52 protein-coding genes and 3 pseudogenes (1 of these 55 running past the window's edge) are annotated in these 57,278 nt (G+C 62.6%); 22 read left to right on the top strand and 33 right to left on the bottom strand.

From position 1 onward, the window contains the following. Both C9E81_RS20655 and C9E81_RS20660 read left to right on the top strand, forming a co-directional pair. A partial coding sequence (locus tag C9E81_RS20655; RefSeq protein WP_122114261.1) for a non-ribosomal peptide synthetase occupies positions 1–5,596 on the top strand: 5,596 nt, incomplete at its 5' end. 99 nt (positions 5,597–5,695) lie between these two features. Next, positions 5,696–5,914, top strand: coding sequence for an MbtH family protein (locus tag C9E81_RS20660; RefSeq protein ID WP_122114262.1), 219 nt, complete (start codon positions 5,696–5,698; stop codon positions 5,912–5,914). Between the two features lie 37 nt (positions 5,915–5,951). Here C9E81_RS20660 and C9E81_RS20665 read toward each other — a convergent pair whose 3' ends face one another. Beyond that, positions 5,952–6,632 carry a 4'-phosphopantetheinyl transferase family protein gene (locus C9E81_RS20665; protein WP_166461996.1) on the bottom strand — a complete coding sequence of 227 codons (681 nt, stop codon included), beginning with the start codon at positions 6,630–6,632 and terminating at the stop codon, positions 5,952–5,954. Positions 6,633–6,705: 73 nt separating this feature from the next. On the opposite strand from C9E81_RS20665, the gene C9E81_RS20670 reads away from it, so the two are divergent. From C9E81_RS20670 to C9E81_RS23720, 4 genes and pseudogenes are all read left to right on the top strand, one after another. Continuing rightward, complete coding sequence (locus C9E81_RS20670) at positions 6,706–7,503, top strand: thioesterase II family protein (RefSeq protein ID WP_166461997.1); 798 nt, start codon at positions 6,706–6,708, stop codon at positions 7,501–7,503. Between the two features lie 635 nt (positions 7,504–8,138). Continuing rightward, positions 8,139–8,414, top strand: a pseudogene (locus tag C9E81_RS20675) (transposase); the annotation flags it as partial. Between the two features lie 47 nt (positions 8,415–8,461). Beyond that, positions 8,462–8,629, top strand: a complete 168-nt coding sequence (locus tag C9E81_RS23165; RefSeq protein ID WP_208021243.1) for a hypothetical protein — start codon at positions 8,462–8,464, stop codon at positions 8,627–8,629. A 12-nt stretch (positions 8,630–8,641) separates the two neighbouring features. Further along, positions 8,642–8,860: pseudogene (locus tag C9E81_RS23720) on the top strand (transposase); the annotation flags it as partial. A gap of 461 nt (positions 8,861–9,321) precedes the next feature. On the opposite strand, the gene C9E81_RS20685 reads toward C9E81_RS23720, so the two are convergent. Genes C9E81_RS20685 through C9E81_RS20695 form a run of 3 tightly spaced genes read right to left on the bottom strand, consistent with a single transcriptional unit; the run spans position 9,322 to position 12,250 of the window. After that, positions 9,322–9,669, bottom strand: coding sequence for a Rossmann-fold NAD(P)-binding domain-containing protein (locus C9E81_RS20685; protein ID WP_122114264.1), 348 nt, complete (start codon positions 9,667–9,669; stop codon positions 9,322–9,324). Beyond that, entirely contained in the window at positions 9,666–10,610 is a 945-nt protein-coding gene (locus C9E81_RS20690) for a CobW family GTP-binding protein (protein ID WP_122114265.1), read from the bottom strand. The genes C9E81_RS20685 and C9E81_RS20690 overlap by 4 nt, the downstream gene beginning before the upstream one ends. Continuing rightward, on the bottom strand, positions 10,610–12,250 hold the full coding sequence (locus tag C9E81_RS20695) for an amidohydrolase (RefSeq protein ID WP_122114266.1): 1,641 nt from the start codon (positions 12,248–12,250) through the stop codon (positions 10,610–10,612). The genes C9E81_RS20690 and C9E81_RS20695 overlap by 1 nt, the downstream gene beginning before the upstream one ends. Before the next feature lie 113 nt (positions 12,251–12,363). On the opposite strand from C9E81_RS20695, the gene C9E81_RS20700 reads away from it, so the two are divergent. The 6 genes from C9E81_RS20700 to C9E81_RS20725 all read left to right on the top strand — a co-directional run bounded on the left by C9E81_RS20700 (position 12,364) and on the right by C9E81_RS20725 (position 18,926). Next, on the top strand, positions 12,364–13,299 hold the full coding sequence (locus tag C9E81_RS20700; protein WP_166461998.1) for a LysR family transcriptional regulator: 936 nt from the start codon (positions 12,364–12,366) through the stop codon (positions 13,297–13,299). Positions 13,300–13,413: 114 nt separating this feature from the next. Next, on the top strand, positions 13,414–14,991 hold the full coding sequence (locus tag C9E81_RS20705) for an ABC transporter substrate-binding protein (RefSeq protein ID WP_243698751.1): 1,578 nt from the start codon (positions 13,414–13,416) through the stop codon (positions 14,989–14,991). A gap of 86 nt (positions 14,992–15,077) precedes the next feature. After that, positions 15,078–16,046 (top strand): ABC transporter permease, encoded by a 969-nt coding sequence (locus C9E81_RS20710; RefSeq protein WP_341802651.1) that lies wholly within the window; start codon positions 15,078–15,080, stop codon positions 16,044–16,046. Then, positions 16,043–16,921, top strand: coding sequence for an ABC transporter permease (locus C9E81_RS20715; protein ID WP_122114268.1), 879 nt, complete (start codon positions 16,043–16,045; stop codon positions 16,919–16,921). Before C9E81_RS20710 ends, C9E81_RS20715 begins: the two co-directional genes overlap by 4 nt. Further along, positions 16,921–17,907 (top strand): ABC transporter ATP-binding protein, encoded by a 987-nt coding sequence (locus C9E81_RS20720; protein WP_122114269.1) that lies wholly within the window; start codon positions 16,921–16,923, stop codon positions 17,905–17,907. The genes C9E81_RS20715 and C9E81_RS20720 overlap by 1 nt, the downstream gene beginning before the upstream one ends. Continuing rightward, positions 17,907–18,926, top strand: a complete 1,020-nt coding sequence (locus C9E81_RS20725; protein ID WP_122114270.1) for an ABC transporter ATP-binding protein — start codon at positions 17,907–17,909, stop codon at positions 18,924–18,926. The genes C9E81_RS20720 and C9E81_RS20725 overlap by 1 nt, the downstream gene beginning before the upstream one ends. 137 nt (positions 18,927–19,063) lie before the next feature. Here C9E81_RS20725 and C9E81_RS23440 read toward each other — a convergent pair. The 6 genes and pseudogenes from C9E81_RS23440 to C9E81_RS20755 form a co-directional block, all read right to left on the bottom strand. Further along, positions 19,064–19,526 (bottom strand): annotated as a pseudogene (locus C9E81_RS23440) (IS66 family transposase); the annotation flags it as partial. Between the two features lie 173 nt (positions 19,527–19,699). Beyond that, entirely contained in the window at positions 19,700–20,698 is a 999-nt protein-coding gene (locus C9E81_RS20735; protein ID WP_122114272.1) for a branched-chain amino acid ABC transporter permease, read from the bottom strand. Between the two features lies 1 nt (position 20,699). Next, the gene (locus C9E81_RS20740) at positions 20,700–21,581 is read right to left on the bottom strand and encodes a branched-chain amino acid ABC transporter permease (RefSeq protein ID WP_122114273.1); all 882 of its coding nucleotides are present in this window, start codon (positions 21,579–21,581) and stop codon (positions 20,700–20,702) included. Between the two features lies 1 nt (position 21,582). Continuing rightward, complete coding sequence (locus C9E81_RS20745; RefSeq protein ID WP_122114274.1) at positions 21,583–22,287, bottom strand: ABC transporter ATP-binding protein; 705 nt, start codon at positions 22,285–22,287, stop codon at positions 21,583–21,585. Further along, positions 22,284–23,060 (bottom strand): ABC transporter ATP-binding protein, encoded by a 777-nt coding sequence (locus C9E81_RS20750; RefSeq protein ID WP_122114275.1) that lies wholly within the window; start codon positions 23,058–23,060, stop codon positions 22,284–22,286. The genes C9E81_RS20745 and C9E81_RS20750 overlap by 4 nt, the downstream gene beginning before the upstream one ends. A gap of 2 nt (positions 23,061–23,062) precedes the next feature. Then, positions 23,063–24,262 carry an ABC transporter substrate-binding protein gene (locus C9E81_RS20755; protein ID WP_122114276.1) on the bottom strand — a complete coding sequence of 400 codons (1,200 nt, stop codon included), beginning with the start codon at positions 24,260–24,262 and terminating at the stop codon, positions 23,063–23,065. A 196-nt stretch (positions 24,263–24,458) separates the two neighbouring features. On the opposite strand from C9E81_RS20755, the gene C9E81_RS20760 reads away from it, so the two are divergent. Then, a complete protein-coding gene (locus C9E81_RS20760) occupies positions 24,459–25,376 on the top strand; it encodes a LysR family transcriptional regulator (RefSeq protein ID WP_122114277.1) in 918 nt (305 codons plus the stop codon). A 108-nt stretch (positions 25,377–25,484) separates the two neighbouring features. On the opposite strand, the gene C9E81_RS23025 is transcribed toward C9E81_RS20760, so the two are convergent. The 8 genes from C9E81_RS23025 to C9E81_RS20795 all read right to left on the bottom strand — a co-directional run bounded on the left by C9E81_RS23025 (position 25,485) and on the right by C9E81_RS20795 (position 32,585). After that, on the bottom strand, positions 25,485–25,622 hold the full coding sequence (locus C9E81_RS23025; protein ID WP_166461999.1) for a hypothetical protein: 138 nt from the start codon (positions 25,620–25,622) through the stop codon (positions 25,485–25,487). 6 nt (positions 25,623–25,628) lie between these two features. After that, positions 25,629–26,834, bottom strand: a complete 1,206-nt coding sequence (locus C9E81_RS20765) for a formate dehydrogenase subunit gamma (RefSeq protein WP_122114278.1) — start codon at positions 26,832–26,834, stop codon at positions 25,629–25,631. Positions 26,835–26,922: 88 nt separating this feature from the next. Then, positions 26,923–27,516, bottom strand: coding sequence for a formate dehydrogenase FDH3 subunit beta (gene fdh3B / locus C9E81_RS20770; protein WP_122114279.1), 594 nt, complete (start codon positions 27,514–27,516; stop codon positions 26,923–26,925). Between the two features lie 12 nt (positions 27,517–27,528). Next, positions 27,529–30,501, bottom strand: a complete 2,973-nt coding sequence (locus C9E81_RS20775; RefSeq protein ID WP_122114280.1) for a formate dehydrogenase subunit alpha — start codon at positions 30,499–30,501, stop codon at positions 27,529–27,531. A 115-nt stretch (positions 30,502–30,616) separates the two neighbouring features. Continuing rightward, positions 30,617–30,811: a twin-arginine translocation pathway signal protein gene (locus C9E81_RS20780; protein WP_122114281.1), complete on the bottom strand. Its 195-nt coding sequence runs from the start codon at positions 30,809–30,811 to the stop codon at positions 30,617–30,619. Between the two features lie 39 nt (positions 30,812–30,850). Continuing rightward, a complete protein-coding gene (locus C9E81_RS20785; RefSeq protein WP_122114282.1) occupies positions 30,851–31,465 on the bottom strand; it encodes a TorD/DmsD family molecular chaperone in 615 nt (204 codons plus the stop codon). After that, the gene (locus C9E81_RS20790; protein ID WP_122114283.1) at positions 31,462–32,055 is read right to left on the bottom strand and encodes a DUF3306 domain-containing protein; all 594 of its coding nucleotides are present in this window, start codon (positions 32,053–32,055) and stop codon (positions 31,462–31,464) included. Before C9E81_RS20790 ends, C9E81_RS20785 begins: the two co-directional genes overlap by 4 nt. After that, the gene (locus C9E81_RS20795) at positions 32,052–32,585 is read right to left on the bottom strand and encodes a DUF3305 domain-containing protein (protein ID WP_122114284.1); all 534 of its coding nucleotides are present in this window, start codon (positions 32,583–32,585) and stop codon (positions 32,052–32,054) included. Before C9E81_RS20795 ends, C9E81_RS20790 begins: the two co-directional genes overlap by 4 nt. Before the next feature lie 305 nt (positions 32,586–32,890). Here C9E81_RS20795 and C9E81_RS20800 point away from each other — a divergent pair, with 305 nt between their 5' ends. The 6 genes from C9E81_RS20800 to C9E81_RS20830 all read left to right on the top strand — a co-directional run bounded on the left by C9E81_RS20800 (position 32,891) and on the right by C9E81_RS20830 (position 38,485). Then, positions 32,891–34,840 carry a 4Fe-4S binding protein gene (locus tag C9E81_RS20800; protein ID WP_122114285.1) on the top strand — a complete coding sequence of 650 codons (1,950 nt, stop codon included), beginning with the start codon at positions 32,891–32,893 and terminating at the stop codon, positions 34,838–34,840. Positions 34,841–34,852: 12 nt separating this feature from the next. Continuing rightward, positions 34,853–35,044, top strand: coding sequence for a DUF6494 family protein (locus tag C9E81_RS20805; protein WP_122114286.1), 192 nt, complete (start codon positions 34,853–34,855; stop codon positions 35,042–35,044). A 3-nt stretch (positions 35,045–35,047) separates the two neighbouring features. Further along, on the top strand, positions 35,048–36,115 hold the full coding sequence (locus tag C9E81_RS20810; protein ID WP_122114287.1) for an Mrp/NBP35 family ATP-binding protein: 1,068 nt from the start codon (positions 35,048–35,050) through the stop codon (positions 36,113–36,115). After that, positions 36,112–36,822 carry a biotin/lipoate--protein ligase family protein gene (locus C9E81_RS20815; protein WP_122114288.1) on the top strand — a complete coding sequence of 237 codons (711 nt, stop codon included), beginning with the start codon at positions 36,112–36,114 and terminating at the stop codon, positions 36,820–36,822. Before C9E81_RS20810 ends, C9E81_RS20815 begins: the two co-directional genes overlap by 4 nt. After that, entirely contained in the window at positions 36,819–37,298 is a 480-nt protein-coding gene (locus C9E81_RS20820) for a DUF6505 family protein (RefSeq protein ID WP_122114289.1), read from the top strand. The genes C9E81_RS20815 and C9E81_RS20820 overlap by 4 nt, the downstream gene beginning before the upstream one ends. 383 nt (positions 37,299–37,681) lie before the next feature. Next, positions 37,682–38,485: a purine-nucleoside phosphorylase gene (locus tag C9E81_RS20830; protein WP_122114291.1), complete on the top strand. Its 804-nt coding sequence runs from the start codon at positions 37,682–37,684 to the stop codon at positions 38,483–38,485. Positions 38,486–38,497: 12 nt separating this feature from the next. Here the strand turns inward: C9E81_RS20830 and doeB are convergent, their stop codons facing one another. The 10 genes from doeB to ehuR all read right to left on the bottom strand — a co-directional run bounded on the left by doeB (position 38,498) and on the right by ehuR (position 48,509). Beyond that, the gene (doeB, locus tag C9E81_RS20835; RefSeq protein WP_122114292.1) at positions 38,498–39,499 is read right to left on the bottom strand and encodes a N(2)-acetyl-L-2,4-diaminobutanoate deacetylase DoeB; all 1,002 of its coding nucleotides are present in this window, start codon (positions 39,497–39,499) and stop codon (positions 38,498–38,500) included. Continuing rightward, complete coding sequence (gene doeA, locus C9E81_RS20840) at positions 39,496–40,692, bottom strand: ectoine hydrolase DoeA (RefSeq protein WP_122114293.1); 1,197 nt, start codon at positions 40,690–40,692, stop codon at positions 39,496–39,498. The genes doeB and doeA overlap by 4 nt, the downstream gene beginning before the upstream one ends. Then, the gene (locus C9E81_RS20845) at positions 40,693–41,661 is read right to left on the bottom strand and encodes an ectoine utilization protein EutC (protein WP_122114294.1); all 969 of its coding nucleotides are present in this window, start codon (positions 41,659–41,661) and stop codon (positions 40,693–40,695) included. Continuing rightward, positions 41,658–42,614, bottom strand: a complete 957-nt coding sequence (gene eutB / locus C9E81_RS20850) for a hydroxyectoine utilization dehydratase EutB (RefSeq protein WP_122114295.1) — start codon at positions 42,612–42,614, stop codon at positions 41,658–41,660. The genes C9E81_RS20845 and eutB overlap by 4 nt, the downstream gene beginning before the upstream one ends. Then, a complete protein-coding gene (locus tag C9E81_RS20855) occupies positions 42,608–43,312 on the bottom strand; it encodes a maleate cis-trans isomerase family protein (RefSeq protein ID WP_122114296.1) in 705 nt (234 codons plus the stop codon). Before C9E81_RS20855 ends, eutB begins: the two co-directional genes overlap by 7 nt. Before the next feature lie 18 nt (positions 43,313–43,330). Continuing rightward, positions 43,331–43,774, bottom strand: coding sequence for a universal stress protein (locus C9E81_RS20860; protein ID WP_122114297.1), 444 nt, complete (start codon positions 43,772–43,774; stop codon positions 43,331–43,333). Positions 43,775–43,786: 12 nt separating this feature from the next. Further along, positions 43,787–45,073 carry a TRAP transporter large permease gene (locus C9E81_RS20865; protein WP_122114298.1) on the bottom strand — a complete coding sequence of 429 codons (1,287 nt, stop codon included), beginning with the start codon at positions 45,071–45,073 and terminating at the stop codon, positions 43,787–43,789. Between the two features lie 3 nt (positions 45,074–45,076). Next, entirely contained in the window at positions 45,077–45,727 is a 651-nt protein-coding gene (locus tag C9E81_RS20870; protein WP_122114299.1) for a TRAP transporter small permease, read from the bottom strand. Between the two features lie 81 nt (positions 45,728–45,808). Beyond that, positions 45,809–46,948, bottom strand: a complete 1,140-nt coding sequence (locus tag C9E81_RS20875; protein ID WP_122114300.1) for a TRAP transporter substrate-binding protein — start codon at positions 46,946–46,948, stop codon at positions 45,809–45,811. A 160-nt stretch (positions 46,949–47,108) separates the two neighbouring features. Beyond that, complete coding sequence (ehuR, locus tag C9E81_RS20880; RefSeq protein ID WP_122114301.1) at positions 47,109–48,509, bottom strand: MocR-like ectoine utilization transcription factor EhuR; 1,401 nt, start codon at positions 48,507–48,509, stop codon at positions 47,109–47,111. 72 nt (positions 48,510–48,581) lie between these two features. On the opposite strand from ehuR, the gene C9E81_RS20885 reads away from it, so the two are divergent. The 3 genes from C9E81_RS20885 (at position 48,582) to C9E81_RS20895 (ending at position 52,097) form a co-directional block, all read left to right on the top strand. Then, on the top strand, positions 48,582–49,061 hold the full coding sequence (locus tag C9E81_RS20885) for an Lrp/AsnC family transcriptional regulator (protein ID WP_122114302.1): 480 nt from the start codon (positions 48,582–48,584) through the stop codon (positions 49,059–49,061). 190 nt (positions 49,062–49,251) lie between these two features. Further along, entirely contained in the window at positions 49,252–50,712 is a 1,461-nt protein-coding gene (locus tag C9E81_RS20890; protein ID WP_122114303.1) for an NAD-dependent succinate-semialdehyde dehydrogenase, read from the top strand. Positions 50,713–50,726: 14 nt separating this feature from the next. Beyond that, positions 50,727–52,097, top strand: coding sequence for an aspartate aminotransferase family protein (locus C9E81_RS20895; RefSeq protein ID WP_122114304.1), 1,371 nt, complete (start codon positions 50,727–50,729; stop codon positions 52,095–52,097). Positions 52,098–52,253: 156 nt separating this feature from the next. Here the strand turns inward: C9E81_RS20895 and C9E81_RS20900 are convergent, their stop codons facing one another. The 5 genes in view from C9E81_RS20900 to C9E81_RS20920 are tightly spaced (at most 48 nt apart) and all read right to left on the bottom strand, a layout consistent with a single transcriptional unit that may run on beyond the window. Continuing rightward, complete coding sequence (locus tag C9E81_RS20900) at positions 52,254–52,925, bottom strand: DUF1523 family protein (protein ID WP_122114305.1); 672 nt, start codon at positions 52,923–52,925, stop codon at positions 52,254–52,256. A gap of 10 nt (positions 52,926–52,935) precedes the next feature. Beyond that, on the bottom strand, positions 52,936–53,217 hold the full coding sequence (locus C9E81_RS20905) for a hypothetical protein (RefSeq protein ID WP_122114306.1): 282 nt from the start codon (positions 53,215–53,217) through the stop codon (positions 52,936–52,938). Beyond that, positions 53,214–54,593 carry a DUF6638 family protein gene (locus tag C9E81_RS20910; RefSeq protein ID WP_208021240.1) on the bottom strand — a complete coding sequence of 460 codons (1,380 nt, stop codon included), beginning with the start codon at positions 54,591–54,593 and terminating at the stop codon, positions 53,214–53,216. The genes C9E81_RS20905 and C9E81_RS20910 overlap by 4 nt, the downstream gene beginning before the upstream one ends. A gap of 21 nt (positions 54,594–54,614) precedes the next feature. Continuing rightward, positions 54,615–56,540 (bottom strand): AAA family ATPase, encoded by a 1,926-nt coding sequence (locus tag C9E81_RS20915; RefSeq protein WP_122114307.1) that lies wholly within the window; start codon positions 56,538–56,540, stop codon positions 54,615–54,617. A gap of 48 nt (positions 56,541–56,588) precedes the next feature. Beyond that, positions 56,589–57,278 carry the 3' portion of a hypothetical protein gene (locus C9E81_RS20920; RefSeq protein ID WP_122114308.1) on the bottom strand. It continues 444 nt past the right edge of the window, so 690 of the gene's 1,134 nt are visible here — the last part of the coding sequence; its start codon lies off the right edge, out of view; it ends in the stop codon at positions 56,589–56,591.

A 57,278-nucleotide genomic window follows, 5' to 3' on the forward strand; every position in this document is an offset into this window, starting at 1 on the left:
CGCCCCGGGCCCGCGCCGCACCCCCCGCAACGAGACCGAGGAACGCCTCGCCGCGCTCTTCGCCGAAATCCTCGGCTGCGGCACCCCCGGAATCGATGACAGCTTCTTCGCGCTCGGCGGGGATTCCATCTCCTCCATCCAGCTCGTCGCCCGCGCCAGAAAGGCCGGCATCACCCTGACGGCAAGACAGATCTTCCAGAACCCCTCGATCGCCGCGCTGGCGCCGCTGGCCGAAACCTCCGAACAGGACGGCCGCAGCCCCGGAAACCCCGTCGGCGATTTCCCCGCCACACCGATCATGCGCTGGCTGCAGGAGCAGCCCGGCAATCACGACAGCTTCCACCAGGCCATGCTGCTGCGCGTGCCCGCGCATGATCCCCGGGTCTTCGAGCATGCCATCGCCGACATGCTGGAGCTGCACCACGCCCTGCGCCTGCGCCGGGATGGCGAGACCATGATCATCGACCCGCCCGGCAGCACCGCCGCCAGCGAGTGCCTGACAATCCTCGCCCCCGGCGAGGACCCCACCGCCGCCGCCGAACGGGCGCTGGCCGAGCTGTCTCCCGGCCACGGCCGCATCCTGCGCGCCGTGCTGGCCCCGGATCCCGAGAGCAGGCCCGAGAGCGGGGAGACCCGCCTGCTCTGGCTGGCCATCCACCACCTGGCCATCGATGGCGTCTCCTGGCGCATCCTGCTGCCCGATCTCGCCGCCGCCGCCGAGGCCCGCGCCAGCGGCCGGGCGCCGGAACCCGACCCGGTGCCGACATCCTGGCGCGACTGGGCCATGGCCCTGCCCGAAGCCGCCGCCAAACGCCATGGAGAGCTGGCCTTCTGGCAGGACATGGCCCCTCCGGCCGCATGGCCCGCCGGGCCGCTGGACCCCGAGCGCGACACCACCGAAACCCGCGGCAGCCTGATCCGCGAATTGCCCGCAGACATCACCCGCTGCCTGCTCACCCGCGCGCCCCAACGCATCGGCGCCGGCGTCAACGATATCCTGCTGGCCGGCTTCGCCATCGCCCTGGCCGGATGGCAGGCCGCGCGCGGCCTCGATCCACGCACCGCCGCCTTCGAGCTCGAGGGCCATGGCCGCGAGCCGCTGCTCGACGGCGCCGATCTCAGCCGCACCCTCGGCTGGTTCACCAGCCAGTTCCCGCTGCGCCTGACCCTGCCGGAAACCGGGACCGGCAGCGGTGACGACGCGCTGGACCGGGTGCTGAAATCGGTCAAGGACCAGTTGGCGCGCCTGCCCGGAAATGGCGAGGGCTACGGCCTGCTGCGCCATCTCACCCCCGAAGGCGCGGCGCTGGCCGGACAACCCGCCGCATGGGCCGGCTTCAACTATCTGGGCCGCCTCAGCGCCGCCGGCACCGAAGCGCAGGACCGCCTCTGGCGCCCCGCGGAAGGCGTCATCCCCGCCCCGCAGCCGCCCCGGCCCCGGCCGCTGGCCCGGCTGCTCGATCTCAATGCCGTCACCGAGGACCGCCCGGAAGGGCCGGTACTGGTCGCCGACTGGTCATGGGCCGCCCGCCATCTGGGCCGCGACGACATCGCCGACATCGCCGGGCGCTGGTTTGACGCGCTCAGCCGCATCGCCGCCCTCGCCGAGGCCCGGCCGGAACGCGCGCTGACCTGCTCGGACGTGGCGCTGACCGGGCTGGACCAGCCCGCAATCGACGCCCTCGCCGCCCGGATGCCGCTGGCTGACATCCTGCCGCTCTCGCCGCTGCAGCAGGGCTTCCTGTTCCATGCCAGCTATGACGACGAGGCCGCCGGCGCCTATATCGTGCAGATGGTCTTCACCCTGGACGGGCCGCTGGACGCCGAACGGCTGCGTGGCGCCATGCGCGCCATGCTCGCCCGCCATCCCAATCTCGCAGCCCGCTTCGTGCTCGCCGGCGAGCGCATGGTCCAGCTGATCCCCGAACAGCCCGACCTGCCATGGCTCTGCCACGCCCCGGACGGAACCCCGGCCGAACGGCAGGCCGAGCGCGACGCCATCCTCAACGCCGACCGCCACGCCCGCTTCGATCTCGAAAACGATCCCCCGATCCGCGCAACGCTCATCAGGGAAAACAACCGTAAACACGATATCGCAATAACAACTCATCATATCGCTATCGATGGATGGTCCAGCCCGATCATGCTGCAGGAGTTGATGGCTCTCTATGATGATCCACAGGCCTTCGATGGACGGCCCGCTCCGCGCTACCGCGATTATCTGGCCTCGATCATGGCCAATGACGAGGATGCCAGCCTGATGGCATGGCGCGATCATCTGGCAGGTCTGGAGGCTCCGACGCGGATCGCACCGGAAACCAATGGTCCGCCGCAACCGGAATTGTGCGAGCGGTTAATCGCGCCGGATGACTGGCAAAGCGTGGCCGGCGCCGCGCTGGCCGAAGGGGTGACTCCGAGCACGCTGGCGCAACAGGCTTGGGCGATGGTGCTGTCGCATCTGACAGGGCAGACGGATGTGAGCTTCGGCGCGATCGTCTCGGGCCGCCCGCCCGAGGTGGCCGGCATAGAGGAAATGGTTGGCCTGTTCATCAACACCGTCCCGATGCGGGTGCGCCTGAAGCCCCAGGAAAGGCTGGCAGCAACGGCGCGGAGACTGCAGGAAGAACAAACCGCGCTCGGCAGCCATCATCATATCGCCCTGCCGCGTCTGACGCAGGAAATGCGGATGGGCGAATTGTTCGATACTCTTCTGGTTTACGAGAACTATCCGGTCCGGGCCGCAGACAGTCCGGATGAAGAGCCGCAGGACGCTTTGCGCATCAGTGCCGCAGGCAGCCACGGCGCAGCGGTAACGCATTATCCCCTGGGCATGATGATCGTGCCGCCATCCCGACCGGGCGAGGCCGCAAAGCTGACACTGAGCTATCGCGCCGATCTGTTCGGCGAGGATTATGCCCAGAGGGTCCAGACCTTGTTTTCCCGCGCGCTGATGCTGTTAGCCAAGCGGTCCGATCTGTCCTGCGCGGATGTCTGCCTGGAGGATGTGCCACAGGGCGCCCCGGGCCGTGAGCGCAGCGACCCGCGCATGGTCACGGATCTGTTCGCCGAGCAGGTGGCGCGCAATCCGAACGCGATCGCGCTTGGCTGGGAAGACGGGTTGATGAGTTATGCACAGCTTGACGGCGACAGCGACCGGCTGGCCTGGCATCTGGTGCAGTTGGGAGTACGGGCGGGCGATATCGTCGGCATCTCACTGCCGCGAGGCCCCGAGATCGCTATAGCCATGCTGGGCGTGTGGAAGGCCGGTGCAGCCTATCTGCCGCTGGATCCCACCTATCCTGCCGCCCGGCTGAAGCACATGCTGACCGATGCCCGGCCCCGGCTAATCGTGACCGATCCCCGAACGCGCCAGCTTCTGCCTTCGGGCGATTGGAGCGCGGTGATGGTGCGGGGGACGCATCTGGCGAGCGATGCTGGCGGGAGGCCAAAACCCCGCCGCAGGCTGAGCGCGGAAAGCCCGGCCTTCGTGCTCTATACCTCCGGCTCGACCGGTGCGCCGAAAGGTGTCGTCGGCACCCACGGCACCATCGCCGAAAGGCTGACCTGTCCGCTACCCGAAGCAGATGACGCGGAGACCCGGATATATGCACACAAGACCACGCTGAATTTCATCGATGCGATCTACGAGTTGTGCTTGCCGCTGCTGCATGGCGACCGGGTCGAGATCGTGCCGCATGACGATCGGGGGGATGTGGATAGCATCGCATCGGTGATCGAAACGCGGGGCGTCACCCGGATCGTACTGGTGCCATCGCTGTTGCGCGCGCTGCTGGATCTGCCCGATGCCGCTCGGCGGCTGGCAAGCTTGCGTGTCTGCGCCTCCAGCGGCGAGGCGCTGCCCGGAGAGTTGGCGGTAAAGTTCCGCAAGACGCTACCACGCGCGAAACTGCTGAATGTCTACGGCACATCCGAGATGTGGGACGCGAGCGCTGGCGAGGCTGGACACGATCAGGACGCGGCCAGCGGCGTGCCTATCGGCGAGGTTCTGGACGGGGTGGGCACGGCCATCCTGGACGGTTTTCTGCGTCCGGTCGCGACCGGTGTCGCAGGTGAGCTCTATGTTTCGGGTCACGGCGTCGCGCAGGGCTATCTGAACCGGCCGGACCTGACGGCCGCCCGCTTTGTCGCCAGCCCTACCGGCGGGGGCCAGCGGATGTACCGCACGGGTGATCTGGTGAGACGGCGGTCCGATGGCGGGCTGGATTACCTGGGTCGCGCCGATCAGCAGATCAAGATCCGCGGCTTCCGCATCGAGGTGGACGAGATCGTAGCATTGCTGATGAAGCAGCCCGGTATCAGTCAGGCGATTGCGGCAGCGGTTCCGTCACCGCGCGGCGGCAGCGACCTGATCGCCTATGTGGTCGCGACCGAAGGCGCCAGGCCCGATCCTCGCGTATTGCGACAGGCTCTGGCCCAGCATCTGCCGCGCAACATGGTGCCATCGGCGGTAATGATGGTCGACCATCTTCCGCTTCTACCCAATGGCAAGGTGGATCGCGCGGCCCTGCCCCGGCCCGAAATCCAGCCGTCGCGGCCTCCGCAAACCGACCTGCAGACACGGCTTTGCGCAGCCATGGCCGAGGTCCTGTGCCTGCCGGAAGTCGGCATCGACGACGATTTCTTCGAACTGGGCGGTCATTCGCTGCTGGCGGCACGGCTGGCTGCGCGGCTGCGCATGGTCACCGGCCGCACGGTCGGTGTTCGCGCCATCTTCGAGGCCCCGACCGTCCAGCAACTGGAACAACGGCTGAGCGAGAGCGAGGATCGCTTCAGCGACGATCCGGTGCTGAGCTTTCCGCCGGTAGGCCCATATGCCGGCCCGGCCCCCGAACCACTGTTTTGCCTGCATCCAGCTGGCGGGATCGGCTGGTGGTATCGCAACCTGCCAGCGCAACTGGGTCGCGGCCGCACGATTCATGCCTTGCAGGGTCCGGAATTCTGCGGCACCGGCAACCCCGCCACGATGGAGGAGGCCGCCGCAGAGTATCTCGATCGAATCGAGACCATTCTCCCGGCCGGACAGTTGCATCTGCTGGGCTGGTCCTACGGCGGCGCGCTGGCATTCGAGATTGCGTTGCAGGCGCAGACCCGTGGCCGCGAGGTGACGACGCTGGCGCTGATGGATGCCTTCCTTCTGGCCGGGCTGCCGGGTTTCGACCCTGCCGCGAACGACAAGAGCGCGGGTCAGGTGCTGGCCGATCTGTTGGCCGTGACAGGCCGCTTGACAGCGGATTTCAACTGCGTCTCACCCGATTACGAACGGGCAGCCGAGGCGCTTCACGGCACGATCCTTGGCGGTCTGGACGCCGCGATGCTGGAACGCTTCGTTCAGGCCAGTCGTGCCGATGTCACCCGGTTAGGCCATTACCGCCCGGCCGGTCACTTCAACGGCAGGCTGATCTATTTCGATGCTGTCGGAGACAAGCAGGAACCCGATGGCAGCGGATCGGAGCTGTTCGCCCGCCACGCGTCGGGGCTCGCCCGTCATCCGGTCGCCTGCCGCCATGACGAAATGGGACATCCGCAGCATCTGGCCGTGATCGGCCGGCTGCTGTCCACGGAGTACGGGCTGTGAGCGGAACGCCGCATCCCGCACCGCGATCCAGCCGTCGGATCGCGCCTTACGCCCTGACGCAAGGGTCAGGGCATATCTCAAGCGCAATAGGAGAACATCATGAGCAATCCCTTCGATGACCAGGACGGAATCTTCCTCGTGCTGGTGAACGATGAGAACCAGCACTCGCTCTGGCCCGAATTCGCTGCGGTCCCCGAGGGCTGGCGCTGCGTCTTCGGTCCGGAAAGCCGTCCGGCCTGCGTCAGCTATGTCGAGACCAACTGGACCGACATGCGCCCCGCAAGCCTTATCGCGGCAGAGGCAGAGGAGGCCGCCTGAACCCGCTGGTCGAGGCGCGGGGCCGCAGGATCGCGGCTCAGCGCCAGAGGATCGTCGCCACATGCCCGGCGGCGGTCCTCTGAAGCGCCTCGAACACGGTTCCGGTCGCCCAGCCGGCGCCCCAGTCCTCGGTCAGCGTCAGCATGACACGGACCGGCGCGGCCGCCCCGTCCTTTTGCCAGCCGATATGTGCAGCGGAAAAATCCCGAAACTGGCGCGTCAGGGGATACAGCGCCTTGTAAAGCGCCTCCTTGGCGGAAAAGGCGCAGGTGACTTCGTGCTCCAGCAACAGGCCGGAATGCCCGACAGGCTGTCCCGGCATGATCTCGGGCGCGATCTGCACCGCGATCTCGGCGGTTACGATGCGTTCGAGGTCCAGCCCCAGCAGCCGCGCGCAACCAACGGGTGCCACAAGGGCAGCCGCGGTATCATCGCTGTGACTGATGCTGCCCAGCCAACCCGGGGGCCAGTCCGGCAGCCCGTCGTCGCCGATGCCCAGCGCCGCCGCACCCCGGAACCCGGCCTTGCAAAGCGCCTCTTGCGCGGCGATCCGCCCGGCGGCGAAGGTCGCTTGCCTGCGCTGAGCGCAACGGCGGATGGGTTCGGGCAGTTCCACCGCAGCCGCGTCGCCAACCGGAGCGAATGCCAGTGCGCCGCCCGGCGGAAGTGGCAGGTCGCTCGCGGCACGCGCCAGCACATCGGTGGGTGTTCCGGACAAGCTATCGCCTTTCTTCATCGCTGCCGGATGCCCGGCGCCATCCCCGCGCAACATTGCAAATCGGAGACATAACATGCAACTCTTCCTGTTCCCCTATGCAGGCGGTTCGTCGCGTTCCTTTCGCGGCTGGCCAGAGGCTCTGTCCGGCTGCTGCGATGCCATTCCCTGCGACACGCCCTGCACCAGCCGACCCTATATCGACCCGCCCGAACCCCTGACGATACAGGACATGGCCATGCGGCAGGCGATGCGACTGGCACGGCATCCCGGCCCCTTCGCCATTTTCGGTCATTCGATGGGAGCGCTTGTCGCCTTCGAGACGGCCTGCCATCTGCGCCGCATGCGCGCGCCGATGCCCCGGCTGCTGATCCTGTCGGCGCATCGGGCGCCGCATCTGCCATCCCGGCGCGACGCCCTGCACATGCTACCCGATGCCGATTTCGACGCACGGCTCGCGACCTATTCCGGCACTCCGGACGAGGTCTTGCAGGATGCCGAGATGATGGAGCTGTTCCGCCCCCTGCTACGGCGCGATTTCGCGGCCTGCGAAAACTATCGCCTGACCAGCGGACCGCCGCTGGATATCCCCGCTCTTTGCCTTGGCGGCACCGAGGATCCCGACATCCCTCCCGAGGATCTGTCCGCGTGGTCACAGCATTTCACCCGCCTGCCAGGTCTGGGCCTGCTTCCCGGCGGACATTTCTATTTCCGCGATTCATTCCCTGCACAGGTTATGCATATCAAAGGTGCGCTGTGGGGACTGAATCCCGACAGAGCTGGTCGGCGGAACCTTCCTCGGCAGTTCGGGACCGGTTCCCATCCGATCAATACCGGCGAACACAGTCGGCAGCGGAAAGAAATTCGATTTTAGGGCGGTGTTTGAAATGGGGCTCATCATCGGAACCCGGCCGGGATCAGACGGTCGTTCCCGCCGCCCTCTCATTGGACACAAGCCCCTGCGAGGCGCGTGAACCACAAGAGCTTCCTGAGTTGTGGTCCGCAACTCCACGCCAGCCACCGCCAGAATCGAACAGACAACGCGGCCGCAATCTCGGCATCTTCCCGGATCGGTACCCTATCGGCGTTGGTACAGGTTCGGCAACCGCATGGCGAAGGTCCGGATAAGGCTGGTATCCAGCATCAATTCGCCAAAGCCTTTCTCGGCGATCCTTCGGCAAAACTCGCCTAACTTGCGATATATCGTAAGATCGTATGCCCTTTTGCAGCTTACCCGTGAGAGGTGGTTCGCCCTGCATTGGCAGCTTTCAACGAGGGCTGCTCGGAGAGCGGTCGGAAGGGCTTGGTCAGAACCTATGGAAAGATCGAGGCCCTCGGCTACGACTGCGCGGTGATCGCACCATCACTGATCCCGCACCAGCCCGACGAGTGCGTGAAAACGAGTCGTCGCGACGCGGTCAAGCTGGCCCGCGTTTAGGCTCAAGACCCATTGATCGGCTTAAGGCTACTGCTGCAGCGTGATTCAGGCCCAAACTGACGGGGGTGATGATGAGCAACCCTTTCTGGCTAACTGACGCACAGATGGGCCGGCTTCGGCCGTTTTTTTTTCCCAAGAGCCATGGCAAGCCGCGCGCCGATGACCGGCGCGTTCTTAGTGGCATAATCTTCATCAATCGCAATGGTTTGCGGTGACGCGATGCCCCCAAGGAATACGACCCGGCCAAGGCGCTCCGCAACCGCTGGAAACGATGGGGCGAGAAGAACATCTTCGCGAGCATGATGAACGGCCTTGCGTTGGAGGCAGCGGTTCCGAAGACAGTGATAGCTATCGCCCTGGTCCCGGGCAGGGAAAGGCGTTTCTCAAGAGGATCATGCAAGCGGCACATATCCCGGGTCTCGGCGAAGCCATCAGCTCCTTACTGTGGGTACGTGCCGCGTTGGTCGAACAGATCGAGGAAATGAACCGCCGTTTGCACATCATCGCCAGCCAGTCACAGACCTGTGAATTCCTCATGAGCATCCCGGGCGTCGGTGTGTAGACATCTGCAGCCTTTGCGGCGGCAATCGATGAGGTCGGGCGCTTCCGACAATCACGCAATGCAGATGCGTATTTCGGCCTGGTGCCCCGACGTCATCAGTCGGGTGAGCTCGACTGGACCGGCAGGATCACCAAGCAGGGCGACAACACAGTGCGCAAACTGCTGTACGAAGCGGCCAGCTCGATCCTTACCCGCAGCCGAGGGACTTTTGCCCTCAAGACATGGCCATGAAAATTGCCAGGCGCCGCGGCCTGAAGAAAGCCCGTGTTGCGTTTGCTCGCTGCCTTGCGGTGATCATGCATGCCATGCTGCGCGACGGTACCTTGTTCCAAGCATAAGATAGGGTAAAATTCGTTTGCCAGCGGTGAGCCGTCAAAGCTGATCCGAAGGTGGTATCCCGAGAGGGAACGCCGGACGAACGATCTGCGAAGGTGGTCAGATGGACTCGCAAGCCCGCTTCGAGTCAATGCAACGTTCGCCTCTTTGAGACACGATACAGCACGACCAGCCTCGGTTCGGTCAGTGTGGACAGATCCGTCAAACCCTCAAGGGATCAACACCGCCTGCGCTCTGCGATTGCGGATCGGACTCTAACCGCCGAAGAGCTGAAGGTTTCGTAAGACATAAACCTGAGCGGCCTCTGGAGGCGAGCCTGTGCCTGGCGTGGCGGAAGCTCAGTTCCAGTACAGACACTATCCGGCGGTCGAGATTGCCCGGCTTGCGGTCGATCGAGGCATTGTAGATTCGGCCTCAGGCAGCACCTCGTTGACCTCAACGCGTGACTCCATTGCCTCGGCCAAAGGCGCCGTTCCCGGTGCTGTCCGCCAAGCCGCTACCTTGCGGACCGCGGCGTCGAACTTGCCGCGCGAGGTGCCATCGAGCGTGATCCCAAAGCTCTTGAGAGAATGGTCGTTGTCCCCTCCCGGCACCTGCGTGAAGACGGCAAATTGATCCATCTCGTCGCAGGCGACGTCACCGATCAGCGATGGACTTCCCGAATCGTCCAGCACAGGGTTAATGCCAACATCGATGGCGATCACTCCGGGTTTGGCAGGATAGCGCGATTGGCTTGGAAAACAGGCCTCGCCGCCACTTCAGCATCAGATTTTGCGCGATTCAGTCGGGCAACGTCGAGCCGGCCTTTCAACCCGATACATACGACTCCGATCGAATGATCGCCTGTCGCGGCTTCGACGGAATAGCGGTGACCCACGACGTGAAGCAGGACAAGTCCGGCCTCGGTCAGGACGAAACCCTTGGCGCGGGTAACACCCGGATCATCGGCCAGCGCCTGCGCCAGCCTCCGGACATCGATAGGCCGGCCCGGTGTCAGGACCAGGCTGGAGAACTGACCATGCGCATCTGCGGCCGGCTTACGGCCACGGGCTGGGACCGGCAAGGCACCGACAACAGCGGAAATCGGCACCTCGCCGTGACTTACGGGCAAGAGCCGCGCTTGCGGTGCCTTGCTACGCAACCAGTCGAGCAGCCTGCTCCGCTCCTCGTTCGTCACCAGGTCCGATTTGGTCAGCAACATGATATCGGCCTGAGCAAGCTGCCGGAGGATCGTGTCGCCAAGGTAGGGATCCGTCGCGTTCCGGCGGATCTGTTCCGCGTCTGCCAGAACGACGACGGCATCGGCGCGCAGGCCATCGACAAGACCCACCGACGCGATGATCGAACCAGGCAGGGCCACACCTGAGGCTTCGATCAGCACGTGATCTACAGGAGGATCCAATGCCTTGATACCGTCCAGCGCGCCGATCAGATCGCTGCCGAATGCGCAGCAGACACAGCCGCCGGAAATAGAGATCACCCCGTTTCCCTGCGCCTCGATCAATTCGGAATCGATCGGCAGCTCGCCGAACTCATTCACCAGCACGGCAAGGCGCCACCCCTCGTTATTGCGCAGCAACTGGTTGATAAGCGTGGTTTTCCCCGCACCCAGATATCCAGCAATGACGGTGACCGGTAACCTCATCAGATATCAGCCGCTGCAAAGACACGACCGCCCTGAACGGTCCCCCAGACGGAAACATCCTTCAGCGCGCTTGCCGGAACGGCCGTCGGGTCATCCTCGAGAATGGCGAAATCAGCACGCTTGCCAACCTCGATCGAGCCGATCAGGTGATCCATCTTCATGGTGATCGCCGCGCCCAGGGTGATCGCGTGCAGCGCCTGTGCAACCTCTATCCGTTCGCCTTCGCCCTGTATCCGGCCGGAGGCGGTCAGCCGGTTGACGGCGGCCCAGGCCGTGAAGAGCGGTCCGAGCGGTGTCACCGGAGCGTCCGAATGGATCGTCATCGGCACATTGGCGTCCAGCGCGGTCCGGCAGGCATTCATACGTTCGGCCCGTTCTGGTCCGACGGTCAGGGCGTAATGCTCGTCACCCCAGTAATAGTGGTGATTGGCAAACAGGTTCACGCACATTCCCAACCGGCCCATCTTGCGGAACTGGGCGGCCGAAGCGAGCTGACAATGCTGCAAGGTAAAGCGGTGATCGAAATCGGGATGTTTCCGCAGCGCCGCCTCCAGAGTTTCGATGGCGAGTTGCGTGGCCTGATCTCCATTCGTGTGCGTATGGACCTGCACCCCTGCGGCCAAGGCACGCTCGTAAATCTCTGCCAGTTGATCTGGCGCGACATACCAGAGCCCGTTCTCCGACCCGTTGTAATAGCCGGGCCATTGTAGCCGCGCCGAAAAGCCCTGGATGGACCCATCCGCAATGACCTTGATCCGGCCCAGGTCAAGCCGTTCGGTACTACGCTCCCTAAGGGACCGGGTGTAATCGACCAGTTCCGCCGGTGACATGCCGAAATTGATCCGGAAGGCAACCAGACATGCTGGGAAATCATCCGCATTGGTAACGTCGGTGAACAGGTTCACCAGATCGTCGTTCAGTTGCTGCCCCAGATCCGACGAGGTGGTGACGCCGGCACGGACGCATAACCTGCCGTAATTCCTCAGCCCGTTCGCATCCGCTGCCAGAAAGGCGCGATCCATGCCGACATGCTTGCCTGCCGGCATCATGATTTCGGGGCTTTTCAGCTCTCCGGTCGGCAGCCCGTCCCCGGCCAGCGGAATGCCGGGGTGGTCATTGCCTTGCCTGAGCAACCCCGCCAGTTCCAGCCCCCTGGTATTGACATTCAGGATATGCCCCGAGGCATGCATGATGCCCACCGGTCGCGTGACCGAGACGCGATCCAGATCCGCCCGTGTCATGCGCACATTGTCCATATAGATCGGATCCAGGCCCCAGCCCAACAGCGGCGCGCCGGGATCGTCCATTCCGACCTCGATCTCTTTCAGCCTTGCGACGACCTCATCGATGGATTTCAGCCCCGGCCAGGTCTTGCCGTCGGGATCCATGCGGTCGAACCAACCGACATAGGTGAATTGCCATAGGGCACCTTCCATACTGTGCCCATGCCCTTCGATCAGGCCCGGCATCAGGAACTTGTCGGCGAAACGATCATCGATGGTGCCAGGCCCCCAGCCCTGCAACTGTTCGAGCGTCCCGGCCCCCAGAATACGCCCGTTCCGGACCGCCACATGCGTAACCACTGGTTGGTTCGGGTTCATCGTGATGATCTTTTTCGCGGCATAGATGGTGGTGTGCATCAGAGTTCCCGTCTGGCGATATATCGAGTCGCAAAAAGCCTAGGACGCTTTCTTCTTTCGAAAAAATAGATTTATCTAAGGGTAAATCCCTTTTTTTTGATGGAATGGCACTCATGCTCAACTACACGCTGAAGCAACTACGCTATGTCGAGGCCGCGGGAAGGCTCGGCTCCATCTCCAATGCGGCGATCGAACTGGCCATCTCGCAAAGCTCGATCACCGCCGCGATAGACACATTGGAGGACGGGCTGGGTTATGACCTGTTCATCCGCACCCCCGCAAAGGGTATCCGCACGACGCCGCAGGGGGCCGAGGCTCTGACATTGATCCGGCGCTTCATGCATCAGGCCCGGCATTTCGAGGCCGAGATGCAATCGGTCTCGGGCGCGACGCGGGGCGCGCTCCGAATCGCGTGTTACGCCACCGCCGCCCCCGCGTTCCTGCCCATCATCCTGCGCAGCGTGACCGAAACATTCCCCGAGATCTCGATCACCGTGCTGGAGGGATCGCTCAACCAAATCGTGGATTATCTGAACGAGGGCGAAGCCGACCTGGCGTTCTCCTACGAGCAGTTCAGCGATCCCCGGCACAGATTCGAGCCTCTGTTCGACGCGCCACCCTATGCCATCGTTCCCCGTGACGATCCGATTGCCGGGGCGGGCATCACGACATTGGCGGAACTGGCCAAACGCCCGCTGGTGCTGCTGGATTTGCCGGGTGCCCGGGAATATTACATGAGACTTTTCGAAACGGCGGGACTAACGCTTAACGTAGCACATTCGACGCGCTCGTCCGAGATACTCAGGGCACTGGTCGCGGGCGGCTTCGGTGCCTCTTTCCTCAATATCCGACCACTTGATTACCGCGCGGATGAATCGGGCTATCGCATCGTGCCAATCATCGATGGAGGGAAACCGCCAACCTTCGGCATCGTAACGATCAGCGCCTCCAACCCGCCAAGATTCGTCAGGGCATTCATTCAGAACTGCATTGAATTAAAAGAGAAAAAGGCATTCACCAATCTCGTTGTCAAAGTATCCACTAAATAATGTAGTATATCCGCTTAATTTATCAGTTTTTTGATACAATCATGCTGCGTTAGGCTCCGGTGCAATAACAGATCGCGAAAATCGCGACAGGTCATGCAACCGGGAGTCCTCGACGTGAATCTGAAGATGAGAAGCTTTCTTGCTGCCGCCATGGTCTCGGCCCTGGCTTTCGCTCCTGCCTCGGCGCAGGACACTTCGAAACAGGGCGGAACCCTCGTGGTTTCGCTGCCCGGCGGAACGCCCCGCTCACTGAATCCCGCAGTCCAGTCAGGTGTCGCTACCGGCTTTCCGGGAACGCAGCTTTTCACCGCCCCCCTGCGCTATGACGAGGACTGGACGCCCCAGCCTTATCTTGCCAAAAGCTGGGAGGTCAGCAAAGATGGGCTGAAAATCACCCTGAACCTGCAGGAAAACGCCACCTTCCACGATGGAAAGCCGATCACTTCGGAAGACGTGGCCTTCTCGGTCGAGGTGATCAAGGAATACCATCCCTTCAAGTCCATGTTCGAACCGGTGACCAGTGTGGACACGCCCGACGAACATACCGCCGTCCTGAACCTGTCTCGTCCGCATCCCGCACTGATGCTGGCGATGTCCGGGCAGCTCATGCCTATCATCCCGAAGCATATCTATGGCGACGGACAGGATCCGAAAAGCCATCCCCGGAACAATCAGGACGTGGTCGGGTCCGGCCCGTTCAAGCTGGTGGAGTTCAAGCCCGGCGAACATGTGATCCTTGAACGTTACGAAGGCTATTGGGAAGAGGGCTTGCCCTATCTCGACCGAATCGTGGCCCGGATCATCAATGACAGCTCGGCGCGGGCCATCGCGCTGCAGAACGGCGAGATCCAGATGTCCACCTTCGAGAACGAACCAACCATATTGTCCCGCCTGAAGGACGTGGAGGGACTGACCCTGACCACGGATGGCTATGGCGGTGTCGGACCTATCGACTGGCTGGCCATGAACACCACGCGCGGGCCGCTGCAGGACGTAAAGGTGCGGCAGGCCATCGCCTATGCCATCGACAAGAATTTCATGCTCAAGGCGCTGCTGCGCGGAACCGCGACAGAGGCGAGGACGGGCATCCATCCCGACAGCCCGTTCTACAATCCCGATGTGAACACCTATGAGTTCGACCTCGACAAGGCCAATGCCCTGCTGGACGAGGCGGGCTATCCGATGAAGGACGGCAACCGGTTCGAGTTGAACATCGAATTGCCGGGTTTCCCGGGCTACAAGCCGCAAACCGAGTATGTGAAGGCAGCGCTGGCCAAGGCGGGGATCACAGTGAATGTCCGTTCGCATCCGGATTTTCCCAGTTGGGCCGAGGCGGTCGGATCGATGCAGTTCGACCTGTCATTCGACAGCGTATATAACTGGGGCGATCCGGTAATCGGCGTCAATCGGACCTATCTGTCCTCGAATATCGACAAGGGTGTCTGGTCGAATACGCAAGGTTATTCGAATGCGCGCGTGGACGAGTTGCTGAACATGGCCGCGACGGAGAACGATCCCGAAAAGCGCAAGGCGCTCTACAAGGAGTTCCAGGAGATCGTTGCCGACGAAGTGCCGATCTACGTCACCAACGCCGTGCCCATGCACACGATCTATTCCGACAAGGTGGGCAATCCGCCCCTGGGTATCTGGGCGTCCAGTTCTCCCTACGACAAGGTCTATCTCAAGGACTGACGACAATACCAACCCGCTGCGGCCTCCGGGCCGCGGATCGTCCCCAGGCTACGGCCAATTAGACGGAGGTAGGTACCTTGCACTTGTTGCGCACCACAGCAATCAGGCTTTTCTACGCTGTCATACTGTTGATGGCGGTACTGCTGCTCAACTTCACGATGATGCATCTCGCACCCGGCGACGTGGCCGATACGATCGCGCAATCGATGGGCGGGGCGGATGAAAAGGTCCTGGCCCGGATCCGCGCCGATTACGGGTTGGACCAGCCGTTCCTCGTGCAGCTTGCCCGCTATATGGGCGGAGTCCTGAGTTTCGACCTGGGATATTCCTACTATCACAACGCACCGGTGACGCAGTTGATCCTGCAGCGTCTGCCGGCGACGCTATTGCTGGTGTTCACGGCGCAGATACTGGCGCTGATCCTCGGGGTGATCCTGGGCGTGATATCGGCACGCAGGCCGAACGGCATCCTGTCCCATTTCGTTACCTTCTTCGCCCTGTTCGGATATTCCGCCCCCGTCTTCTGGACCGGTATCCTGCTGCTCATCGCATTCTCGTTGAAGATCCAGTGGTTCCCGGTTTCCGGAATGCGTGATGTAACGATTGTCGGCGGATTCTGGACCCATGCGCTGGACATTGCCCGCCACATGGTGCTGCCGACCCTGACGCTAAGCTCCATCTTTCTCGCACTTTATTCCCGGCTCTCGCGCGCGACGATGATGGAAACCCTCGGATCGGATTACGTGCGCACGGCGAAGGCGAAGGGACTTACCCAACGGCAGGTGATCTATAAGCATGCGTTGAAGAACGCATTGTCGCCGGTGATCACGCTGGCCGGCCTGCAGTTCAGTGCCGTCGTATCCGGCGCGGTTCTGGTCGAGACGGTGTTCGCATGGCCCGGCCTGGGGACACTGGCCTTCGAGTCGATCCTGGTCCGGGATACCCCGACGATCCTGGGCATCCTGTTCTTTTCGGCACTGATGGTGATCATCGGCAATCTGCTGACGGATTTCGCCCTGCGCCTCGTCGATCCAAGATTGAGGGCACGCGCATGAGTGATGAAACCCTTCACATTCCCGTCGAAAAGGCCCGGTCACCGCTTGCCGAGGCATGGGAGATGTTTCGCCAAAACCATCTGGCCATGGTCGGATTGGCAATACTGATCCTGATCGTGCTGGGCGCGATATTCGGACCACTGATCTATCCGACCGACCCGTATGAGATGGTGTGGGCGCCGTTCTCTCCGCCAGGACAAGAGGGCTTTCTTCTGGGTACCGACTATCTGGGCCGCGATATCCTGTCGCAGCTTTTGAATGGTGCGCGGGTGACGCTGATCATCGGACTGGCGGCGGCCTTCGTCACGGTAGCGATCGGTATCACCGTCGGGGCGCTGGCAGGGTTTTACGGCGGCGCCATCGAGGAAGCCCTGATGCGTTTCACCGAGTTCTTTCAGGTGCTGCCGACGCTTCTGTTCTCGATGGTGATCGTATCGCTGTTCGGAGCCAGCCTGCCGATGATCACCTTTGCCATAGGCGTGGTAAGCTGGACCGCCGTCGCCCGTATCACCCGCGCCGAGTTCCTGCGGATCCGCGAGATGGATTACGTGATGGCCAGCCGCGCCTCCGGCGCACCGGGCATGCGGTTGATGTTCACCGTGATCCTGCCCAATTCCCTGCCTCCCATCATCGTGCAATCGGCGCTGATGGTAGGCTCGGCCATCCTGTTCGAAGCCGGGCTCAGCTTTCTCGGCTTGACTGATCCGAATATTGTCAGCTGGGGTCAGATCATCGGGTCGAACAGGCAATATATTCTGGAGGCGGGATATACTGTCACCATTCCGGGTCTAGCCATCTTCGTCACGGTTCTGGCCATCAGTCTTGTCGGCGACGGGCTGAACGACGCGCTGAATCCCAAACTGAGGAAACGCTGATGGAGCCGCTTCTGAAGGTCGAAAACCTGCGGATCGAACTGAAGACCCGGGCCGGAGTCGCGCCAGTGATCGACGATCTGAGCTTCGAGTTGGGGCAAGGCGAAAGCATCAGTTTCGTCGGCGAATCCGGCTGCGGCAAATCGATGACCGCGCTGGCCATCATGGGCCTGTTGCCCGAAGGGATCGGACGTGTCGCATCGGGCCGCATCCTGTTCGGGGGCGAAGACCTGACAGCGGCCTCGGACCGCCGTCTGAGGGATATCCGCGGCAATGAGATCAGCATGATCTTTCAGGAGCCGATGACTTCGCTCAATCCGGTCTATACCGTCGGTGAACAGATCGCCGAAGTGCTGCGGGCGCATCAAGGCCTGGGCCAGAGGGCCGCATGGACCATGGCGGCCGAATTGCTGGACGCGGTGCGCATCCCGAATCCCGGAAGGCGGATCGACGACTATCCCTTCCAGATGTCAGGCGGTCAGCGTCAACGGGTCATGATCGCCATCGCGCTGGCCTGCAAACCCAAGATCCTGATCGCGGACGAACCCACCACGGCGCTCGACGTCACGGTTCAGGCGCAGATCTTCGATCTGCTGCGCGACCTGCGCGCGCAGACTGGCACCTCGATCATCATGATTACCCATGACATGGGCGCGGTCGCCGAAATGGCCGAGCGGATGATCGTGATGTATGCCGGGCGCAAGGTCGAGGAGGGACCGGTTGCCGATGTGATCGCGCATGCGCGGCATCCTTATACCCACGGGCTGATCAGTTGCGTGCCGCATATCGTCGCCAATCTGACCGAAGAGCGCGAGGAACTGACCGAGGTCCCCGGGATTGTTCCCGGACTTGGCGAGTTCGGGCAGGATATGTGCCTTTTTTCCGCGCGCTGTCCGAGGGTGACCGAAAAATGCCGCAGTGCCCGACCGCCGGAAGCGATGCTTGGCGGCAGCCAGGTCTCGGCCTGCTGGCACGCGGAGGAAGTATGATGCCAGAGCTTCTCGATGTCCGGAACCTCTCTGTCCGTTTTCCGGTAGGCCGCAAAGGAACGGGCTGGGGTCAAACGAGCTACCTGACCGCGGTCGACGATATCTCCTTCACGGTCCGCAAGGGAGAAACGCTTGCGATCGTCGGGGAATCCGGCTCTGGCAAGACCACTGCAGCGCTCGCCATCGCACAACTTGTCGCCGGCGAAACGAGCGGCGAGGTGGTGCTTGACGGGCAGGACATCATGCCTGCCGGCCGCGACCAGTTGCGGGCGATGCGCCGCAAGGTGCAAGTAATCTTTCAGGACCCTTATTCCTCGCTGAACCCACGCAAACGCGCCGAGGAAATCGTGCGTGAACCCCTGGACAACCTGACCAACAAACCGGCCCGGGAAAAGCGCGAAATCGTTGATCGACTATTCCAGGCCGTGGGCCTCAGGCCCGAGCAGAAACGGCTTTTCCCGCATCAGTTCTCGGGCGGTCAACGCCAGCGCATCGGCATTGCCCGCGCCCTGAGCACCCAGCCCGAGGTAATCATCTGCGACGAGCCCGTCTCGGCACTCGACGTGGCCGTGCAGGCGCAGATCCTGAACCTGCTTCGCCGTCTGCAATCGGAATTCGGGCTGACCTATATCTTCATCAGCCATGACCTGGGCGTCGTCCAGCACATGTGCGACAGCGTGGCGGTCATGTATATGGGTAAGATCGTCGAACATGCGGATCGACTGGCGCTGTTTAACAACCCGCAGCACCCCTATACGGCCGCGCTTCTTTCAGCCGTGCCGTCGATCGATCCAACCTTGCGCGATCACAGCAAGCGCATTCTTATACCAGGGGATCCGCCAGATCCCCTGAACCTTCCGGCAGGTTGCCGTTTCGTATCGCGCTGCCCGGTCGCGCAACTCCACTGTCGGGAACTTGTGCCAGAGTTGACCGGAAACGGCACGGAGCATCTCACAGCCTGCCATCTGGTTGACGCAGACCTTGTCTCGCCTATGCAGGCGGTGAGGGAAGCAGAATAGGGTGATCTGCACAGATATGTCCGGATTGTCGTCAGAGGTGGTCGATCTGTTGTAGGATGGGTGCCGCCCGATCACGGGAAAAGCGGAGCGAAGGCTGTCCCGCCACTGGTCCAAAGGACGACCCGAACGCGGCCACTGACGTGCCCGATCAGGCTGGGCCCGGCCCATCCGCGCGGGATCGCATGGAAGGGGGCTGGTGGCTGGCTGATCTTTTCGCAGGCCCGGTATGTGAACTTCTCGCGCGCGGTCTGGATCGCCCTCCATCGCCGCAGGATCACTTCCAGCGTCTCGGTGACATCTTCGCCCATCTTCACGAGACGTCCTAGCCACAGCAACTGCGGGTTTCGGGGCCTCGACGACAGTCCGTTCGCGCGGGCCGGGTGATCGGGGAACGGCTTGCACACGGATGGCGGCGTGTGAGGCTGCGCACAATGATCGGGCCTTGTGAGATGCCTGTTCGGCGGCCAGGGCATCCTCGGTGGCCGACGTTCCCAGTTCTTCAAGCTGCAGTTCCAATTGATCGACCAGCCGGGCGCCCCATTCCGACGAGGTGCCATATTTGTCGCGGCGCAGTTTGGCGATCTCAAGCTTGACATACTGCTGATGACGGGACCGATCCCGGGAGTGGAACCCAGGATATCGGCTGTTGTGGCAAGTTGATCATCCGAAGCGACGGCCCGCAGCGGTCACGATGTAATCGTGACTTTCCATCGTTTTCTTCGGACATGGGCGCGACGGCCAATCGCAGAAGTTCACATGCTTCGGGATCAGGCCTATGAATCCGGACGAAATCCCAAACTGCGCCCCAGCTTGGAGGCGAAAAATTCGCCGATCAGGCCGCGGCGAAACAGCAGCACGCAGGCCATGAAGACCAAGCCGGTAACGATTGTCACCGGGAATTCCGAAGTTGCCAGATAGTTCTGCAATGTCACGACCATTCCGGCACCGATGATCGGCCCGGCCAATGTGCCTATGCCACCCAGAAGCGTCATCAGGATCACCTCACCCGACATTTGCCAGGTTACGTCGGTCAGGGTAGCAAACTGGAAGACCAGTGCTTTCATGCCTCCAGCCAATCCGGCCAGCGCTGCGGACATCACGAAGGCCCCCAGCTTGTAGCGATTGACCGAATAGCCCAGTGATATCGCTCGCTGTTCGTTCTCGCGGATCGATTTCAGGATCATTCCGAAAGGCGAGTTGACGAAACGCCAGATGATCAGAAGCCCGATCACGAACACCGCGAGAACGAAATAATACATATTGCTTGCATCGTGCAGATTGATCAGTCCGAAAAGTTTGCCTCGCGGCACCGACTGGATCCCGTCCTCGCCATGGGTGAAACTGGCCTGAAGGCAGAAAAAGTAAAACAGCTGCGCCAGCGCCAGTGTAATCATGGCGAAATAGATCCCCTGGCGGCGAATTGCGATAGCGCCCATGATCAGGCCCAGCAAGGCCGCCCCCGCAACGCCCAGAAGGATCCCTGCTTCCGGCGACCAGCCCCAGATCTTCACCGCATGGGCGGTGAAATAGGCGGCACCTCCGAAAAAACAGGCATGGCCGAAGCTGAGAAGCCCGGTATAGCCCAGAAGCAGGTTGAAGGCCGACGCGAAAAGCGCGAAGCACAGCAGCTTCATCAGGAAAATCGGATAGAACAGATGCGGCGCGAGTAGCAACCCCGCCAGAGAGACCATGATGATCGCGATCCGGATTCGCTTCGCCCGCGGATGGGCACTAGCCAGTCCGCTCTGCACGGGTTCGGATTTTCCTGTCATATCAAGCATCCTTTCCGAAAAGGCCGGCGGGTCGCAGGATCAGCACGATCGCCATGATGACGAAAATCACGATGCTCGACGCCTCCGGATAGAAGACTTTGGTCAATCCCTCCACGATTCCCAGCATGTAGCCGGTGATGATTGCACCAAGAATCGAACCCATGCCGCCAACCACCACGACCGCGAAGACGACGATAATGATCTGCGACCCCATCAGCGGGCTGACCTGATAGATCGGCGCCGCGAGCACGCCGGTAAAGGCAGCCAGCCCTGCCCCGAGCGCATAGGTCAGCGTCAACAGCATCGGCACGTTAACACCGAAACTCTGCACCAGTGTCGGGTTCTCGGTCGCGGCGCGCAAATAGGCGCCCAGCTTGGTCTTCTCGATCATCAGCCAGACCCCCAGGCAAACAATCATCGAAGCTATCACAACCCATCCCCGATAGAGCGGCAGAAACATGAAGCCCAGATTCACCGCGCCTTGAATCGGCTGCGGATAGGGCATGCCGGACGCGCCAAAAAAATAACGGAACGTCCCCTCTATGGTCAGTGCCAGTCCAAAGGTGAAGAGCAGGCCATAGAGATGATCCATCTTGTAGAGCCGCGACAGCATCGTGCGCTCTACCACAGCCCCGAGCAGGCCCACGATGACCGGCGCAAGGACCAGCGCAAGCCAGTAGTTGATGCCAAGACCGCTCAGGAGCAGCAACGTAACGAAAGCACCCAGCATATATTGTGCGCCGTGAGCGAAGTTGATGACCCGTAGCAGGCCGAAGATGACCGCCAGACCAAGACTCAGCAGCGCGTAGAACGAGCCGTTGATCAGGCCGATCAGAAGCTGGCCCATCAATGCCTGAACGGGAATGCCGAAAATCATCGTCATGTCATACCCCCAGTTCCCGATGTAGCAGGCCGGTCTGCCGGGGTAGGTCCGAGACAGGGAACTCGACCTTCATCCGGCCGTGATCCATCAGGTAGAAACGGTCGGCGACTTTGGCGGCAAACTGGAAATTCTGTTCGACCAGCACTACGGTCATGCCTCGCTGCTTCAATTGCCGCAGCACGTCGCCGATAGCGTTTATGATAACCGGAGCCAGGCCCTCGGTCGGCTCGTCCAGCAAAAGGCACCGCGCGCCGGTTCGCAGGATCCGCGCCATGGCCAGCATTTGCTGTTCTCCGCCCGACAGCTTCGTGCCCTGCGAATTGCGGCGCTCCTTCAGATTCGGAAACAGCGCGAAGATTTCATCGACGGACATTCCGCCATCGGCCACTTTCGGCGGCAGCATCAGGTTCTCTTCCACCGACAGGCTGGCGAAAATGCCGCGTTCCTCGGGCACGAAGCCCAGCCCCGCGTGGGCAGTCTTGTGCAGCGGCACGGATATCAGATCCTTGCCGGCGAAGGTGATTTGACCGGTGCGCTTGCGCAGGATTCCCATGATCGTGCGCAAGGTGGTGGTCTTTCCCATACCGTTGCGGCCAAGAATGCAGACCATTTCGCCTTCATTCACGGACAGGTCGACCCCATGCAGGACATGACTTTCGCCATACCAGGCATGAAGCTCCGAAACTTCCAGAAGCGGCGCGCTCATGCGTCGTTCCCCATATAGGCGGTGCGCACGCGAGGGTCGGCCGAGACGGTGGCGTAATCGCCTTCGGCGAGTATCTCGCCCCGTTGCAGAACGGTGACCTGGTGACAGATATTGGCGACCACGCTGAGATTGTGCTCGACCATCAGGACCGCCCGTTCGGTCGCGACATTGCGAATGATATCAGCCACCATCGCTACATCCTCCTGTCCCATTCCGGCCATCGGCTCGTCCAGAAGCAGAACCTTCGGCTCCAGCGCCAGCGTCGTCGCGATCTCCAGCACCCGTTTCCGGCCATAGGACAGATCGGCCGCACGATGGTCACGCCAGCCGGCGAGGCCCAGCTCGTCGATTAAAGCATCGGCCCGGGCATCCAGCCGATCCAGAGAGGACAAGGGCAGCCAGAATTGCCTTGCCAGCCCACTGGGGCGTTGAAGCGCGATTTTGACATTCTCGCGCACAGTCAGATTCGGGAAGACGGCCGAAATCTGAAACGACCTGACCAGCCCCATCCGGGCCACCTTGGCGGGCGGTGTTCTGGTGATATCGCTGCCCAGAAGCTCGATCCGGCCCCGGGTCGGCTGAAGGAACTTGGTCAGCAGGTTGAATACGGTGGTCTTTCCCGCCCCGTTCGGGCCTATCAATGCGTGGATGCGCCCATGATGGATGTCCAGATTGACATCATTGACGGCAGTGAACCCGGCAAATTCCTTGACAAGGCCGCGGGCGGACAGCACCACCCGCGACTCTTTCTGCTCAACGGCGGCATCGATCATTGTTACTTAACCAGATCGCAGCCGCTTTCGGCCGGATCCAGATAAGCCTGATCGCCCGGAATGGTAGCCAGAACTTTATAGTAGTCCCACTCCTCGGTGATCTCGTCCGGAGATTTCACCTCCATCAGATAGACATCCGAAATCATCCGGCCGTTCGCACCAACCTTGCCTTCGGTGGCGAAGATGTCATTGACCGGCATCTCGTGCAGCTTGGCCGCCACCGCTTCGGTTTCATCGGTGCCCGCAGCTTCTATCGCCTTCAGGTATTGCGTGACCGCCGAATAGGTGCCGGCATGGACCATATTGGGCATAACCCCGGTCCGTTCCATGAAGCGCTTGCCGAATTCTGCCGTTTCGGGTGTGCGGTTCCAGTAAAAGCTCTCGGTCAGGTTCAACCCTTGGGCAACCTCGGCCCCGAGGCCGTGAACCTCGGCCAGCGTGAACAAGAGCGCGGCCAGTTTCTGCCCGCCCTGCGTGATGCCAAATTCCCCCGCCTGCTTGATCGCGTTCTGCGTATCCATTCCAGCATTGGCGAGACCGATTACTTTTCCCCCCGAAGCCTGCGCCTGGAGAAGAAACGAGGAATAGTCCGTCGTAGACAGCGGGTGGCGGACTGAACCCAGGATCTCACCACCCTTCTCGGTCACGAAGGCCGAGGTCTGCTCTTCCAGAGAATAGCCGAAGGCATAATCCGCAGTCAGAAAATACCAGCTGTCGCCGCCCGCGTCGACCAGCGCTCCTCCGGTTCCGACGGCGAGAGCGTGGGTATCGTAAGCCCAGTGAAAACCGTAGGGAGAACATTGCTCGCCGGTCAGTTCCGTTGTGGCAGCCCCTGTCGTGATTGTCACCTTGCCCTTGTCCCGCGACAAGGCTTGCACGGCCAGCGCCACCGACGAGGTGGTCAATTCCATGATCGAGTCGACCTGTTCGGTATCATACCATTGCCGAGCGATGTTTGAAGCGACGTCGGGCTTGTTCTGATGATCGGCGGTGATCACCTCGACCGGCGCGTCCAATACGGTGCCACCGAAATCCTCAACCGCCATCTTGGCGGCCTCGAACGAATACTTGCCGCCGAAATCGGCATAGACCCCCGATTGATCGTTCAGGATGCCGATCTTTACCTTGTTGTCCGATATCTCGGCCAGAGCGGGCATGGCGACAAAGCCAACCGCGACGGTCGACAGTAGAAATTTACGCATTCTATCCTCCCAATGGCACGCTTCTTCCTCTGGGGATCTGTCAAAACCTCGCAGATGGGAAACGCTGTCCTGTTTGATCGATCCGGCCGAGCCTCCTTATTCGACCGTTCAGGATAGAGGATGACCGCATTTTCATTTTGACACAAGCGGACATTCAGGGTTAATTTTATTACAATTCCTGAACATTTTTGAACAGATGAGCAAACTCAACTGGGACGATCTCCGGTTTTTCCTTGCTGTCGCCCGCGAAAGGCAGATCTCGCGGGTGGGGCGGCATCTCGGCACCTCGCATGTCACCGTTTCGCGCCGGCTGAACCGGCTTGAACATGCGTTGAACATCCGGCTGTTCGAGCGCAATCCGCGTGGATATGAGCTTACTCTCGCCGGGCAGCGCCTGATCGAGACCATTGCGCGAATGGAACAGGCTGCCGAACAGATTCCCGTGGAGCAGAGCCCCACGCCCGGACGCCCCCGGCCCCTTCGTTTCGCCATGCCCGAGGGCTTCGCGAGTCTGTTCACCCGTTACCTGTTGCCTGAATTCACCGATCGCTTTCCCCTGGTCCTTCTGGAGCAGATCGCCATGCCGCAGGTGTTGTCGCTGTCACGGCGCGAAGCGGATATCTCGATCACATTGGATCCGGTCACAAACGGTCCGTATCGCTCGGAGCGAATCACCGATTACACGCTGCACCTTTATTGCACACCCGGTTATCTCGCCTCGGTTCCGCCCATCCAAAGCCGCGAGGAGCTATGCGATCACCGTTTCATCGGTTACATCGAAGACATGATATTCGCACCGGGGCTGGATTATCTGAGTGAAGTCCATCCGAGGATTCGTCCCACGATCAAAAGTTCCAGCATATTCAACCAGCTTGCAGCGATCAGGAGCGGCTTGGGCATAGGTGTGCTGCCGTATTACATGGCCTCGAAATACAGTGACCTGAGGATCGTGCTGCCCGATCAGGTTAACCTGACCCGCACTTATTGGCTGACCTGCCATCGCGATGTCCGCCAACTCAGCCGTGAACGCACGATCATCGCATTTCTGATTGATGCAATACGTGAACATGGCGATGAGCTTATGCGACATCCGGATGCCATCAACAAACCCTGAAACAGTCTCCCGCGAGACTGTTTCTGGTTTCCGCGCCGGTCTTGCCGGATGACGCTTCAAAGCAAGGGGCATGGCCATGAATGCTGCGCAATGACGCAGGCAGCGGCGTCAATCGGCCGGCTGCTCCAGCCTGACATTCGGGCCGGAATAGACCTCCTGCGAGGAAAAACCTGCTTCGTCAAGGATCAGCCATGCACCAATGCCGATGCCGATCATCGCAACCAATCCCGCCAATATCGCATTCATCGCCGTTTACTCCGCCGCCGTTCTGGCGCTCTTGGGAGGCGCCTTTGCCCGGGCCTTCTCTTCCTCGAGCCAGATCGAGTGGTGCTGGTGCGCCCAGGCCTCATCGACCTCGCCATCCTTCATCGCGTCGAAGGCGCCCTCCATGCCGAGCGTACCGATATAGATATGCGCGATGATCACCGCCATCAGCCCAAACGCGACAATGGCGTGCCAAAGCTGGGCATATTGCATCTCTTCCTGCGGCGACATCTGCACAGGCAGGGGATCTGCTCCGAACCAGCCCGGCAGGCCGAGATCGTTCAGGATCGCGAAGGTCTTGGCAAATAGCGGCAACTCGAAGGGAAAAAGCAGCGACAGGCCCGACAGCGAGATCGAGCCGCCGAGCAGGACCACCGACCAGAAGACGATTTTCTGCCCGGCATTGAATTTCTTCGCCGGGGGGTGGGTGTTGCCGATAATGCCACCTGCATGGCGGAACCAGACAAGATCCAGCCGGTTCGGGATATTGTGCCAGATCCACATCAGGAAGACCGCGACGAGGCCGATCATGAAGGCCCATGCGACGTTGTTATGGATGAATTTCGATGCCTGCAGCAGCGTCGCATTGACCTCGCGGCCCAGATACGGGGCGATGAACATCCGGCCCAGCAGGCTGAGCAGGCCGGTCAGCCCCAGCAGGATGAAGGAGCCGGCTAACAGCCAATGCGCCATCCGCTCGATGAACCTGAACCGGGTGATGGTGCGGCCTGACATGCCCCCCTCGACCCGGACCCGCCCGCGCAGCAGGTAGAATACCGCCAGCACGGCGATAGTGCCCAAAAGCAGCCAGCCGCCATATTTGACCAGCGGACCCCGCCTGATTTCCAGCCACCACATGCCGCCGTCCTGCACCAGGACCTTGCCGGTCTCGTTGCGGGTCGAGGTGGTGATATCGGCCTTGCCGTAACGCAACGCCCGCCACAGATCGGCATCCGAGGCTCCGCCCAACGGTCCCAGTTCGGGAACGGTCGACGCGTCGCCGCCGATATTTTGGCTTCGGAACCTGTCGTCGATCTTCTGGTTCTGCTGCCTGCGCAGGATATCCTCCAGCGTCTGCGCACCGCCGGTGGCAGAACGGTCGATCCCGGCGGGAGGCGCGTTCTCTGCCTCTTGTGCAATGGCGGGCGTGGTCAGCAGGATCATTGCCAAGACAGCCATCAGATGGCGCAGCATGGTCATCTCCGGACGTTTCAATCGGACCCTGGCGGCGGGGCGGCATTGACGCCCCGCGCCGTCGTCATGGTTTTTCCTGCTCCGCGCATCAGGGTGCCTTGCGCTCATAGGCCGTGCCCCAGCCCCATGCGCCAGAGCCGAAGCCGCGGGCGACAACCCGCTCGCGGTAGATATCCGAGACGATATCCCCGTCCCCCGCCAGCAGCGCCTTGGTCGAGCACATCTCTGCGCAGATCGGCAGTTTCCCCTCGGCGATCCGGTTGCGGCCGTATTTGGCGAATTCGGCAGGCGAGTGGTTTTCTTCCGGGCCACCGGCGCAGAAGGTGCATTTGTCCATCTTGCCGCGGGAACCGAAATTGCCGGCCTGCGGGTATTGCGGTGCGCCGAACGGGCATGCGTAAAAGCAATAACCACAGCCGATACACAGGTCCTTGGAGTGCAGCACCACACCCTCTTCGGTCTGGTAAAAGCAATCCACCGGACAGACGGCCATGCAGGGCGCGTCCGAGCAATGCATGCAGGCCACCGAGATGGAACGTTCGCCGGGTTTGCCGTCTTCGATCGTCACCACCCTGCGGCGGTTGATCCCCCACGGAATCTCGTGCTCGTTCTTGCAGGCCGTCACGCAGGCATTGCATTCGATGCAGCGTTCGGCGTCACACAGGAATTTAGCTCGTGCCATGATCCGTCCTCCTTACGCCGGCATGATCTTGCAGAGAGTCGCCTTGGTCTCCTGCATCTGGGTCACCACGTCATAACCATAGGTCTGGGCGGTGTTCGTGGATTCCCCCAGCACATAGGGGTCGGCCCCGTCGGGATATTTCGATCGCAGATCCTTGCCTTCGAAATGTCCGCCGAAATGGAACGGCATGAAGGCAACGCCTACGCCGACCCGCTCGGTCACCATCGCCATCACCTTGACCCTGGCGCCCTCGGCCCCCTCGACCCAGACCTGGGCCCCGTCACGCACCCCCAGATCATTGGCATCGCGCGGGTTGATCTCTACGAACATGTCCTGCTGAAGCTCGGCCAGCCACGGGTTCGAGCGGGTCTCATCGCCCCCGCCCTCGTATTCGACCAGACGGCCCGAGGTCAGGACGATGGGATAGTCCTTCGCGAAATCCTTCTTCTGGATCGAGGCATAGAGCGTTGGAAGCCGCCAGTCGCGCCGGTCCTCATAGGTGGGGTAATCCGCCACCAGGTCGCGCCGGCCGGTATAAAGCGGCTCGCGATGCAGCGGCACCGGATCGGGGAAGCTCCAGACGATGGTGCGGGCCTTGGCATTGCCGAAAGGCGCGCAACCATGCTTGATCGCCACCCGCTGGATGCCCCCCGACAGGTCGGTTTTCCAGTTCACGGCCGCGATCTTTTCCTGCGCCTCCGGCGGATAGTTCCCGCTGGAGCCGCCGGTATTCCCGTCGGGTTCGGGCCGGGTATCGGTCACGCCGGCGACATACTCGATCATCGCCCGCTCGTAAGGCGTCAGATCGCCGTCCCAGCCCAGATCCTGCAGCATCTGCATGGTGAACTCGGGATAGCCATCCTCGATTTCAGAGCCCACCGGATAGACGCCCTCGGCCAGCAGGTTGTTGCCCTCATGCTCGACCCCGAACCGGGCGCGGAAGCACAACCCACCCTCGGCCACCGGAGTTGACATGTCATACAGTAGCGCTGTGCCCGGATGGTTCATTTCCGGCGTTCCCCAGCAAGGCCATGGCATGCCGTAGAAATCGCCATCCGCCGGGCCTCCCACCGCGCGCAGGGTGGTGCGGTCGAAGGTGTGCTGGTTCGCCATATGCATCTTGAGCCGCTCCGGCGATTGACCGGTATAGCCGACCGTCCACATGCCGCGATTGAACTCGCGGGTGATGTCCTCGATATTCGGCTCTTCGCCATCCATGGCGATATTGCGGAACATGCGGTCGGCAAAGCCGAACTTCTTGGCGAATTTCGCCATGATGACATGATCGGGCAGGCTTTCGAACAGCGGCGCGACCACCTGCTCGCGCCATTGCAGCGACCGGTTCGAGGCGGTGACCGAGCCGCGGGTCTCGAACTGCGTCGAGGCGGGCAGCAGGTAAACGCCGTCGGTCCGGTCATGCAATATCGCCGAGACAGTCGGATAAGGATCGATCACGACCAGCAGGTCGAGTTTCTCCATCGCCGTCTTCATTTCCTTCAGGCGGGTCTGGGAATTGGGCGCATGTCCCCAGAATACCATCGCGCGGGTATTGTCGGGCTGGTCGATATTCTCCTTGGCCTCCAGCACTCCGTCGATCCAGCGGCTGACCGGAATGCCCTTGAGGGCCATCATGTCGACATCCTTGCCATCCGCATCCTTGCCGGTGGCAAAGCGGCCCTTGAGCCAGTCGAGTTCCTCTTCCCAGACACGGGCCCAATGCGCCCATGCGCCCTCGGAGACGCCGTAATATCCCGGCAGGTTGTCGGGCAGAACGCCCATGTCGGTCGCGCCCTGCACGTTGTCGTGGCCGCGGAAGATATTGGCCCCGCCGCCGGAAACGCCGATATTGCCAAGCGCAAGCTGCAGCACGCAATAGGCGCGGGTGTTGTTGTTGCCATTGGTGTGCTGGGTGCCGCCCATGCACCAGATCAGCGTGCCGGGACGGTTGTTGGCCAGCGTCCGCGCCACCCGCTCCATCTGGCTGCCGGGCACACCGGTGACGCGTTCGGTTTCCTCGGGAGTCCAGCGGGCGACCTCCTTGCGGATCTCCTCCATCCCGTAGACGCGGGTGCGGATATATTCCTTGTCCTCCCAGCCATTCTCGAAGATATGCCAGAGCAGGCCCCAGACCATTGCCACATCCGCGCCGGGCCGGAAGCGGACATATTCATCGGCATGGGCAGCGGTGCGCGTGAAGCGCGGATCGCAAACGATCAGCGGTGCGTTGTTCTGCTCCTTGGCCTTCAGCAGATGCTGCAACGAGACCGGGTGCGCCTCGGCCGGATTCGCGCCGATGATGAAGATCGAGCGCGAGTTGTGGATGTCGTTGTAGGAGTTGGTCATGGCGCCATAACCCCATGTGTTGGCAACTCCCGCGACCGTGGTGGAATGGCAGATCCGCGCCTGGTGATCGACATTGTTCGTGCCCCAATAGGCCGCGAACTTGCGGAACAGGTATGATTGCTCGTTGCTGTGCTTGGCGCTGCCCAGCCAGTAGACGCTGTCGGGCCCGCTTTCGTCACGGATGGACAGCATCTGGTCGCCGATCTCGCCGATCGCCTGATCCCAGCTGATCTTCTTCCACTCGCCGCCTTCCTTCTTCATCGGGTATTTGAGGCGGCGTTCGCCATGGGCGTGTTCGCGGACCGAAGCCCCCTTGGCGCAATGCGCGCCGAGGTTGAACGGACTGTCCCAGCCGGGCTCCTGTCCGATCCAGACACCGTCGGACACTTCGGCCATCACGGTGCAGCCGACTGAGCAATGCGTGCAAACGGATTTTCTTATCTCGACCGCCGCATTCGCCGCTGTCTGGGCGTTCGCCCTGGTGACCGAGCCTCCCGTGGCCGCGATCGCCGAGAGCCCTCCGATGGCCAGCCCCGAGCCGCGCAGGAAGGCGCGGCGATCAACCGAAACATGCCCAACCTCGGAAAGGATCCCTGCCCGCTGGGGGCGTCTTGGAACCCCGTTGGTCTTTTTCCTCAGCATTTTTCATCTCCCTTGCTGGCTCCACCGCGCAGGTGTGGCTTGCTTGGTCATTCCGTAGCCAGGGACGCCGGATCATGCAGCGCGTCGCCCCCGGCCGATCAAGTCTCGATCCCGGTCAGAACCGGGCCGAGCGGTAATAGGCGCGCGTATGCGCGGTATCCTGCATCCTGTCCAAAGACAGGTCGGGCTCGGCAGCCTCAGCCTCCCCCGCCCCGCCGGCCGCAACCGCCACCGCCGCAACCGGCGCGGTGGTCCCGGCCAGTTTCAGAAAATCGCGGCGGCTGGTCGTCTCGTCGGTTTTCCTGCTCATCTCGGTCCTCCCTCTCTCGTTCTGACAGTGGTCCGCCGCTCAGGCGGGCTGCCCGATGCTCATCCGGAACGCCTCGGCCTCGATCTCCATGAACAACCGGCCAAGCCTGCCGACCGGCGCGTAAAAGACCGCGTTCCGGGCGGCTTCCAGATCGGTAAAGAAATGCGCAGCCCAAGGCGCGACATGCCGGCTGAAGAAGGTCTTTTGCGTAGCCAGATCGGCCGGGGCGCCGAAACGGCCGGTGATCAGCGCGGCCATCATCTCCATGAGGCTGGCGATATTGTCCTCTGGTTCAAAGACATTCGCGGCACGGGCAAGCCCCTGTGCCGCCATGTCTTGCCGCAGCAGGGCCAGCGGCTTTTCATTCAGAAACCCGGTCAGGTAATAGCTGGCATAGGGCAGCAGTTCGCCTCGGCCCAGACCGATGAAAAGGCGGTTGTATTCAGTTTCTACCGCAGCCGGTTTCGTCGCCCTGGCAAGCTTTGCCAGCGTCAGGACAGCCTTGCCCGTCTCGCTGTTGCCACCCGTCAGCGCCCCTGTCCGCGCGAGCAGATTCGCGTCGGGCGGACGAGCCAGGATCAGGCCGAGGAAGTCATACAGGTCGGCCCTCATCCGGTCTTCCTCGGGGAGTTGGATGTTGCGGGCTGTGTTCATCGATCCGTCATCCCCTGATCTTCGGGTTCAAAGCGAAAGCGCATCCGCCGTGACGGGACCGCCATCGCGGCATCCTGCCCGGAGGCATCGGGCTCCGGCCCGGATTCCGGTTGCGCCGCATCCTCCGGATCGGGCGCCCGTTCTTCGCCGGGAACGGTCACGGCCTCCTCCTGCATCGCGATCTCGGGCGCATCGCAGATCGCGGCCAGCTTCTCGATATGGGCCAGCATCCCCCTGCCCACCTGGTAGGCCGTCTGCAGGTTGTCCACGACCTTCGCGCTGTCGGTGTAATCTTCGCCATACTCGACCAGCCCGTCAAGATTGGCCAGCACCGGGTTCAGTGTCCACAGCCGCCGCAGCGCCCGCTGCTTGAGCCGCCGCGGCAACGCCGACCGCAGATAGGTTTGGACCATCTCGGCGCTGTCCACCATCTCGGGCACGGGCAATCCCAGTTCTTCGAGCAGTTCCTCGTCGCTGCATTCCGCCAGTCTGGCCTCTTCGGCCCTCATCGCGGCGTTTTCGGCAGCGGTCGCCTCGGCACGGGTCTCGGCCTCGACCATGGCTTTGCGGCGGGACCAGAAATCGCTCATTGCAACCGGCTCCGTATCAGGCCGGGCGAGGCATAGATATCGGCAGCCTTGCCGATACGCGGGTCGCCCACGCCATCCTGTTTCCGATCCACCCGCTCGCTGTCACGCTGGCGCTTAACAAAGCATTCGGATTGGTGAAATTCATCGAGGAATTCACTCACCCACGCGATCAGGCCAGGAGGCATCGGGACATTTTCGACGATATCCTCGCTGCTGTCAGCATAATCCTGCGCCTCGAAAGGAGAGGCAGTCACCAGCACGATATCCAGAGGAAACTCCCCGGTGACACGCCGCATGACCACGTAGACGCCGGGAACGCGCGCCGCCAGCCCATGGGCATATGCCTCTGTCTCGGCGGCATAGAGTTCCAGCATCCGGGTCGCGGCGTGATATTCGACGGCATCGCCCTCGCGACGCAGTTCCCGCCATTCAGCCGGACCGGCTCCTGGCAGGACCGCGGCCGCCTTCCAGGACCACTTGGCCCAACGTGTCACCCCCGGTGTCCGGCGCATTACGACACCAAGTGGCATTGCGCGATTTATTTTAGGGCCTACGAGCACACCGATAACTCCTCCCTGCCCCGTACTATGCGACACGGAATGCGATGGGGGAAGGATAATTGTATATAAACGAGGCTTAACGGCAGCCTGTCCGGCAACATCGGGAATTATAGGGTAATTTTCCCAATCCGAGTATTTTGGTGCGAATTCAAATGCTCCGGATCGCGGAAACCTCGTGGTGGAAATCCGTTGTAACGCTCTGCGATTCGCGAATAGCCTTGAGTGCGACCGAATGTTCGATTGGCCGGCCACGGCCCGTTCGGCGGAGTATGCACATGGTCAAGACACTGGTAACATGCGATTGTTCAGGCAGCCAGACCATCGATACCGAAGCACTCGCGCAAGCGACCGGTCTCGATATCCGTCCGCCCTGCACGGCGCTTTGCACCTCACAGCTTCGGCGCGCCGGCGATGCGCTGGCTGAGGGGGATGTGATTTTCTGCTGCGCGCAGGAGGCACGTGTCTTTCAGGCATTGGCCGATGAACAGGGCGCCCCTCCGCCCGAGGTTCTGGACCTGCGGGACCGGGCTGGCTGGTCGGCGGATCCGGCCTCCAAGCTACCCAAGATGGCCGCACTGATCGCCGAGGCGATGTTGCCTGCTGCTGCGGGGAAATCCGTGGATGTCATTTCCGAGGGGCTGTGCCTCATCCTCGGCCCGGCGGAGGTGGCGCTGGAGGCTGCGGCACAGCTCTCCGGCTACCTTGGCGTAACCGTATTGCTGGAAAACGCGCAGGATATTCCCGACAGCCGCGATTTCGACGTGATCACAGGCCACTTGCGCCAGGCAACCGGAGCCTTCTGCGGCTTTCGGGTGGCGATCGACGCACTGCAACAGATCGAGCCCGGGGGACGGGGCAGTTTTTCCCTGACCGCGCCGCGCGATGGTGGCGTGTCGGAATGCGACATCATTCTGGACCTGCGCGGCCAGCCGCCGCTGTTTCCCGCACATGAGAAACGCGAGGGCTATCTGCGCGCCGATCCCGGTCGTCCCGCCGCGGTCGCACAGGCGGTTCTGGCCGCATCGCATCTGGTCGGCACCTTCGAGAAACCGCTATATGTCCGCACCGAGCCGCTGCTTTGCGCCTATTCCCGCGCCGGGCAAAGCGGCTGCACCCGCTGCCTCGATCTGTGCCCGACCGGGGCAATCAAGCCCGATGGCGATCATGTCACGGTCGATCCGATGATCTGCGCGGGCTGCGGCGCATGCTCGGCTGCCTGTCCGTCAGGTGCGATCAGCTATGATGCACCGCCGGTGGAACTCGTCTTCCGCCGGGTCCAGACGCTGGCCAAGGCCTATCTCGACGCCGGAGGGCGCGCGCCACGCCTGCTGGTCCATGATGCCCACGGCGCCGAGATGATCCGCCTGACCGCCCGCCATGACCGCGGCCTGCCCGCCGATGTGATCCCGCTCGAAATCTCGGCGACAGGCGCCTTCGGTCATGCCGAAGCCGTCGCCGCGCTTGCCGCCGGTTTCGCCTCGGTGACACTGCTGCCCGGACCGGGGGCGGATCGCGCGGCCCTGGCCGCGGAATTCGCCCTGGCTCGCGCCATCGGTGGCGAGGACAGGCTGCACCTGCTGGATATGTCGGACCCAGTTGCCCTGTCCGACGCGCTTTACGACGAACACGCCCCCGCGCCGGTGGCGATCCCGGTCCGCCCGCTTGGCACCCGCCGCCAGATCACCCGGCAGGCGGCGCGCGCCCTGAACCCCGAGCGGCAGCATCTCCCACTACCCGCATCCGCCCCCTATGGCGCGGTGCTGGTCGATACAGAAGCCTGCACACTCTGCCTGTCCTGTGCCTCGCTCTGCCCCTCGGGGGCGCTTGGCGACAACCCCGACCTGCCGCAGTTGCGCTTTCAGGAGGATGCCTGCCTGCAATGCGGGCTTTGCGCACATATCTGCCCCGAGGACGCGATCAGCTATGAACCCCGCCTCGATCTGACCGAAGCCGCATTGAGCCAACGGGTGCTGCACGAGGAGGAACCCTTTGCCTGCATCGAATGCGGCTCGCTGTTCGGCGTGAAATCGACCGTCGAGCGGATATCCGAGAAACTCCGGGGACATGCGATGTTCGGCAGCGAGGAGAAGCTGCGGATGATCCGGATGTGCGACAATTGCCGGGTCAACGCTCAATATCATTCCGAGAACAATCCCTTCGCCCTCGGCGAGCGCCCGCGCCCGCGCACGACCGATGATTATCTCAGCAAGCGACGCGATCACTGAAAGGAAAACCACATGACAGACGATGCGAACATGTCGATGCGCAAATTCCTCAAACAGGTCGGCGTCACCTCGCAACAGGCCATCGAAGAGGCGATGCGCAATGCCGACACGGCAGGCAAGAGCTTTCCCGTCAAGGCCGTGATCACCATCGACGAGTTGGGCCTGCGCCACGAAGTCACCGGTGAGATCAAGGGGCAGGAATAACCCGTGGCAATCAGCAGGGAGGCGGTGCTGGCCGTCCTGAAGAAGGTGATCGATCCGGTTGCGGGTGGCAATATCGTCGCCAGCGGCGTGATGCGCGCGCTGAATGTCGATGAGACGGGCGAGGTCCGTTTCGTGCTTGAAGTGCCTCCACGCCATGCCGGCAGCTATGGCGCGGTGAAGGACGAGGCCGAGGCGGCACTGCAAGCATTGCCAGGCGTCGTCCGCGTGTCGGTGGTGATGACCGGCCACAGCGAGAAGGCCCCGCCCGAATTGCGCAACACCCGCAAGGCCGAACCCGCCGGCCCCGAACGCATTCCCGGTATCGCCCGCATCATCGCCATCGCCAGTGGCAAGGGCGGCGTGGGCAAATCCACCCTGGCGGCCAATCTCGCATGCGCGCTCGCACAGCAGGGACGGCGGGTGGGGTTGCTGGATGCGGATGTCTATGGCCCGTCACAGCCGCGCATGCTGGGCGTTTCCGGCCGCCCGGCCAGCCCGGACGGCAAGACCATCCTGCCGATGCGCAATCACGGCGTCACGATGATGTCGATCGGCCTGATGACCAACGAGGATCAGGCGGTGGTCTGGCGCGGCCCGATGCTGATGGGCGCGTTGCAGCAGATGCTGATGCAGGTGCAATGGGGCGCTCTCGATATCCTTCTGGTCGATCTTCCGCCCGGCACCGGCGACGTGCAGATGACCCTGTGTCAGAAAACCGTCGTCGACGGCGCGATCATCGTCTCGACCCCGCAGGACGTCGCATTGCTGGATGCCCGCAAGGGAATCGACATGTTCCGCCAGCTCAGGGTTCCCATCCTCGGCATGATCGAGAACATGAGCACGCATATCTGCTCGCGGTGCGGCCATGAAGAACATGTCTTTGGCCATGGCGGCGTCGCCGCCGAGGCGGCGAAGCTGGGCGTTCCGCTGCTGGCCGAGGTGCCGCTGGACCTGCAGATCCGCATCGCCTCGGATGGCGGCGCGCCGGTCACTGTCAGCCAGCCCGACAGCACGCAGGCCCAAGCCTTTCGCGATCTTGCCTCGGCCCTTCTGGCCCGGGAGGTGGCGTGAGCACGGTCGCGGAATTGTCTCTCCCGCCGCTGATATGGGCTGAGCCGGCAAGCGGCGATGCCCTCGATCATGCCTGCATGCGTGCGGCTGCCGGCTGCGATTCCGGACTGGTATCGTACCGGCTGGCGGCGGATAAGTTGCAGGCCGCCCTTGTCTTTGCCCCCGAGGTTCCGCTGGCGCGGGCCATGGCGATGCTGCCGCTATGCGGTGTCAGCCTGCAGAACGCGCTCGGCGCGCTCGCCCCGCCCGAAGTGGCGATGCATCTCGACTGGAACGGCGGCATTCGCATCAACGGCGCCACCTGCGGGCGTTTCCGGGCGATTGCTCCGACCTTCGAGCCGCAGGCCGTGCCCGATTGGCTGGTGATCGGCTTTGCCCTGCCGCTGATTCCGCCCGATGACCACCCCGGGGACACTCCCGACCGGACATGGCTTTATGTCGAAGGCTGCGCTGATGTCTCTCCTCCAGCCCTGCTCGAAGCATGGGCACGCCACACGCTGCACTGGATCAACCGTTGGGAGCAAGAGGGCAACCGCCCCCTGCACGGCGAGTGGCGCGCATTGGCGCATGGGCTGGGTGAGGATATGGTGCAAGGCGATGCCAGCGGGCAGTTCAGCGGCATCGACGAGGATTTCGGGATGCTGCTGCGTGACGGTGAAACCATCCGCCTGATCCCGCTGACCGAACTTGTGGAGGTTCGCCGATGAATCTTGCCCGCGCGATCCATTTCGACGAAAGCGACCAGCATGTCTATGCCAGGCCCGCGCGCACCGGTGAATGGTGCGTCTCGGGAGGCTTCGAGTTCTCCAACTGGTCCGAGGCCGACCTGACCGGCAAGGCGCGGCAGGCCTTTGCCAATGGCTGGCTGGGGCTCGAAACCGGTGGACGGGTGACCTTCGTCGCCGTCACCGCCATAGAGCCCGCCGAGATCACAGCCCTGACCGATCTGCTGGCCGAGCATTTCGTGACCTATTACGGTGCACCCTCTGCCGGGGAAGCGCGGCCTGTCGCGGTGGAAGAGATTTCCCAGATGGCCGACCTCTGCGCGGAACATCCGCCAAACACGCTTCTGGTCGTCGCCCGCGAGTTGACACAGGCAGGTGTGCGGGAGGCCTATCGCATCATCGAGCCACGGGAAGCCGGGCTGGACCAATTCGCGATCCACGGCGGGACGGAGGAGTAGCGGCTTTGCCGGTTCCTCCGGCAGCACATTCGCTGCCGAAATTCCTGCTGGCCCATCATGCGGAACGGATCCGGGAACCGGCAAGGCAGAATCTGTCTTTCGAACTCTATCCGAACCCGCCGCAAATACTATTCCGGTCATCGGTGTTCGCGCCGGCGGGATCGCCGGAACACAGGGATATGTGAAGGGAGCATAATGATCGGGGGGCAGGCAATCACCACGACCTGCAGGGAGATACCTGGTGTGCCTGAAGCCGCACTCAAAACAATTCTCCATCCAAAGCGCCTACTTCATTGCGGCAGGCCCTGTCCGCCGCTAAGTTTGCCGCAATAGCGCCAATGTCCACTACAAGACTTTGGTTGGAATGCGATATTGGAGATTTCATGAGCGCTGAACTCGCCGCTCTCATCCGTGAGCGCGCAGGTGATGAGCCGCCCGAATACGGCTTGATCCTTGGCTCCGGCCTTGGCCATCTGGCGCAATCCGTCGAGGGCGTGGCGATTCCCTATGACGATCTGCCGGGCTTTCCCCATGCCGGCGTCTCGGGCCATGTGCCGCAACTGGTCATCGGGCAGCTTGAGGGCCGCCGCGTCGCCGTTTTCGGGGGGCGGTCGCATTACTACGAATCGGGCCGCGCCGATGCCATGCGCCCGGGCCTCGAAGTGCTGGCCGCGCTTGGCTGCGGCAAGCTGATCCTGACCAATGCTGCCGGGTCGCTGCGCGCGGATATCCCGCCGGGCGGGCTGATGCTGCTGAACGACCACATCGCCTTCGCGGGAACCAACCCGCTGATCGGGGAAAAGACCGATGCCCGCTTCGTCCCCCTGACGGATGCGCATGACATCGCGATCCGCACCGCTCTGGCGGATGCCGCCGCCGCCGAGGATATCGAGCTTCCTCAAGGCGTCTATTGCTGGTTCTCGGGTCCCAGCTTCGAAACCCCGGCCGAGATCCGCGCCGCGCGAATCCTTGGCGCCGATGCGGTCGGCATGTCGACGGTGCCGGAAATCATCCTCGCGCGTTTCCTGGGCATCCGCTGCGCCGCCATCTCGGTCATCACCAATATGGGCGCCGGACTCAGCGACGAGGCGATCAGCCACGAGCACACCAAGGCCATGGCCCCGATGGGGGCGGCCAAACTGGAGAAACTGCTCCGCCGTTTTCTCAGGGACGGTTCCGTGACATAGGGCTGCCGAACACTACCCCGCGCCCTGACGAACCGCGATCACGGCAAGGCAATCACCGGACTGGACCAGGCCCGGGAAATGCCGGGCGGCAATCACCCCGGTGCGATTGGCGAGCACTTCGACGGGCTCGACGCCAGTGCGGTCGGGCGGCCAGATGCGAGCGATCGGCTGTCCCGACCGGACCTCGTCACCAAGATCGGCCAGCGGATGCATCAGCCCGTCCCGGCCGGCGAAATGGAAACACTCTCCCCCCGGCATGTCCAGCATCTGCGCATCTTTCGCGGATTCCACCTCTCCTGCCAGGATGCCGGAATGACGCAGGACGTTCCTTGCCCCCCGGATGGCGATCTCGGCAGAGCGTGCGGTAGCGGTTCCGCCTCCACCCAGCTCGGTCGTCACGAAGACCTTGCCCTGGCTTTCGACTGCCGTGTCGAACATGCCGACGCTGTCGATTTCCAGCATCATCATGCTGTAGGGCGCGCCGAATGCCTTGACCGCTTCCACGCAAGCCGCCTGCTGCCGCTTGTCGTCAAGATAGTGCGCCGCCGCATAGGGCAGGAAATCCAGCGTCTTTCCGCCCGAGTGGTAATCGAGCACGACATCGGCCATCGGCACCAGCACATCGTTGAAGTAGTTGGCGATCTTCTGGCTTACGGTGCCGTCCGGACGCCCCGGAAAGGCGCGGTTCAAATTCACCTGATCGATGGGGCTGACCCGCGCGCCGGCCCGGAAGGCAGGATAGTTCATATAGGGCACGATGATGATGCGGCCGGTCACATCGGCCGGATCGATCTCCCATGCCAGTTGCTGCAGCGCAATGGGCCCCTCGTATTCATCGCCGTGATTGCCCCCGGTCAACAGCGCCACCGGCCCCTCGCCATTGGCGATCACCGTGACCGGGATCATCACGCTACCCCATGCGCTGTCATTGCGCGAATAGGGCAGGCGCAGGAACCCATGCTGCTTGCCCTGCCCGTCCAGCGGGATCGTCGGTTGGATCGGATTGGCCGTCATGACTTCACCAGCATCCGGCGCGGGATATTGCACAGCAGTTCCGGCTCGCGCTCGGTGATAACGATGGATTCGGTGGTCTCGTAACCCCAGTCCTCCATCCACAATCCGGTCATGAAATGGAAGGTCATGCCCGGCTTCAGCTCGGTCCGGTCGCCACGGCGCAGCGACATGGTGCGCTCGCCCCAATCGGGCGGATAGGACAGCCCGATAGGGTAGCCGGTGCGGTTGTCCTTCTCGATCCCGTATCGGTCCAGCACGGTAAAGAAGGCCGCCGCGATATCCTCGCAGGTATTGCCCGCCCGGGCGGCATGAAGCCCGGCCTCCATCCCTTCCAGCACCGCTTTCTCGGCGTCGAGAATCTCTTGCGGAGGCTTGCCCAGGAAGATCGTCCGCGACAGCGGCACGTGATAACGCTGGTAACAGCCGGCAATCTCGAAGAAGGTGCCTTCATTCTCCCTCATCGGCTGGTCGTCCCAGGTCAGATGCGGCGCCGCGGCGTCGGGTCCTGAAGGCAATAGCGGCACGATAGCCGGATAATCGCCGCCGTGACTGGACCATTCGTCATAGCGCAGACCGGCATCATAGATCTCGGCCACGAGATCGCATTTGCGCATGCCCACCTCGACCTTGTCGGCGATACGGCGATGCATCCGCTCAACGATACGGGCGGCCTTGCGCATATAGGCCAGTTCCTTCGGGGTCTTGACCGCACGCTGCCAGTTCACCAGCCCCGTCGCATCGAGGATCTGGGCTTCGGGCAGGCCATAGACCAGCCTTTCATGCGCCTTGGCGGAATACCAGTAATTGTCCATCTCGACGCCGATGAAGCCGCGATGCCAGTTGCGGTCGGCAAGCTGCGCCCACAGGTAGTCCATCGGGTGACGCTCGACCGATTGCACATAGAAGTCGGGATAGCCGATAATGTTCTCCTCGCCCATCCAGACGGTTCGCAGCGCGCCATTGGCGTCCTGCCCACGGCCGAACCAGATCGGCGCACCCTCGGGGCCGACGATCACGCATTGATGGACATAGAAGGACCAGCCATCGTAGCCGGTCAGCCAGGCCATGTTGGAGGGGTCGGAAACGATCAGCAGGTCGAGGCCCAGCTTGGCCATGCTGGAACGTGTCTTTTTCAGGCGCTCTTCGTATTCCTCGGTCGAGAAACGTTCGGGGGTCCTTTGCAATTCGGGCATTCAGTGGTCTTTCGAAAACGCGGCAAGCGCGTGGGTGGCAATAGCGGTGTCCTGCACGCCGGTTCCGGTCAGGTCGGCGATGGTAATTTGTTCTGGGCTAGTGCGGCCGGGATGGCTGCCGGTAATGATATTGCCCAGTTCGGGAATCTCATCCACATCGGTCAGCACTCCGGTTTCCAGCGCCGCCCGCAATTCCCCCATCAGCCGCGTCTGGCTGACCCTGTCGGCGACATAAAGATCGGCGCGGTCAAGGCAATGCGGGTCCAACTCGTTCTTGCCCGCCTGGTCGCTGCCCATCGCGGTGACATGCTGGCCGGGGCGCAGCCAATCGGCTTGCAGGATCGGCTGGCTGGCAGGCGTCGTGGTGACGATGACATCGGCGAACGCGACGGCCTCCGCCGGATCGGCCAAGGCGCGGCAGCGGATGCCCTCGGTGGTCATCTCTTCGGCCATGGCCTGCGCCTTGGCGTGGTCGCGCGCCCAGATCACGGCCTCTTCGATGGGGCGCACCAGCGCAAGAGAGCGCAACTGCATCCGCGCCTGCAACCCGGCGCCAAAGATCGCCGCCCGGCGCGCATCCGCGCGCGCCAGATGCCGCGCCGCCACACCGCCTGCGGCCGCCGTGCGCACATCGGTCAGGTAGCCGTTATCGAGCAGCACCGCGCTCACCCGCCCGGTTTCCGAGGACAGCAGCACCATCAGCCCCGAAGTCGATGGCAGCCCCTTGGAGGGATTGTCGAAAAACCCCGGAGACAGCTTGACCGCAAAGCCCGGCAATCCCGGCACATAGGCGGTTTTCACGTCCAGTTCGCCATTCACGTCCGGCATATGCATGGACAGGACCGGCGGCATGACGACGCCGCCACCGGCCAGGGTGGCAAACGCGTTCTCGACCACGTCAATCGCGGCCAGATCCAGATCGACACGCTCGCGAAGCTGGTCTTCGGAGAGAATAAGAATATCGCTCATGAAACACCTTCAACAATTTCGGCATGGCGGGCGGGATCGATATTCCCTCCCGACAGGATCAGCACCAGGGGACCATTCCCGGCGCGCAACTTGCCCGCAAGCACGGCCCCCGCCCCTACGGCGGCGGCCCCTTCCACGGTCTCGCCATCCTCGATGGCAAGGTGGCGGATGCCGGCGGCGATCTCGTCTTCGGTCAGCAGGATCAATTCGTCCATCAAGTCTCGGACCATTGGAAAGGTCAGCCGGTTCTGCAGACCGATCCCGCCGCCCAGGCTGTCGGCCAGCGTCTCGACCTCCTCGACCTCGACCGGGTGACCGGCCGCAAGGCTGGCCGCCATCGCCGCCCCCTTCTCCATGCTGATCCCGACGATGCGAATGTCCGGTTTCAGCGATTTCGCGGCCAGCGCAACCCCGGCCAGCAGCCCCCCGCCCGATAGTGGCACGGCGAGGGTGGCCGTATCGGGAATCTGCCGCAGGATTTCCATGCCCAGGGTCCCCTGCCCCGCGATCACGTCGGGATGGTCGAAAGGCGGGATTAGCGCGAAACCTTCGTCATGTTTCAGGCGATAAGCTTCTTCGAAAGCCTCGTCCTGGCTGGTGCCGATCACCCGTGCCTCCGCCCCCAACGCCTCGATCGCCGCCAGCTTGTTCTGCGGGACAAGGCGCGAGACGCAGATGATCGCGGGTATTCCCAACTGCTTTGCGGCATGGGCCAGTGCCCGCCCGTGATTGCCGGTCGAAGCGGTGGTCACGCCGGCGACATCTCCCAATCGCGCCACGGCGTTCGAGGCCCCGCGCAGCTTGAACGCCCCGGTGTCCTGTTTATGCTCGCATTTCAGCCAGACCGTTCCTCCCGCTAGCCGCGACAGGCTGGCTGATGGTTTGACCGGGGTTTCACGGACCATAGCGCGGATCCGTTCCGCCGCCGCGGCGATATCATCAATTGTTACCATGTCCGGACCTTGAAAAGTTGGCCCGGCCCCTCGGCCGGGATTTGGGCAATATCGAGCATCGACCAGAACAGCGCCTGATTGGAGCTGAGAACCGGTTTACCCAGTTCCGCCTCGATCTCCTCGATGACCGGAACGGCAGGCAAGGCGGTGCAGGACATGAACAGGGCCTCGGCATCGGGGTGATCCGAATCGAGTGCAAAACGAATGACCTTTTCGGGAGGCAGCAGCGCCATGTCGCGGTCATCGGCGTAACCCATCGCATGGCGAGATACCACGCCCACCCCATGGGTCGCGAAGTAATCCCCCACCAGATCCGACGCTTCCTGCATGTAAGGCGTCATCAGAGCGATCCTTTGGACCCCAAGCGCCGCGAAGCCCCGCAAAGCCGCACCTGCCGGCGTCGTCACCGGCGCCCTGTCACCAATCGCCTCCTGCACCTTGGGACCCAGCACCGCCGAGGCCGAGGTGCAGGCGAAGCCAATGCCCTTCAATTCGACTCCGGGCACCAGGATATCGGCCGCCGCCCGCAGGCGGGGGCCGGTCTTGCGCAGGTTTTCCGCAGTGGTGGGATTGTCGAACGCAATCCGCGTCACATGCAGGCGGCAGCCCTCGGGCAGCAGCCGTGCAGCATCACCCTCGATCGTGAGATCGGTGGCCAGGGCGATCAGCCCGAACCGGGATAGCTTGTCGCGCCACATGTAGGATGCTGCCCTCCCTCACACGACCAGGACCGGGCAGTCGGCAGTGCCCGTAACCTTGTGGCTGACCGAGCCCAGCAGATAGCTTTCGGTCGCGCCGAGCCCGCGCGAACCGAGGACGATCAGGTCGCAGGCCTTGTCATTCGCCATGGCGACGATGGTCCGGGCGGGCTGCCCGGCCTTGATGAAGGCGCTCACATGCTCCACCCCGGCATCCTTGGCATGACTCTTGGCGAAATCGGCGGCCTCGCGCGCGGCGCTGCGCATCGTCTCGTCCAGGTTGCTGCCCGGCTCGGAACTGCCGCGCACCATGGAAAGCGACGCCTCCAGCATCGAATGATGGCGATAGACCGTCACGATGATCAGATGCGCCTTGCACAGCTTGGCCAGCTCGGTCGCCTTGATCAGTGCCCGCTCGGCCCCGATCGAGCCGTCGTAGGGAACCAGTATCCGTTCGAACATCGCGGCCTCCCTCTAGTATCCAAAGGCCAGATCGCGCAGGAACAGCGCTATCTGCGGGAAAAAGATCAGCAGCACCGCGACCGACAACAGCATCAGGATGAAGGGCGGTGTGCCGCGGATCACCTCGACATAGGGCCGCTTGAAGATCGCGATGGCGGTAAAGATATCACAACCGAATGGCGGTGTCGCGCTGCCGATGGCGACCTGCAGAGTGATGATCGTGCCGACCAGCACCGGGTCGAGGCCGACCGATTTCACCACCGGCGCGAAGATCGGCACGAAGATCAGGATCACCACGATCGGATCGACGAACATGCAGCCGATGAAGAAGGCGATCGAAATGGTGAAAAGCACGCCATATTGCCCCATCTGGTCGATCCCGATGGCGCCAAGGATCTGCTGCGGGATCTGGGCAAAGCTGATGACATAGGAAAACGCCGCCCCCGCCCCGACAAGGATGAACACCACGGCGGTGATCAGCCCGGTCGATTTCGCCGTGGCATAAAGCGTCTTCAGGTCCATTTCCCGGAACACCACCATTTCCAGGAGCAGCGCGTATAGCACACAGGCCGCGGCCGCCTCGGTCGGCGAGAAGATACCGCCATAGATGCCACCGATGACGATGGCGGGAAACCCTAGTGGCCACAGAGCGCGTTGGAACGCCCGCCCACGCTCGGCCCAGGTTGCCTTGGGTTCGGTCGGGACGTTGTTCCTGATAGCGTAGATATAGGAATAGATCGAGAACAGCACCAGGATCAGCAGTCCCGGCCCGATCCCCGCGATGAACAGTTCCGCGATCGAGGTGCCCGAGACGACGCCATAGATGATCATGCCGATGGACGGAGGGATCAGAAAGGCGATGTCGGAGGAATTCACGATCAGCGCGAGGATGAAGCTGTCGTTATACCCCGCCTTCAGCATCCTCGGGCGCAGCGGACCACCGACGGCGACCACGGTGGCCTGGGTCGAGCCGGAAACCGCGCCGAACATGGTGCAGGCGCCGGCCGTGGCCACTGCAAGCCCGCCTTTCAGGTGACCGACAAAGGCCATCACCAGATCGATCAGCCGGGTCGCGGACTGCCCGCGCGTCATGATATCGGCGGCGAAGATGAACATCGGCACGGCGATCAGGCTGGCGGGGCGAATCCCGGCCATGATCTGCTGCACCATGGTATCAAGCTGTGAGAACCCTCCAAAAATGCCGATGAAGCCGATCAGCGATCCTGCTATCAGCGGGATCATCATCGGGAAACCCAGCAGCAAGAGGACGATCATCGTTCCGAAAATAGCCCAGACCATGGCTCAGACCTCCTCTTCGCGGCTATCGTCATAGCCTTCCAACGTGCTGGTCGACAGCCAGATATCCTTGTCGAGGACATTCTTGATCGCGGTCAGCGCGTATTGCAGCCCGGTCAGGAAAAAGCCCAGGGGCGCCCAAACGATGATCCACCATTGCGGGATACTGAGCGCCGGCAGAACCCGTCCGCGCGATGCCTGGGACAACACATAGTCCAGCGAATACCATGTCAGCAGGAACATCGCCGCCGCCGTGATGACGGCAATGACGACCATCATCACCTTGCGCAGCGTAAAGCTCAGCGCATCGAAAAATGCCGACATGCGGATATGCCGACCGTGCCGTGCCGCATAGGAAATGCCCGCGAAAGTTATCAGGATGATAAGCGCCTGATTGAGTTCCTCGGAAAAATAAAACGTGTGGCCAATAACCCTGCCGACCACATTGGCCATGGTGTTGATGGCCATCAGCAGAACGCCCACGGCCAGCAGTATCGCCTCGAGCCGGGCTATGCCGGCATCAATCACGCCGAGGAAGCCGGGCAATCCCGATACATATTTGGAATCGTCGATATCGTCATCATCAGCCGACACGGTTCTGGCGGACGCGACAATGTCGGGATCAGGCTCCGGGGCGTGCTTGTCGTCAAGCGTCATGGCCGCTGCCTCTCATCGAAAAAATCACTGGTAAACCGGCCGAAGGCTCCGGCCAGTTCGCAAATCAGGTTTTCAAACGACTCAGTTGCCGGTTTCCTCGGCAGCCTCGCCTTCTTTTGCAGTTTCGCCTTCACCTGCGGCCTCCATTGCGGCTTCATCCGCAGCGGCCTCGCCCTCGGCCGTCGAGCCCTCTTGCGCCGCAGCCTCGCCGCCACCCTCGGCAACCGCCGCGAGATCGGCCTTCATCTGGTCCAGGATTTCCTGCGCCTGATCACCGCCAATTTTGAGAAACTCTTCCTCAACCGCCGCGGCTGTCGCCTTGAAGGGCTCGCGCTGTTCCTCTGTCAGCGTGGTGATCGTCATCGACGGCTTGGCTTCCTTGATCTTGGCAAGGGATTCCTCGGTCAGGCCGGTCTGATATTCGACGATATAGTCGAAAGCCGCGTCGATGGCGTTGCGGATGACCTCCTTGTCCTCGTCGGGCAGACCGTCAAAGAACTCCTTGTTGGCCATCACCGCCGTGGTGAAGTTGTTATGTCCGGCGCGGGTGATATGGTCGGTCACCTCGTACATCTTGGTGGACTCGATGAAGAAGGCCGGGTTTTCCTGGCCCTGGATAATCCCGGTCTGCAGCGCGCCATAAACCTCGCCCCAGGGCAGCGGCGTCGGTGTCGCGCCGAATGCCTGATAGCTGGAAACCAGCAGCGGATTGGTCATGACCCTGAACTTGACCTCGTTCAGATCCTCGGGCGACGCGACCGCTTCCGTGGTGGTCATCATGACCTCGCCCTCGGGGAACATGGTCAGCAGTTCCAACCCCTGATTGGCATAAAGCGGCGGGAAAAGTTCCTTGATCGTCTTGGACGTACGGAAGAATTCGACCAGTTGCTCCTGGTCGGCAGGCAACAGGTAGGGCACGAAAAACACCTGCGCCTCGGGGATCAGCGCACCGGTGAAGCCGGGCGACTGGTCGACGAATTGCAGGACGCCGGACTGCGCCTGCTCCATGATATCGGCCGATTCTCCCAATGTACCAAAGGGGAAAAGCTGGATTTCATGATCGGAATTGGCCTCGACCTCCTCCTTGAATTTCTGGGCAAATTTGCCCTGAACCTCTTCCAGCGCTTCCTCGAAAGCATAACGCCAAGTTTCGGCCATCGCGCCGCTCGCGCCAAGAAGCAGGGCCGCGATGCTGGCTGCGGTGATGGATTTATAGGTCATTTTACCTCCTGTTTGTGGGGCTTTGTGACGCAGTGCGTCCTCGGCCTCCGGGTTGCAGGATTCGGGTCGTTCTACCCGATCTGGCTGAGCCCGAGAGTTCTGCGCAACAAGATTTCAAGTCAATTCATATATTAAATCATGACAATTTGCCGGGTGAGTGTCAAACCGGCTCCGGGCCGGCACCAGGCCAAACCCCGTTTGAGTCAGGCAGGAGCGCCGAAATAACGGTTAACGCGTGTTCAAGATCGCGGCTGCTTGCGCCACCCAGACAGACGCGCAGGGCCGGCGCATAGTCGGTCACGGCGAATCCCGAACCCGGCGCCAGCGCCACGTCCCGGGCCAGTGCGGCGCGAATCAGCCCATGCTCCTCGGTGCCCGGAGGCAGCGGCAGCCAACGGTGCAGCCCGTGCGGAAACCCCTTGCTCCGCCCGGCCAGCAATCGCTGCGCCAACCGGTTCCGCGCAGCCAATTCGCTCCGTTGCGCGGCCAGCAGCCTGTCCGCCACACCGGTTGCAACCCAATCAGCGGCGATCTCGGCAATCATCGGGGTCGCCATCCACGACAACGACAGATGCCGGTTCAGCACGCGCTCTGCCAGATATTCGGGCATGGCGAGAAAACCAAGGCGCAGCCCCGGCGACAGGCATTTCGACAATCCGGTGAAATAGAGGCTGCGTTCGGGGGCGAAACTCGACACAGGCGGCGGCCTGCGCGGTGCCACCGGCCCCAGCACATCACTTTCGATGATGACCAGCCCGCTCTCGCTCGCGGCAATGGCCAGTTCCTCGCGCCGTTCGCGGTCCACGATTCGTGCGAAGGGCCCCGCCCCGGATGGCAGAAGAAACACAGCCCTGAGCTTGCTTCCCGGAGCACGCGCCGCAGCGGCGAGCGCCTCGGGGCACATCCCGCGTTCATCCCCGGGTATCCCGCGCATGCGCAGGTGAAGATGGCGAAGCGTAGGCTTCAGCGTATGGCAGGTGGAGCTTTCGGTGGCGATCTCGTCGCCGGGCTGCGCCACGCTCATCAGCGCGACCATCTGGGCCGGAGTGCAGCCATTGGTGATCAGGATGCGCTGCGCCGGAACCACCATGCCGCAACGCGCCAGCCAGCCCGCCGCCATCCCACCGTAAAGCGACATGGTCTGGCGGGGTCGGAATGAATGGATAACCGGATCTGGCAGGTTGCCGGCGATACGCTGCATCGAGTCCCGCCAGGCCTGGGCGATCCCCGGCAGGCATACCGGGGTCATCATCGACAGGTCGATGGGCGGCCGGTCGGTCGCGGCGCGGAACCACGGCACCTCGACCGTCTCGCGCGGGCCGGATTTGACGAAACTCCCGCGCCCCACCTCGCCCGAGATCAGATCGGCGCGGATCAGTTCCTCATAGGCGCGGCTGACGGTCTGCACCGACAGCCCCAGGCGCCACGCCAGATCGCGATGCGGCGGCAAACGGTCGCCGGGACGCAGGCTGCCCGAATCGATCGCGGCAGCAATCCCCTGCGCCAGACTGCGATAGGCGGGGCGGCTGATATCATCCCGGGTGAGCGGCCAATGCGACATTGGGCCAGATTCTCCAAGCCGGGGCCACTTGTCCAGATTGACATTCGCAGGCGCCGGAGAAACAAGCGGATCATGACCCCGCTGCGCCTCGATGATCGTGACATTGCCATTCTCGCGACGCTCTCGCGCGAGGGGCGTATCGCCAAGACGGAACTGGCCGCCCGCGTGAACCTGTCGCCGACCCCTTGCTGGGAGCGGATGAAACGGTTGGAAAAGGCCGGGCTGATCCGCGGCTACCGCGCCGAGATCGACCTGTCGGGGCTTGGCCCGCATGTGCAGGTCTTCGTCACGGTCGAGCTTGAAAGCCACCGCGCCGAGAGTTTCCAGATATTCGAGCGCACCGTTGCGCGAGTCGACGAAATCACCGGCTGCTGGGCCATCGGCGGCGGCTATGATTACCTGATGCAGGTGATCACCAGCGATGTGGCAGCCTTTCAGGCGCTGATGGACGGGCTGCTGGAGAGCCGCGCCGGAATGCGGCGCTATTTCAGCTATATCGTCACCAAGCCGGTCAAGGATATGCCTCCGGCGTTGGGCCTGTTGGGGCAGTAGGACGGAGGGCGGACCGGCAGGAACCGCGCGCCCTCGACCCCACATCCGCTAGCTACCGGTTCCGCTAGCGGCGGAGAAAACTCCGGGCCACGCCACCATGAACAGAGGATTCCTCTGCCCGCCCCCGCCCCGATTGGTGAAATCGTCTGCCCTCCGGCCGTCATACTCCCGTCGAGCAAGGAGGTGCGCAATGCTTGACGATCTGTCTTCCCGGCTGGCCGATCGGATAACCGATCCCGACCTGCTGCCCGGTCGCGGAGATTTCTGCGGCGAAGGCCGTTTGGCCGTTCGCGATCCGGCGACGGGTGAACTCGTCGCCCAGGTGGCGATCAGCGATGCGACCGGCGCCCGCGCCGCCGTCGATGCGGCCCAGACCACCTTCCCCGGCTGGTCTGCAATGCTACCCCAGGACCGCGCCGGGATCCTGCATCGCTGGCACGATCTGATCATGGAGGCGAAAGAGGACCTGTCCCGGATCATGGTCGCCGAACAGGGCAAGCCGATCAGCGAGGCGCGGGGCGAGATCGACTACGCAGCCAGCTTCGTGCAATTCTATGCCGAAGAGGCGCTGCGCCCGAATATCGAAGGCGTCACCAGCCACCTGCCCGATGCCGAGATGGAGCTGTGGCGCGAACCCGTGGGCGTGGCCGCGCTGATCACGCCTTGGAATTTCCCCTGCGCGATGATCACCCGTAAGGCCGCCGCCGCACTTGGCGCGGGCTGCACGGTGGTCATTCACCCATCGGCGGAAACGCCTCTATCAGCACTCGCATTGGCGGAACTGGCGCGGCGCGCCGGTTTTCCCGATGGCGTCATCAACACGATCATAGGCGATGCCGCCAGCATCGTCGGCGAATGGACGGCGGATGCCCGTGTCCGCGCCCTGTCCTTCACCGGCTCGACCGAGATCGGGCGGCTGCTCTATCGCCAATCCGCCGATACTGTGAAGCGGCTGGTGATGGAGCTTGGCGGCCATGCCCCCTTCATCGTCTTCAAGGGCGCCGATCTGGACCGCGCCGTGGCCGAAGGCATCAAGGCGAAATTCGCCACGTCCGGGCAGGACTGCCTTGGCGCGAACCGTTTCTATATCGAGCGGCCGATCTATGACGAGTTCTGCAAGCGTTTTACCGAGGCCGTCGGAAAGCTGACCATCGGCAAGGGCATGCAGGATCCCGATATCGGCCCGCTGATCCATGACCGCGCCGTGGACAAGCAGATCGCCCATGTCGAGGACGCGATCTCCAAGGGTGCCCGGCTGCTGACCGGCGGCGAGGTGGCCAGGGATCTGGGCCCGCTGTTCTTCTGTCCTACCGTCCTGGCGGATGTTCCGGACGAGGCGGCGATCATGTCCGAGGAAACCTTCGGCCCGGTCGCGGCGCTGTCACCCTTCGACGACGAGGCCGAGGTGATCGCGCGCGCCAATGCCACCGAATACGGGCTGGTCGCCTATGTCCACAGCCATGATCCGCGTCGCATCTATCGCATGACGCGGGCGCTGCAATACGGCATGGTCGCGGTGAACCGCACCAAGGTGACGGGCGCGCCGATCCCTTTCGGGGGAATGAAACAATCCGGGATTGGTCGCGAGGGCGCCCGGCAGGGCCTCGAGGCCTTTACCGAGATCAAGTATATCTGCCGCGATTGGGGATGAAAGGAGCTTAAGACATGCTGACGAACGATAAACTGGCCGAATGGGACCGCGAGAGCTTTTTCCATCCCTCGACCCATCTGGCGCAATTCGCGCGTGGAGAGGCCGCGCAGCGCATCGTGACCGGGGGCGAAGGCGTATTCATCCAGGACCGCGACGGCACCCGGCTGCTGGACGGTTTCGCGGGGCTTTACTGCGTGAATGTCGGCTATGGCCGCAAGGAGATCGCCGAGGCCATCGCCGATCAGGCACGCGAACTGTCCTATTACCACGCCTATGCGGGCCACGGCTCTGAAGCGTCGATCACGCTGGCCAAGATGGTGATGGACCGCGCGCCCAAGGGCATGGCGCGGGTCTATTTCGGGCTTGGCGGCTCGGATGCGAACGAGACCAATATCAAGCTGGTCTGGTATTACAACAATATCCTCGGCCGTCCCGAGAAGAAGAAGATCATCTCGCGCTGGCGGGGCTATCACGGGTCGGGGCTGATGACCGGATCGCTGACCGGGCTGGAGCTGTTCCACAAGAAATTCGACCTGCCGCTGGCGCAGGTGATCCATACCGAGGCGCCCTACTACTATCGACGCCCCCAGCTGGACATGTCCGAGGCCGATTTCGTGGCCCATTGCGTCGAGCAACTGGAAGCACTGATCGCCCGCGAAGGCGCGGATACCATCGCCGCCTTCATCGGCGAGCCGGTGCTGGGCACAGGCGGCATTGTCCCGCCCCCTGCCGGTTACTGGCCGGCGATCCAGAAAGTGCTGGACCGTCACGACATCCTGCTGATCTCGGACGAGGTGGTGACAGGTTTTGGCCGCCTTGGCACCATGTTCGGCTCGGATCATTACGGGATGAAGCCGGATCTGATCACCTCGGCCAAGGGGTTGACCTCGGCCTATGCGCCGCTGTCGGCCAGTATCGTCGGGCAGCGGATGTGGGATGTGCTGATGCAGGGCACCGACGAGAACGGCGTGATCGGACATGGCTGGACCTATTCCGCCCATCCCATCGGCGCGGCGGCTGGCATCGCCAATCTGAAGCTGATCGACGAGTTGGGGCTGGTGAAGAATGCGGGCGAGACCGGCAACTACTTCTGGCAGACCATGCGCGAGGCCCTGGGCGATCATCCCAATGTCGGCGAGGTTCGTGGCGAGGGCATGCTTTGCGCGGTCGAACTGGTCGCCGAAAAGGAGAAGCGGCAATTCTTCGATGCGTCCGAGGGCAAGGGGGCAAAGGTCGTGGCGGCGATGCTCAAGCGCGGCGTGATCGCCCGGGCCATGCCGCAGGGCGATATTCTGGGCTTTGCCCCGCCGCTTTGCCTGACCCGTGCCGAGGCAGACCAGATCGTGTCGGTCACCAGGGACTCGGTTGCCGAGGTGTTGGGCTGAGTTTTCCTGAAGCATTTCCAGCGGGAATGGATGCCGGTCCCGCTTCCGGAAATGTACAGGAACAAAAACCTGCGGGGCTCTGTCCCGTCGCGCCAGCCACGCGACTCCCCAAGATATTTGGGCAAAGAGGAAGGGAGGGTATCGCCTCCCTTCCCGTCACTTGCGGGGTTTGCCGTTGAAAGTATCCAGCCAGCGGCTAAAGCGGCCGCGTATCTCGGCGGTTTCGGTGCTCACGCGGTCGGTTGCATCATCCCATCTGTCATCGACGGACTGAATCGCCGGGTCGATCGTGCGTTGCCGGAACTGCGCCCACATGCGCCAAGCCAGCAGAAGCAGCAGGAAGAGCACGCCGAGGATGATCATGGCGGGCCAGTTGCGGGGGCGCTCGTCGGGGCCGGACAGCGTGTCGATGGCGATGGCGTTCGGATAGGCGGTCAGCCACGGAATCCGCCAGCCATAGGCGGTGATACTGACCCATTGCGGATTGCCAGCGCCGGATTTCAGGTTGGTCGCCTCGGAATGCAGATTGGCGCTGTCATATTTGAGATAGGGCGGCCAGATCCAGCCGGTATCCTCATTGCGATAGACAAAGACCTTGCCATTCGGGCGAACCGTATCGATGAAGCGCACATCGCGCTGGCCCGAGGCGTTCTCGACCGTGCCGGTATCTTCCGAAGCATAGAAGATGGCATTGGACGAAGTGACAGAGGTCAGCCGGTTATAGGTGTTGGTGATCCGCACCGTGTTCTTGGATGGCAGCGCGTAGTCGAGGAACAAAAAGACCGCGACCCCGAACAGCACTCCGATGACAACCTTGACGTAATACATGCGGTGGCTCCTACTGCCAGTTTACCCAATAGACGATCCCCATGATCGCCAGGGTCGGGATGATGAAAACCGCCCAGGTCAGCCGGACCTTCAGCGATCTTTCGAACCCGACCATCGACTTGCGGACAAATTCGTCCCGCGCCGGATTGTCTCCTGCCCAGTCGGGATGACGTTCGTCCCAGATCCGCTCCAGCTTTTCATAGCGGAGTGAGCGGATATAGATGCGCAGCAGAACAAAGAACAGCGCCTCGACCGCCAGAACGATCACGATCAGGCGGAAAAACTTGATCACCCCGCCCCTCCCGAAGCGCGCCCCCAGGGGCCGGCCACTCCTTTCGAGAGGCTGACACGCGGAACGCCCCATGGGTTGGCGGAGGCCGGGGCGGGTTCCGGTTCCGCCATATCGGGTTCGGGACCGAACAACGCCTCGCGCGTGCCCTGCTTGTCCATGGCATATTCGCGCGCCAGCATATTCACGACATAGGCGCGCTTGGTATCCGGCCAGTCCTGATAGAGACGATAGAAAAGCGGTTTATGGGTGATGAACATCTGCCGCACATCATGCGGGGCAAGTTCGGACAGCAGCCGGTTGACCAGATCCCGCGCCGGTCCCCCGCTCCCCCGAAGGGCATAGAAATACGCCGGATCGCCGCTATCGATCACTGGCCAGTCACCACCCTGTTCGGCATAGCGCTGCAACGCCGACAGGCCCCTGATCTCAGCAGGCAAATCCTCTCCCATACGGGAGGCGGCGCGTCGCAGGTCCGCCCTTGTGCCACCGCCGGTGTCGAGGCCAAGCCGGATCGCGGCATCCGCAAGAATAAAATCGATCTTCTGACGCAGAATCGCCGCGGCGTCACTGCCGCGCGCATTGATGATCGGCTCGGCCAGGGCATTCCGCGCCAACCAGGCGGCCAGCACATGACGGTCCGAGATCGTCAGCACCAGAAACCCCTTTACCTCGATCTCCTGCGCCGGATCGGCAAAGATCACCGCCGGCTCCTGCGCGGAACGGATGACATAGACGCCACCAAAACGCCCGGTCCAGAAATCCGGCACCTCGAAATCCGTGTGATCGAGCCGGATCGGGTGGCGCAGCACATCACCCGATCTCTTCGCCTGTCCGATCATCCGGGCGATCAGGACATCGTTCCACCAGGCATCCGGATCGGAACGGAATTGCTCGATCATCGCGGTCAGCTTGTCGGCCTCGGCCACGTGGTTGCCGGTGGTATCGGCACTGACCCGGAGGCGGCGGATATCCGGCAGATCGGCAGGGCTTTGCAGCTGCCAGATCTGGTCATCAATCTCGCCGATGACGGCATCGCGGGCGGTCAGGCTGAAAAGCTGGCTCTCGTTATCGGTGATGAACCGGCGCAACACCTCGCGGAGAACCGACAGGTCGGCATTCAACATCGGCGCGGTCTTCTGCTCGGTCGTGAGCAGGATGAAATGACGATTACCCCCTTTCGGCGCCAGGTAGTCCATATCGCCAAGCTCGTCCCCGATCTCGGGCGAATGTCCGGAAATGTCGATATGGAACTCTGTCAGGGCGGTCTCCCGCCCGATCAGCTTTTTCAATGCGCGGTTATACAGGCCTGTCCAGGCCGCCGAATCCACCCGGATCAGGTTGCCGAACATCAGGCCCTTCTCGATGAGGCGTTTCATGTCTTGCAGCCTCTTATCACATCAGGATTCCCCCGCGAAACGCCGCTTGGCCTCGGCCATCCGCTCCATCCCGCGAACGGTTTCCTCGATGGCAGCCTCGTCCGCGCTGTCGGAATAGCGCCATTCGCTATCGGCATAGCGGTTGATTTCCTGAACCACCATCTCTGTCGTGATCGGCTGGCGCAAGGCCTCGATCATCTCCAGCTTGCGTGCATAGGGCTGGTGCAGGAAGGGTTCGGGCGTCTCGAACCATTCGTCGGGCATGTCGAAATCCATCGCGCGGGCCTTGACGGCATCGGTGATGTTCTTGACCGCGCGGCCGGTGAAACGCGGCTCGGCCAGGGCGATGGCATGCAGGTAACTGCCCAATTCGGCCAGTGTCTCCAGCTTGCCGAAATCGCGGCTCACCTCGTCGAAGACGCGCGCCAGCCCCGCCTCGGCCGGGCGGGAATGGCCGGCATAGCTATCCGCCACGGCCTTTTGCATCGCCTGCGCCCGCATCAGATCGTGATCGCCCACCGGGATCTGATGGCGCTTGCCCAGCAACAGGGCGAGAATGTCGATATAATCGTCCCGCGTTACCGGTCCATCGATCAGGAACCGGGCTGCGGCACGCTGGCGCAGGGCATCGTCGATATTCTCGGCATGGTTGCTGAACATCCCGAAGGTGCAATTGCCGCGCACCACCGTGGAGGCACCGGCGAAAGCCTCCATCAGCACGGCGGTGATTTCCTGCTGACCCGACGAGGATTGCCGGTCACCGCGCTTGCCCGCGATCTGGTCGATATCGTCGATCGTGCCGAAACCGATCGCCTTGGGGTCGATCACCGCGTCGATGAAGGCACGGGCATTCTGGCCGGATTTGCCCTGATAGCTGTCGATATTGTCCACCGACAGGTTGCGATAGCGGAAAGGATAGCCCGCAACCGTGCAGTAATCATTGATCATCCCGGCCATCATCTGGATCAGCGTGGTCTTGCCGGTGCCGGGACGGCCATCGCCAAGGAAGGTAAAGACAAAGCCGCCCAGTTCCACGAAAGGATTGCTCATCCGCTCGAAATCATAGGCGACGATCATCCGCGCCAAGCGCATCGCCTGATGTTTGGCAATGGCGTTGCCGATCACCTCCTCGGGTTTCTTGAAGGCCATGGTCAGGGCCGGGCCGCGGGATTTCGTGGCGGGAGCGAAGCCCGCTATGGGAAGATCATCCGCCTCGACGCGCCAGCTTGCGCCGGTAAATGCGCCGATGCGCGCCGCAGTCTCCCCCCGGGAGGCGGTGGCGGAGGACAGCGCCTCGGCCCAGCCCAGCACGGTGGCGATCAGGGTTTCGTCATCGTTTGCGTGGCGCGCGAGGTTCTGATCCAGTTCCCATAGGGCACCTTGCAGGGCGGCCAGCGGGTTGTCGGTCAACACCTCGTCGCTGGTGATGCCCTCGATGCTATGGGAACCGGCATGCTCAGCCAGCAGGAAAGCCGCCGCATTGGCCATGACCGACAGCGCCGCCAGCGATTCGACCGCCAGCAACTCGGCGAATTCGCGGTGCCGGTCGGCGGGAAGCCGGCTTTCCAGATTGGTGCGTTTCAATTCGGCCGCCCCCGACCGCGCCGCCACCTCGTCGGCCACGGCAAGCGCGATGGCGATGGCACGGCGCAGGGCGCGGGCTACGGTCGCGGCGGCGGGGGTCGGCAATTCATCCCCACCGGCATCCTCGATCCGCTGAAGCAACTGGGTCCCTTCCGCCCGCGCCGTGGAGCGCCCCGCCAGCCCTGGCGTGGTCGAGCGGAAGCGGCGGGTCGTGCGTATGCCCGGAGACCGCTCCACCGGTGCAGCGGGGGCGGATTTGCCAAGACGCGGTGCATGCTCAAACCCGGTCAGCAGCGACAGGGCCTGGGGATAATGAGCCCGGATCTCGGCCTCGGGCAGTTCCATTTCGTTACGCGCGTCCATTCAATCTTCTCTCAACCAATGTCTGCCTGAACATGTCAGCCATGCGTGTCAGCGATATCCGGCCACCCGGCCATTCGGTCCCGGCACGTATTTGCGAATCTCGCGGAAGCCCGCCGGGTCCAGCGCCGCCAGCGCCTGATAGGGCCGCTGCGGCAGGATCAGTGCACGGGTGGCACTGCTCGCCCCCTGCCCTGCACCATGGGTGTCCAACGGATCGAGGTGAAAGACCTGTCGCTCGACCACGCTGAAGAAACCGCTGGATTCGACCGTCGCACCCTTGGCCCGCAAATCCTCGACCGTCATCGCCATCGCCCAATCCTCGCCGGTCGGAGCGCCCGCGTTCTCCAGCACCTGCCGGATCGGCCCTTCCTGCACGGTGAAACTGTGCGAATAGACCGGGCCAAGCACGATCCGGCGCAGCCGATGCGGATGTAGCCGGTCGAAATCGTGATCGAAGCCCTGAGCGATGGTCAGCAATTGCAGCGAGGTGACCGATTGCGCCAGCAGATGCGCCCGCACTTCGGGCCAGCGCTTGGCATCCTCGATCAGCGGGTGGCGGCCGGTATCGTCCACCTCCATCAGATACAGCACCGGCACGTTGAGCTGGCTGTCATAGACCGCCCAATGCAAGAGCCAGCGCCGCCTCCCCCCTTCCTGCCCCGACAGCCAGAAACCCTGCGGATGCATCTGCGGCCAGAACAGCCCGCCCTTGGCAAGCGCCTCGTAATACAGCCGCTG

The organism is Paracoccus alkanivorans (assembly GCF_003697785.1).
Lineage (GTDB): Bacteria > Pseudomonadota > Alphaproteobacteria > Rhodobacterales > Rhodobacteraceae > Paracoccus > Paracoccus alkanivorans.

What these genes read in the sequence shown, in the direction of transcription:
- C9E81_RS20660 (WP_122114262.1), top strand. Translation starts at nt 5,696, where the DNA reads ATGAGCAATCCCTTCGATGACCAGGACGGAATCTTCCTCGTGCTGGTG.
- C9E81_RS20670 (WP_166461997.1), top strand. Translation starts at nt 6,706, where the DNA reads ATGCAACTCTTCCTGTTCCCCTATGCAGGCGGTTCGTCGCGTTCCTTT.
- C9E81_RS23165 (WP_208021243.1), top strand. Translation starts at nt 8,462, where the DNA reads ATGCAAGCGGCACATATCCCGGGTCTCGGCGAAGCCATCAGCTCCTTA.
- C9E81_RS20690 (WP_122114265.1), bottom strand. Translation starts at nt 10,610, where the DNA reads ATGAGGTTACCGGTCACCGTCATTGCTGGATATCTGGGTGCGGGGAAA.
- C9E81_RS20695 (WP_122114266.1), bottom strand. Translation starts at nt 12,250, where the DNA reads ATGCACACCACCATCTATGCCGCGAAAAAGATCATCACGATGAACCCG.
- C9E81_RS20700 (WP_166461998.1), top strand. Translation starts at nt 12,364, where the DNA reads ATGCTCAACTACACGCTGAAGCAACTACGCTATGTCGAGGCCGCGGGA.
- C9E81_RS20715 (WP_122114268.1), top strand. Translation starts at nt 16,043, where the DNA reads ATGAGTGATGAAACCCTTCACATTCCCGTCGAAAAGGCCCGGTCACCG.
- C9E81_RS20720 (WP_122114269.1), top strand. Translation starts at nt 16,921, where the DNA reads ATGGAGCCGCTTCTGAAGGTCGAAAACCTGCGGATCGAACTGAAGACC.
- C9E81_RS20725 (WP_122114270.1), top strand. Translation starts at nt 17,907, where the DNA reads ATGCCAGAGCTTCTCGATGTCCGGAACCTCTCTGTCCGTTTTCCGGTA.
- C9E81_RS20735 (WP_122114272.1), bottom strand. Translation starts at nt 20,698, where the DNA reads ATGACAGGAAAATCCGAACCCGTGCAGAGCGGACTGGCTAGTGCCCAT.
- C9E81_RS20740 (WP_122114273.1), bottom strand. Translation starts at nt 21,581, where the DNA reads ATGACGATGATTTTCGGCATTCCCGTTCAGGCATTGATGGGCCAGCTT.
- C9E81_RS20745 (WP_122114274.1), bottom strand. Translation starts at nt 22,287, where the DNA reads ATGAGCGCGCCGCTTCTGGAAGTTTCGGAGCTTCATGCCTGGTATGGC.
- C9E81_RS20750 (WP_122114275.1), bottom strand. Translation starts at nt 23,060, where the DNA reads ATGATCGATGCCGCCGTTGAGCAGAAAGAGTCGCGGGTGGTGCTGTCC.
- C9E81_RS20755 (WP_122114276.1), bottom strand. Translation starts at nt 24,262, where the DNA reads ATGCGTAAATTTCTACTGTCGACCGTCGCGGTTGGCTTTGTCGCCATG.
- C9E81_RS20760 (WP_122114277.1), top strand. Translation starts at nt 24,459, where the DNA reads ATGAGCAAACTCAACTGGGACGATCTCCGGTTTTTCCTTGCTGTCGCC.
- C9E81_RS23025 (WP_166461999.1), bottom strand. Translation starts at nt 25,622, where the DNA reads ATGAATGCGATATTGGCGGGATTGGTTGCGATGATCGGCATCGGCATT.
- C9E81_RS20765 (WP_122114278.1), bottom strand. Translation starts at nt 26,834, where the DNA reads ATGCTGCGCCATCTGATGGCTGTCTTGGCAATGATCCTGCTGACCACG.
- fdh3B (WP_122114279.1), bottom strand. Translation starts at nt 27,516, where the DNA reads ATGGCACGAGCTAAATTCCTGTGTGACGCCGAACGCTGCATCGAATGC.
- C9E81_RS20775 (WP_122114280.1), bottom strand. Translation starts at nt 30,501, where the DNA reads ATGCTGAGGAAAAAGACCAACGGGGTTCCAAGACGCCCCCAGCGGGCA.
- C9E81_RS20780 (WP_122114281.1), bottom strand. Translation starts at nt 30,811, where the DNA reads ATGAGCAGGAAAACCGACGAGACGACCAGCCGCCGCGATTTTCTGAAA.
- C9E81_RS20785 (WP_122114282.1), bottom strand. Translation starts at nt 31,465, where the DNA reads ATGAACACAGCCCGCAACATCCAACTCCCCGAGGAAGACCGGATGAGG.
- C9E81_RS20790 (WP_122114283.1), bottom strand. Translation starts at nt 32,055, where the DNA reads ATGAGCGATTTCTGGTCCCGCCGCAAAGCCATGGTCGAGGCCGAGACC.
- C9E81_RS20795 (WP_122114284.1), bottom strand. Translation starts at nt 32,585, where the DNA reads ATGCCACTTGGTGTCGTAATGCGCCGGACACCGGGGGTGACACGTTGG.
- C9E81_RS20800 (WP_122114285.1), top strand. Translation starts at nt 32,891, where the DNA reads ATGGTCAAGACACTGGTAACATGCGATTGTTCAGGCAGCCAGACCATC.
- C9E81_RS20805 (WP_122114286.1), top strand. Translation starts at nt 34,853, where the DNA reads ATGACAGACGATGCGAACATGTCGATGCGCAAATTCCTCAAACAGGTC.
- C9E81_RS20820 (WP_122114289.1), top strand. Translation starts at nt 36,819, where the DNA reads ATGAATCTTGCCCGCGCGATCCATTTCGACGAAAGCGACCAGCATGTC.
- C9E81_RS20830 (WP_122114291.1), top strand. Translation starts at nt 37,682, where the DNA reads ATGAGCGCTGAACTCGCCGCTCTCATCCGTGAGCGCGCAGGTGATGAG.
- doeB (WP_122114292.1), bottom strand. Translation starts at nt 39,499, where the DNA reads ATGACGGCCAATCCGATCCAACCGACGATCCCGCTGGACGGGCAGGGC.
- doeA (WP_122114293.1), bottom strand. Translation starts at nt 40,692, where the DNA reads ATGCCCGAATTGCAAAGGACCCCCGAACGTTTCTCGACCGAGGAATAC.
- C9E81_RS20845 (WP_122114294.1), bottom strand. Translation starts at nt 41,661, where the DNA reads ATGAGCGATATTCTTATTCTCTCCGAAGACCAGCTTCGCGAGCGTGTC.
- eutB (WP_122114295.1), bottom strand. Translation starts at nt 42,614, where the DNA reads ATGGTAACAATTGATGATATCGCCGCGGCGGCGGAACGGATCCGCGCT.
- C9E81_RS20855 (WP_122114296.1), bottom strand. Translation starts at nt 43,312, where the DNA reads ATGTGGCGCGACAAGCTATCCCGGTTCGGGCTGATCGCCCTGGCCACC.
- C9E81_RS20860 (WP_122114297.1), bottom strand. Translation starts at nt 43,774, where the DNA reads ATGTTCGAACGGATACTGGTTCCCTACGACGGCTCGATCGGGGCCGAG.
- C9E81_RS20865 (WP_122114298.1), bottom strand. Translation starts at nt 45,073, where the DNA reads ATGGTCTGGGCTATTTTCGGAACGATGATCGTCCTCTTGCTGCTGGGT.
- C9E81_RS20870 (WP_122114299.1), bottom strand. Translation starts at nt 45,727, where the DNA reads ATGACGCTTGACGACAAGCACGCCCCGGAGCCTGATCCCGACATTGTC.
- C9E81_RS20875 (WP_122114300.1), bottom strand. Translation starts at nt 46,948, where the DNA reads ATGACCTATAAATCCATCACCGCAGCCAGCATCGCGGCCCTGCTTCTT.
- ehuR (WP_122114301.1), bottom strand. Translation starts at nt 48,509, where the DNA reads ATGTCGCATTGGCCGCTCACCCGGGATGATATCAGCCGCCCCGCCTAT.
- C9E81_RS20885 (WP_122114302.1), top strand. Translation starts at nt 48,582, where the DNA reads ATGACCCCGCTGCGCCTCGATGATCGTGACATTGCCATTCTCGCGACG.
- C9E81_RS20890 (WP_122114303.1), top strand. Translation starts at nt 49,252, where the DNA reads ATGCTTGACGATCTGTCTTCCCGGCTGGCCGATCGGATAACCGATCCC.
- C9E81_RS20895 (WP_122114304.1), top strand. Translation starts at nt 50,727, where the DNA reads ATGCTGACGAACGATAAACTGGCCGAATGGGACCGCGAGAGCTTTTTC.
- C9E81_RS20900 (WP_122114305.1), bottom strand. Translation starts at nt 52,925, where the DNA reads ATGTATTACGTCAAGGTTGTCATCGGAGTGCTGTTCGGGGTCGCGGTC.
- C9E81_RS20910 (WP_208021240.1), bottom strand. Translation starts at nt 54,593, where the DNA reads ATGAAACGCCTCATCGAGAAGGGCCTGATGTTCGGCAACCTGATCCGG.
- C9E81_RS20915 (WP_122114307.1), bottom strand. Translation starts at nt 56,540, where the DNA reads ATGGACGCGCGTAACGAAATGGAACTGCCCGAGGCCGAGATCCGGGCT.